The following is a 57671-nucleotide window of genomic DNA, read 5'->3' on the forward strand; positions in this document are numbered from 1 at the left end:
AGCGTGCCGTCTGCACGCAGGTGAATTTTCAGCGCGCCAGACGCGACGCCGTACTGCCTGGCCACGCCGTCAAGCCCCCCCGCCTTGTCAATCCCCTGCTTGCCGAGGCGCTGCCACTCCCGCACCATCTCGAGGGTGATGTCCGTGCCCGGCGGGTTGAGCCGGTCCTCAGCGCGCTTCGTCAGCGTGCCGTCTGCGCGCAGATAGTGTTTCAGCGTGCTGGACGCGATGCTGTACTCCCTAGCCACGCCGTCAAGCCCGCCCGCCCTGTTAATCCCCTGTTTGCCGAGGTTCTGCCACTCCCGCACCATCTCGAGGGTGATGTCCTTGCCAGGCGGGTTGAGCCGGTCCTCCGCGGGCTTCGTCAGCGTGCCGTCTGCACGCAGATAGTGTTTCAGCGTGCTGGACGCGATGCCGTACTCCCTAGCCACGCCGTCAAGCCCGCCCGCCTCATCAATCCCTTGCTCGCCGAGGCGCTGCCACTCCCGCACCATCTCGAGGGTGACCGTCGCTCTCCCGCGCCCCGTGCCAGTTTCTTTACGGCGGATTTGGGCCGGCGGAGGCATTAAATCAGCATTGCTGCGACTGCCTGCGTTCTGTGGTGCTACGCGCTTTCGATGGCTGTCGCTGGCATGCATCTCGTGAGTTTCGAGATGCGGCGATCGTTGGGCCGAGGTCGACGGCATGCCAGAGAACCCATGGGTATGCAAAGCCAATTCGTCTTGCAGGTCCAGCGCCCCTTCAAGTATTGCTGCTGTTGAGGGGCGAGATGGGTGTTGAAGCGGACTCGGCGGCATGTCAGACAACACACCGGTATGCCGCGCCGGTATCCCTTGCATGTCCAGCACCGCGTCAAGTATTGCTGCTGTTGAGGGGCGAGATGGACGTTGAAGCGAACTCGGCAGCATGCGAGAGAACCCATCGGTACGCAAAGCCAATTCGTCTTCCAGGTCCAGCGCCACCTCTAGTATTGTTGCTGTTGAGGGGCGAGATGGATATTGAGGCGGACTCGGCGGCATGTCAGAGAACGCACCGGTATGCAACGTCGGTACCACTTGCAGGTCCAGCGCCGCGTCACGTATTGCTGCAGTTGAGGGGCGAGACGGGCGTTCCGGCCAGCTCGACGGCATGCCGGATGACTCACTGGCCTGATACACCGCGCGCACGCTGACGGCCAGCATAGTCGGCGGTAGTGCGCTCTGTCGGGGCAGTGCTGAGGTTGATGCAGCCACTGAGGGCTGGAGGCGCCGGGCCTCTGTGCCGGAAACGGGAAGCATGGCGTTGCCTGATAGAAGTTCTTGTTCGCGATGTGCCTGCCATCGTCAGATGGCCCATTGTGGCCAGTCTCACTGTTGCATAAGCTCGCCATCGGCGCTTGCATGAATCGCTCACTGGGGTGGCAAGCCGCAGCTCTCGCCGTGCGCCTGCCAGACCCACTTGGCCGCTTTCCCGTGCGCCGCTACGCCTGGTACAACCGGCCTTTTACGAGTCGACCCGATCATCCGTCCATAGCTGCGCCGAAGAAGGCACTTTGGGCTCGTGTCTATGCTGGGATCACGAACTATCGGCGCTGCCTGTCGGGATATCTCAAAATGTCCTAGGAAGTCAACGGCAGCCACGCCTCGGGGAAGGTGCTGGTGAACCATGTGACGTATGGCCGCGTGCCGTCCATTGTCGTCACACTCACGCGATGCGCCGCCACCGCGGCCGAACCAACCTGAATCTGCGCTTCGAACTCATGCGACAGTGCGATCACCTGCCCCGGCGTCAGCCCTAGACGGGTTTTGTGCGCCGGGCGCCATGGGTGCCCCCGGTGCCCCATTGCTCTGTGCGCGCCAAGGCTTGTGGGTCGCCGTTACCCGCGAGCAGGTCGAGGGCATCTCGCGCCCCAGTGGCAGCGCGCTCGGCCGCCAGTCGAACTCCCCAGACTCGCCGATAGGCTTGGCGCAGCGTGTCGAGAACACACGTCGGCGAGCCATTTGCTGCGCGTCGCGCCAGTGCGCAGCACGAACGCCAGCTTGGGCAAGCTCGGGGATGATCTCGAGGGACAGAGCGTCGACTGCGACAACACGCGTTGCCGGGGTGGCCGAATCGGCTTGATGTTGCACGATGGCTCCTATGGAGAATACGCGCGCAGACAAGCGACGGCTTGGCCGGCAACGCAAGGACTTGATGCCGGGACCGCTCGAGAACCGGACTGGCTGGGTCGGGGTGAACTGCTTTACCTGAGGCTGCTGAAATAGTCGGCAACCCCGCCGTTAGTCCCTGTTGTGCTCACTCACATTTTATTGCTGATGAGTCTCATTAGTAATTGATAATATTTCAACCGTGTTTTGTTAAGCACTCTCGATTTTCACTTGGCATGTGGCAGGCAGGCATGGAACCGCCTTTGGACACACGTGGTGTTGCTGAGGACGAAGAAGCGCTCACGCAAAGAGGCAGCACGGTCAACGACACCTTCCGCCCGTTTGATTTCGGCTGGTGCATCTTTGATGTGCTGGATTGGCGTGTGCCCCTCCCTGCAAGCGTAGGAAGAACTGCCAACGGGTAAGCGACGGGCTTCATGCGACATCGTCGTCAGCTTGAGATCGCAACGCCTACAATAGCGTGCAGCGTGACAATCAACCTGTCGAGCATCATCACGAAGTCACCCGATTCCTCCACGATCCCAAAGCCCTGTCTGAGTATCGGGAAACACGTTCTTTTCAATCCTGACGCCCTAAACGTGTCCCGTTCAGCACTTCCTTGACGCGCGTCAAGAGGTACGAGGCAACGCGGTGCAATGCTGAATGGAGCTCACTCAGCCATCGACACCGGAATTCGTGCGCACCTTCCTCCGAATCGGACGCCACGCAGATGCCTCGATCATCAGACGTTCAATCGCATTCAGGCACGCTCGACATGTCTACGCGCGAGGCGGTTGTCATGGGCCCTGACGCCCCCACCCGCCAGGGTCTCTCCAGCGAAAACGTGGAGCGCCTGCGGGCCAGGTTCGGCAAGAACATCATCGATTCGCAGCAAGGCCACAGTTGGTGGAGTTCCGCGCGCGACGTACTGAGCGAGCCGATGTTCATTCTGCTACTCGCGGCGAGCGCGATCTATTTCGTGATCGGCGACGCGGCCGAAGCCTTCCTGTTACTCGGGTTCGTTCTCGCCATAGTCGCCCTGACGGCGGCGCAGAGTCATCGGACGGCCCGCGTCCTGGCGTCGCTTCGTGAGATGTCTGCGCCGCGTGCACAGGTGCTGCGAGATGGTGAGCGGGGTCTGATATCCGCAGCCGAACTGGTGCCCGGCGATCTGGTTTTCGTCGACGAAGGTGCACGAATTCCCGCAGACGGAGTCGTCGTCGAAGTCCACGGTCTGTGCGTTGACGAGTCACTGCTTACAGGGGAATCGGAGGCGGTCGCAAAGAGCGCGATCGACAGTGAAGATAACCGACTCATTTTCGGTTCGATGGTGGTGCAGGGTCAGGCTTGGATGACGGTGAGCGCGATAGGCGCGCAAACAGAGCTTGGGCGGATAGGCAAGTCGCTGTTGACCATTGAGGAAGGCCGCTCGCCGCTACAAATTCAGACGGGCCTTTTCGTCAAGCGTTTCGCCATGCTCGCGATACTGCTGTGTGCAGCCTTGGTCGTACTCTATCGATGGCGCTACGATAGCTGGCTGCCCGGCGTACTGGCCGGCATCTCGCTGGCAATGGGAATCCTGCCGGAAGAAATTCCGGTGATTCTGACGGTGTTCATGGCGTTGGGCGCACGCCGTATTGTCACGGCCGGCGTTCTGACGCGTCGCATGAATGCGATCGAAACACTCGGCCAAACCACGGTACTGTGCGTGGACAAGACCGGTACGCTCACGCAGAACCTGATGTCCGTTCGCGTCCTTTGGGCAGGAGGGCGGAAACAGATCCTCGATGCGAACACGCGGCAAATCGACGAGCCACTGAAGGAACTGCTCGAATATCTCGTCCTGGCCAGTGAGATTGAACCCGTCGATCCGATGGAACGCGCTTTTCACCAGACAGGCCGTCAATTTCTCCAGCCGGCAGAGCACCTGCATACCGATTGGACGCTCGTCCATGAATACGAACTATCGCCGGCGTTGCCTGCAATGGCGCACGCATGGCATGCACCTGAGCGCCGGCACCACGCCATCGCATGCAAAGGGGCACCTGAAGCCGTTTGTATGCTCTGTCATCTCGACGGCGCCGACAGCGAAGCCATCCTTGCCGAAGCCGAACGCATGGCGTCGAGCGGACTGCGCGTGCTTGGCGTGGCCAAAGCAAATCATCCCGGCTCGCCATGGCCCACAGACCCGCATGAGTTCGATTTCAGTTTCGTCGGACTAGTCGGTCTGATGGACCCGGTGCGCCCTGATGCGGCCGCAGCGATCGCCGATTGCCGCGCAGCAGGCATTCGGGTCGTGATGATCACAGGGGACTATCCGTCCACGGCACGAGCGATTGCATCGGAGGTCGGCATCGACCCCCGGCACCTGCTGACCGGTCAGGCGCTAAACGCGATGGACGATTCATCGCTTCGAAATGCGCTTCTCACGACCCGTGTCTTCGCGCGCATCCGGCCGGAACAAAAGCTACGTCTTGTCGAAGCGTTCAAAGCGCGCGGCGATGTTGTCGCCATGACGGGAGACGGTGTCAACGATGCACCTGCGCTCAAAGCGGCTCATATCGGCATCGCGATGGGCAATCGCGGGGCCGAGGCCGCACGCGAGATTGCGTCACTGATTCTGCTGCGAGACGACTTCGCGCCAATCGTCACCGCGATCCGCCTGGGTAGGCGCATCTACGACAACCTTGTTCAAGCGATCAGCTACACGGTCGCCGTTCACGTTCCGATGGTGAGCGCCGTGATGATCCCGATCGTTTTCGACTGGAGCCCCCTTCTTGGGCCGGTGCACATCGTCTTTCTGGAATTGATCATCAATCCCGTATGCTCGCTCGTCTTTGAAAATGAGCCGGAGCGCGACAGCTTGATGCGCCGGCCACCCCGGGCCGGCGGCATTGCGTTGCTGTCGAGCAAGGCAATGATCCGGTGCTTCGCGATTGGCGCCGTCGTTGCTTTTGCCGTGCTCGGTGTCTATGCACTACTGGTTTATCGCGGTCTGGATCCAACCATTGCCCGCACTTACGGCTTTCTGTCACTCGTCTTTGGCAACGTCGCGTTGATTTTCGTCGTTCGCGCGATGAACCACAGACACATTATTGCTGGTGCGGGTCAGCGGAACCCTTATCTCTGGCTGGTGCTTCTGGCAACCGGCGCGGCGCTGACGCTACTGATGACTGTCCCCATGTTCGCCCGGCTATTCTCCATGGCAGCGCTGCTCGCAAGGTGAAGCATGAGCGCCTACGATCAAGTCATGGTGACGCTAATCGTGCTTTTCGGCACGGTGTTTGTGCTCAACATGCTGCCCGCGTTCGCGCCGCCGACGTGGATGGTCCTGTCGTGGATCGGCTTCCGGCAGCCTGACCTCAATCCGGTACTCATGGCCGTGGTTGCCGCGCTGGCGGCGACAGGTGGCCGGGTTGTGCTCGCGAAAGGCTCTCACTGGCTAATCCTCGGGCGGCTGATGCGCGACATCGACCGACAGAACATCGCCGTGGCGGCGGCGTGGTTGGAGCGCAAGAAGACCATGACCGCGACAGTCTTTCTTCTATATGCGTTCAGCCCGCTTCCGTCGAACTATCTTTTCATCGCGTATGGTCTGACGGGACTCGGCCTGAAGACCATTGCACTCGCGTTCTTTCTTGGCCGTACGACGAGCTATCTTGCATGGACAAGCCTCGCGCAGTTCGCGTCGGCCAAACTGGATGAAAAAGCCGACGCTCTGGGCGGCTATCCGGGCATTTACTTTGTCGGGTCGCAACTGATTCTGCTCGGTCTTCTCTATGGTCTTTCGCAATTGGACTGGCTTACGTTGCTGAACCAACACAAAATCAGACGCATCAAGCGCCCGCCACGATGAGAATCTTCGCTTGTGCGGCATACGTTGCGTAAGCGCTGCCGTCGCATCGTCCACTTCGCCCTTACGCGTCAGGCCGGGTGCCCTTTGTCGTCGCAGCAGCATGCCCGGCGGCATCGCCATGCCGGTGCCCCGCCATCTCGCTGCTGCCCGGATCGCCTGCCGGTAAGCGATGGTTCTCGATGTCCTGCACGACCTGAATCACGGTAGCGTCGATGCCATCCGTGAACGGTTTCGGATCAAGGCCGATGCCGAGCACCATCACCGCCATCGCGCCGAGCAGTGCGAACTCGCGACGGCTCACATCCTTGAGCGACGCCACGCGCGCATTTCCCACGGGTCCGAAAATCACCCGCTTGTACATCCACAGCGTATAAGCCGCGCTCAACACCAGCGTAAGCGACGCCAGAGCACCGATCCAGAAATTCACCTTGATCGCGCCCATCAACACGAGAAACTCACCCACGAAGCCCGACGTGCCCGGCATGCCGACGTTCGCCATCGAGAACAGCATCGCGAACGCTGCGAAACGCGGCATCGTCGCCGCCACGCCGCCATATCCATCGATCGATGCGCTGCCAGTACGGTCATACAGCACTCCCGTGCACAGCAGCATCGCACCCGAGACGATGCCATACGAGATCATCTGCATTACCGCGCCGTCGGTGCCCATCTCCGAGAAGAGGAACAACCCGAGCGTCACCAACCCCATGTGAGCGACAGCCGAATAGGCGAGCAGCTTGCGCAGATCCGTTTGCACCAGCGCGACCAGACTCGCGTAAATCACGGCAATCAGCGACAGCACGACCATGAGCGGTGCGAGGAAATGACTCGCGTCCGGCAGCAGCGGCAAATTGAATCGCAGCAGCCCATAGCCGCCGAGCTTCAGCATCCCCAGCATGACGGCCGCCCCCGTCGGACCATCGAGATGCACCTCGGGCAGCCACGTATGCACGGGCCACATCGGCACCTTGACCGAGAACGCCCCAAGAAAGCCGATGAACAGCATCACCTGCACCGCCAGCGGCAGATGCAGCGTCTGCCAGCGCGCGATGTCGAAGCTCTGCGTCTGCATGTACAGATAGAGCATCGAGAGCAGCATCATCAGCGAGCCGCTCAGCGAGAAGAAAAAGAACTTCACGGCCGCGTGCGTGCGATTGGCGCGTCCGTACACGCCGATCAGCAGGTACAGCGGCAGCAGGGTTGCTTCGAAGAACACGAAGAACAACATGCCGTCCTGCGCGGTGAACACGCCCTGCATCAGACCCGACAGCACCAGAAAGCTGCCGAAGTACGAACTCATGCGCGTCGTCACGGCACGCCACGACGCCAGCACCACGATGATGGTCGTCACCCCGGTCAACGCCACGAGCCACAGGGAAATACCATCGATGCCTACGTGCCACGAAGCATCCAACGATTCGATCCAGCGAAACCGCTCCACGAACTGAAGGCTCGCCACGCTGGTGCGAAAACCATGCACCAGCGGCACAATGGGCACCGCCGACATCACGGCAGCAGCGAGCGACGTCCATCGAACCACGTTGGGATGACGATCCTGGCCCAGTAGCATGACGAGCGCGCCAGCGACGATAGGAAGCCAGATGAGAAGGGACAGGATGGGGAACATTGGGGGGCCTGATGTGGTGCAACAAAAATCCAGCGAAAACGCACCATTTAGACGCAACCAGAGACGAACCGACCCCGCACGCATCGCCGTGTGCGATGCGCGCAAATCAAGGCAAATCAATGCCTTCGGGAGGGGACGCCAGGCGCGAGGGCGTCAATGGAGGTGGCAAGCATACGCGCCTCGAAAATATTTCGCATCGCAGCAAATTTTACAAATGATTGCGAGCACTTCGTCCGACCGGACGGTCGACGATTGTGTCTGCGTCGCCATGCCCGCACGGCAACGCACGGTGAAGCACGGCCACACGCCTCGAAAAAAGGCCGCTATCAAGTTCCGAGTGCATCGACTTGGCAGTGGGAAGACTATGTAGCCCAACAGAATTGCCAGTTTTCAGGCGCTATCGACTCTTGGGGCTTCTATAGCCCCAAGAGCCACATAGGTGCGTCGCGGCAGGAATGCGCAGCGAGAACAGGCAGACCTCGAACACGCGCTATGTGTCGCACATTGCCGATTTCTGCTTGGGGCAGTGCTTTATTGCCCTATGCGTTCCCGCAGCAACTCGATGAAGTGTTGCGTCTTCGCCGGCCGCAGACTGGTTTCCGTGCAACCGAGGACGGCCATCGATCACCCTATGCCGATCTGATTCAGCTCGTTGCTTTCTTGGCGTCGTGGCTCGACGGGTTTGTCAGGATGGCGCTCGTAATGAGGTGAACGAGTTGATCTGCCCTTGGCGCGAATGAGGGTTGGTCAATCGCCCAGCCGAGAGCCGTTATCAGAGCGAACAGGTCGTCCCCATTCATATCAGCGCGCGCCGTTCCCTCGCCTTGCGCACGAAGCAGTAGTCGCGCGCCCGATTCATGCACCGCTGCGCACGCAGCATAAAGAGCGGAGTCCGGGTTCGCGTGGGCTGCCGCCATCATGGCAATAACGCCCTTATAGCTTTGGGCGAATGCCACCAATTCCCGGAACCAGACGAGAAGCGCTTCATCAGCGGAAGTCGATGTTTCAAGTTCGTCGGCCTTCTGCGTCAGTGCGTCCAAATGGGTGCACAGCAACGCCTCGAACAAGGCTTCGCGCGTTGGGAAATGACGAAGCAATGTGGCCAGGCCGACACCGGCCCGGCGCGCAAGATCGCGCATCGACACGTCGGCGCCGTACTCGGCGGCGGCGTTACGCGCGACCGCGGTGAATACCGGCGGTGCTGCTGGCATCGGCCTCGCCGCGGCAAGACGCTTCATCGAGGAAGGCGCTTTCGTCTTCATTTTCGGCCGCCGGCAGGAAACACTTGATGCTGCCGTGGCCAGCCTCGGCCCCAATGCCCGCGCGGTGAAGGGCTCGGTTTCCGACGAGGCCGACCTCGACAGGCTCTACGCTGCGGTGAAGGCCGAGCGCGGAACTCTCGACATCGTCTTCGCCAATGCCGGAACGGGCAGCCCGCTTCCGCTCGGCCAGATCACCGCCACGCACATCGACGAAACCTTCGACACCAACGTGAAGGGCACGATCTTCACCGTACAGAAGGCGCTGCCGCTGATGGGCGAAGGCGGTTCGATCATCCTGACCGGGTCGAGCGCCGGCACCACGGGCGCCCCGGCGTTCTGCGCCTACAGCGCGATCCAGCGCATGGCCGATCCGGCAGAGATCGCGGCGGCAGCAGCCTTCCTCGCGTCGCCTGACAGCAGCTTCATGACCGCCAGCGAAGTCGCTGTTGACGGCGGCCTGGCGCAACTCTGATACACGAGGAAATGAAATGGGACAGTCTCTCAAGGGAAAAACCGCTCTGGTTACCGGGGCATCACGGGGCATCGGCCGCGCCATCGCCGAACGTCTTGCAAGCGACGGCGCAACGGTTGCGCTGACCTACAACGCCAGCAAGTCCGGCGCGGAGGAAACGGTCGCGGCCATCGAGAAAGCGGGCGGCACCGCGTTCGCGCTTCATGCAGACCTCGTTGACCAGGCGGCCGTCCCGGTCTTGTTCGAGCAACTCGATGACGAGTTCACTCAGCGCAACGGCAGCACGGCCCTCGATATTCTGGTCAACAATGCCGGCAATTCCGGCTGGGTTGGCTTCAAGGACGCGACGCCGGACAGTTGGGACACCCTGATGGCGGTGTACGCCCGCGCGCCGTTCTTCATCGTGCAGGCCGCGCTGGATCGCCTCGCCGATGGTGGACGCATCATCAACATCTCTTCCGCCGCCGCCACGAAGCCCGTGACCGCCGCGCCCGTCTACTCGATGGCGAAAGCGGCCATCAACAACCTGACCCATACGCTCGCCATCGAGTTGGGGCCGCGCGGCATCACCGCGAACGCCACCTTTCAGGAGAACCCCGAACTAGTCAAGGCGGTGGAGGCCGACATCGCGCTGGGGCGCTTTGGCGAGCCTTCGGAAATCGCTGCCGTCGTGGCATTCCTGGCCTCCGACGACGGCCACTGGGTGACCGGCCAGACGATTGAAGCGAGCGGTGGCTACAAGCTCTGACCACACCGAAAAATCGAAGGAGAACATATGAGCTACGCAATCATTGGCTTCGGTAAGATCGGCCACGCTCTCGCCAAGGCGTTTGCCCGCAAGGGCATCGAAGTATCTGTCGCAACCACGCGCGCCCCGGAGCGCTTTGCATCCGATGCAGCCGCAATCGGTCCCAAGGTCACGCCTACAACGCTGGCGGAAGCCGTCAAGGCGGACATCATTTTTTAGCTGTCCGTTTCGAGTCGCACCCGGAGGTAGCGAAGGCGCTGCCCAGTTAGAAGGGAAAGACCATCATCGACGCGATGAACACGCAGGCCCCGCTTGAGGAACTGGACGGTCTCCCCTCCTCTGCTTTAGTCGCGAAGGTGTTTACCGGGGCCAAGCTGGTGAAGGGCTTCAACCATCTGGTCGCTGCCATCCTTGACCAGGACCCGGCGGTACACGGTGGCAAGAGAGTCGTGTTCCTGGCGAGTGACGATGACAGTGCCACAGCGAAGGTTCGTGTGCTTGCGGAAAAACTCGGTTTCGCACCGATCCCGCTTGGTGGGCTTTCGGAAGGTGGATTGCTTGTGCACGCGCACGGAAAAAGCTGGGGGCACCTGATCTTCAAGGACTTGGTCAAGTTCGATAGATGAATCGTGGTCTCACGATTCGATCCTGCCTCGTGGACAACAGGAAGCCTCGGTCGATCGCAGCGTTGGCGACGCCGGCTGAGGCTTTCCATCACGAGTGGCTCCGGTTCCGGGGCCAAGTGCAGCCCGTGCCGTGCCAACCCCATGTGCAGACCGGCTTTCCTCGCAGCGTGGCGCCGCGATCTTTTATCTCGCGCTCCACCGTTGTGCGCCTGCCAGCATATCCAGCGAGCCGACGCGATGTGTTTGCGTCAGATGTTGAAAGCGCCGAATCTCGTCCACCTTGCAAGCACCGTGCGCTTCTCGCAACAGGTCATTGACCTGCAACAGCCGCAGGTTTTCGGCGGTCATTTCCGAGCGGCGGCCAGCAAACTCGAACTGGCCCCGAATCGCCAGCGGCGATGATGTAACTCTCCAAACCTTCGGAGAGACGATTTCTGCCGCTCAGGCCCTCGGACGACGCAGATCGAACATCGGCCCGATCTCGGCATAGTCACCGAGATAGCCGGCACGCATCACGGGATGCGCCTTCGCCGTATCGAAGAGGCCATCCTCTCGCAAATACTCGCGACGGATGTGCACCCCGACCACTTGCCCTAGCGCCAGCCAGTTATCCATCGGCCTGCCGTCGAGATCCTGCAAGCGCACGATTTGCAGCAATTTGCACTCAAGCGACGCGGGCGACTCCGCGACGTGAGGTACATCGACGTTGACGCCGGGCGCCTTCGTCAGTCCAGCCAGTTCGAATTCGTCAACCTCATGCCGCACGGGGGCTGACGTCTGATTCATCTGCGCGACGAGCGACTTGCTCGTCAGATTCCAGACGAATTCACGCGTGGCCTCGATGTTCGCGATGGAGTCCTTGAAGCCCTCGCTGCAAAAGCCGATGATCGGCGGGAATGTCGCGAAGGCGCCGAAGAAGCTGTATGGCGCGAGGTTGGTCCGGCCCGTAGCGTCGCGACTGGAAATCCAGCCGATCACACGGGGTGCAACGATGGCCTTGAACGGGTCGTGGGACAGACCGTGGCCTTTGGCCGGGTCGTAAAAATGAACGTCGTTGGACATGGGTGGCAGAGACGAAGTGAAAGGATTTTCGGTGATGCTAACGTACTCGGGCGTCTCGCGTGGCCCGACCACCGTCGCGCCACAATCATGCAGGCGCGCTCCTGCCGAGCCGCTCGATCAGCGCGCGGTGCGCCGGCCAGTGTGCCGCGAGCGCCGCCAGATCGGCCATCTCGAAGTCCTCGAACGCGAAACCCGGATCGGCGGCGGACGGCATGACGGACTCCTTGATATTGATCGCGCACTCGGAAAAAACGCGGCTCACGATATCGCATCGCAGCAGGCATCTGGCTACCCGATGCCTCTAGCCTCATCAGGCGAAACGTTAATTTCAGTCGATAAAACAAGGGCTCGTCATCGCCGCTCAGTCACACGCGCCCCGAGCACGGCATGAATAAAGACTTTCGGCGCGATCTCGGTGGCGACCGGCGAGAATTGCCGAATTATGCGACGATTGCGGCGTTGCGTCGCGCAAGGCGACGCGTTTTTCATTGCACGCGCCGCTACAGCGCCGTCAGATCATGCCCGCTACACTCAAGATTGATTTTGTCTCAGATGTCGCCTGCCCCTGGTGCGCCATCGGCCTTGCCTCGCTGAAGACGGCACTCGGCCGTCTGGGTAACGAGGTCGACGCCGACTTGCAATTCAGCCCCTTCGAACTCAATCCCGATATGCCGGCAGAAGGCGTGCCGCTCGCCGATTACATGTCGCGCAAGTACGGTCTGTCGCCGGAACAGTTGACGCAAAATCAGGCAAACATCAGCGCGCGTGCGGCCGCCGAAGGTTTCCCGATGCGTATGGATCTGCGCACACGTGCCTACAACACGTTCGATGCGCATCGTCTGCTGCACTGGGCACAGACGGTCGGTCACGACAAGCAGTTGGCGCTCAAGGAAGCTCTGTTTCGCGCCTATTTCGTCGAAGGCAAGCGCACGAGCGATCCGGAAGTGCTGGTCGACGCCGTGGAGCAAGCCGGCCTCGACGCGACGCGAGCCCGTGAGATTCTCTCCACCGACGAATACGCCGAGCAGGTGCGCGCGCTCGAGCGCCATTACCAGAACCTCGGCATTCGCTCGGTGCCGGCGGTCATCTTCAATAATCGCCATCTCGTGAGCGGTGGCCAACCACCGGAAGTTTTCGAACAGGCCATCCGTCAGATTCTGGCCGAGGGCTGATCCGTCATGTCGTCGCTGCCTCCGACCGTCGATACCCCCACGGCTGGCGCCCCTACCGGGGTGCAATCGCACGAGCCGCCCGCCACCGGACGCGGCCTCGCCATGACGGCGGTCCTGCTTGCCGTCTCGCTGGCCAGTCTCGATACCGCCATCGCCAACACGGCCCTGCCGCAAATGGCGCTCGATCTGAACACGACGCCGTCGGCGTCGGTCTGGATCGTGAACGCCTACCAACTGGCGATGGTCGCGACACTGCTCCCCTTTGCCTCACTGGGCGAGCGCATGGGCCACAAGCGCGTATTCATGTGGGGCGTGGCGGTGTTTCTCGTCGCATCGCTGCTGTGCGCGCTGTCGCCAACGCTCGGCTTTCTGGCTGCGGCTCGCGTCATGCAAGGCGTGGGCGCCGCTGCGGTCATGAGCGTGAACATCGCGCTCATCCGCTTCCTGTATCCGGCCCATCAGCTTGGACGCGGCGTCGGGCTGAACGCACTCATCGTCGGCATTTCCTTTGCCATCGGGCCGACGATCGCGTCTCTCGTGCTCGCGTTCGCAAGCTGGCCGTGGCTGTTCTTGATCAACGTGCCGACGGCGCTGCTGGCGCTGGCGTTTTCGCGCCGCAACCTGCCGGACACACCACGCAGCGAACATAAGCCCGACATGATCGCCGCGCTGCTCAACGTGTTGACGTTCTCGCTGCTGATCTTCGCGTTGAGTCAAAGCGCCCAACAGGCCGACTGGCATCTGACGCTGGGCTGCTTCGTCGGGGCGCTGGTGTTCGGATGGGCGCTGATTCGCCGCGAGCGAGGCCATCGTGCGCCGATGCTGCCGGTCGATCTACTGCGTCTGCCCGCGTTCGCACTCTCCACGATCACGGCCATCTGTGCGTTTGCAACGCAGGGATTGGGGCTCGTGTCGTTGCCGTTCTATTTCGAGAACGTGCTGCATCGCAGTCCCATCGAGACAGGCTTTCTGATGACGCCGTGGCCGTTCTTCGTGGCCGCGATTGCGCCGTTGGCCGGACGCCTGTCGGATCGTTATCCACCCGGTGCACTGGGTGCGATCGGCCTGGCGATGCTGAGCGCCGGCATGGCATTGCTCGCGGTCATGCCCGAGCATGCCGCGCTATGGGATATCGGCTGGCGGATGGCATTGTGCGGTCTGGGCTTCGGCTTCTTCCAGTCGCCGAACCTGAAGGCCTTCATGCACAGCGCCCCGCCTGAGCGCAGCGGTGGGGCAAGCGGCATGGTGGGCACGTCTCGACTGCTGGGACAGGCAACGGGCGCGGCGCTCGTTGCCCTCGCCCTGGGTCTTGCGGGCACGCACGGTTCGACGTGGGCGCTGGCGTGGGGGGCGGTATTCTCGGCCGCAGGCTGCCTTGCCAGTGGCTTGCGATTAGTGCCGCAACGCGCCTGAGCACGCCTCGAAGTCGTTGTACAAAGAAGCCCCGCCTTGTGCGGGGCTTCGTCGTTTTGGGGCGCCATGACATCTGACGCTTGCATATTGGCGATGCTTGAGTACACTGAGCGCTGTACAAAAACACAGCATTTTCCACACCCCCAACCGAGGACCGTACAAGTGGACCACTCAGCCCAAGGGCGCTTCGACATTCAACTTGAGCCGCAGCCGCTAAGTCCCGTTGCCGAGAGCACCGGGCTTGGCCGTCTGTCGTTAAACAAGACGTATCACGGTGACTTGCAGGCGACCAGCCAGGGAGAAATGCTGTCGTTCCGCAGCAGCACTCAGGGTTCCGCTGGCTACGTGGCGATGGAAACGGTGCGTGGCACGCTGCAAGGCCGCAGCGGCACTTTCGTGCTCCAGCACAGCGCGACCATGACGCGCGGCGCGCCTACCCAGTCCATCAGCGTTGTCCCCGATTCCGGTACCGACGCATTGTCCGGAATTTCCGGAACGCTGGTCATCACCATTGCCGACGGCCAGCATTCCTATGCGTTCGACTATTCCCTGCCCGAGGGACACGACAGCTCGCACCATTGAGCTACCCTCCAGGAGACAGACATGAGCACACGAGGCGTCGACCGGCAGATCGACAATATCGAATTCAACGTGAGCGACATCGCTCGCAGCAAAGCCTTCTACGGCAGTGTTTTTGGCTGGACATTCACCGACTACGGCCCGGCCTACACCGAGTTCAGCGACGGCCGGCTCACCGGCGGATTCACTACCGGCGAAGCCCGACCGGGTGGTCCGCTGATCATTCTGTATGCGGACGACCTCGCTCAAACTCAGCGCCGTGTCGAAGCCGCGGGCGCCAGGATCAGCCTCCCCGTCTTCTCGTTTCCCGGCGGACGCCGCTTTCACTTCACCGACCCTGACGGCCACGAACTCGCCGTCTGGTCGGCGGCAGAGTGAGGCGCGCGCTCAGGCAGCGTCACTTTCGCGCGTGCGTCCCTCGGCGCTCACGCTGAGCCCGACCTATTCATCACCGGCCGCGAGCGTCTGCACAATAGGTTAAGCCATGAATGCCAATATTCAGACTATTGGGTCACGATCATGTTCTCCCAGACTCCGGGGACGGCGCTGGGGGACTGGACTGCCGATAGCCGGGCTTGGCTATACCGGCGCAGCGGTCGTCTTCGGCACCCTTCTGCAGGTTCTCGTCGGCGCGTATTTCTGGATGAGCCGATATTCGGCTTCGTTTGCCTTGCTGGCGTTCATTCTGAGCAGCCTGCTGCTGGTACGGCAACGCGCCTCCGCGAAAGCGCATTAGCATTAGCCTCGGCGTTGCCAAACGAAACACCACGGCGCAAACCGCGCCGTGGTGCCTGAAAGCATGAGCAGCCGGGAGCTGCTCAGAACGCCACGCGGATGAGGTAGTCGAGAAGCGCGAAGAGCGGATTTTCGAAGTTGCCCATGTCAATCTCCTTGAAGGTTATCTAACGGTTCCCCCGTGTTCACTTGTCTTGTGACAGTGCGTCGGGTTGAGCGCATTCTCAGCCTCGTACGGAAATGCCACAACTGCGATTAGTACGGGCCTCCAGACCTGTCGCACACGTCATTCCACCGTGACCGATTTCGCCAGATTTCTCGGCTTGTCCACATCCGTGCCGCGTGCGACGGCGGCGTGATACGCGAGCAACTGCATCGGGACGGTGTGGAGAATGGGCGACAGCAGACCATAGTGCTCATTCAACCGGATCACGTCGATATCCGCGCCGGGCGACAAGCCGCAATCGCTGTCGGCAAACACGTAGAGCTTGCCGTTTCGCGCGCTGACCTCGTGCATGTTCGACTTCAGCTTCTCCAGCAACCGGTCGTTCGGCGCCACCGCCACCACAGGCATTTCATCGCTCACGAGCGCAAGCGGTCCGTGCTTGAGTTCGCCCGCCGGATACGCTTCCGCGTGGATGTACGAGATCTCCTTCATCTTCAGCGCCCCTTCCATTGCGACCGGATAATGCAGTCCCCGGCCGAGGAACAGGATGTCCTGCCGGCGCGTCAATTGCTCCGCCCACGCAATGATCTGCGGCTCGAGCGCCAGCACTTTTGCGATGGCGTCCGGCAGATGCCGCAGGGCGCGCAGATGTTGCTGCTCGTCGTCATCCGACAGACGCTTACGGCCTTGCGCCAGCGTCAATGCCAGAAGAAACAGAGCGACGAGCTGCGTCGTGAACGCCTTCGTCGACGCCACACCGATCTCCACCCCGGCCCGTGTGAAAAACGTCAACGCACACTCTCGCGCCAACGCGCTCGTCGCCACATTGCAGATCGCCAACGTGTGACGCATTCCTCGCTGCTTCGCTACATGCACGGCCCCGAGCACATCGGCGGTCTCGCCGCTTTGCGAGACGGCGACGACCAGCGTCTTCGGATTAGCCACACTGTCTCGATAGCGATACTCGCTCGCGATTTCCACGCTCACCGGCAGTTGCGCAAGACTCTCGATCCAGTACTTTGCCGTCAATGCCGCGTGGTAACTCCCCCCGCAAGCGAGCAGGAGCACCGAGTCCACCGCATTGAACACCCGCCAGGCGTTGTCACCGAATAGCTCAGGCATGATCGATGTCACATCCTGCAACGTGTCCGCAACCGCACGCGGCTGCTCGAAGATCTCCTTCTGCATGTAGTAGCGATACGGCCCCAAATCGGCCGCCCCGCTATGCGCGGCGACACGATTGATCGGACGTTCGACCCGCTGTCCCTGCGCATCCGAGACCCAGAAGCGGTGAAGCTGGACATCCGCCACATCGCCGTTTTCCAGATACACGATCCGGTCGGTGACGTTCGCGAGCGCAATCGCGTCGGAGGCGAGGAAGTTCTCCCCATCCCCCACGCCGACGATCAACGGCATGCCGTCGCGCGCACCGACCAGGCGATGCGGCTCGTCGCGGCAAATCACCGCGATGGCGTAGCTGCCACGCAACTGCGATGCGGCTGCCCTCACTGCTTCGAACAGATCGCCGTCGTAAAGATGGTCGATCAGATGCGCAATGACCTCGCTGTCCGTCTGGCTTGCAAAGCGATAGCCATGCGACTCCAGCGTCGCACGCAACGACTCATGATTCTCGATGATGCCGTTGTGCGAGAGCGCGATGCGCGGCGCGTCGGCGCTCGGCGAAAAGTGAGGATGCGCGTTGTCGGTAACCGGCTTGCCGTGCGTTGCCCAGCGCGTGTGGGCAATCCCGGTGTAACCCGTGAGCCCGAGTCGGCCGATTTCGTCCTGAAGATTCGCCACGCGCTCGACGCTGCGTGCACGCACTAGTTCCCGCTCGCGATACAGCGCGACGCCACACGAATCGTACCCGCGGTACTCCAGACGCTTCAGACCGTCGACAAGGTTGGGGACGATGTCCCGTTGCGCGACCGCGCCGATGATTCCACACATAACGCCTCCCCGAAATGATTCGTTGCCAGTCAGTGAGGCGATGGTAGAGTTGACGTAGCGAAATTAATCGTCAATATTTTCTTTTATATGAAATAAAAATTCAAAGAATATAATTGATGAAATTAAATTTCACATCACCTCATTCCGCTGGAGATCCCATGACGCGCATCACCCTGGACGATCTGGATTTGCGAATCCTGAGCGAGCTGCAAGCCGATTCGTCCATTTCGAACCTTGAACTCTCGCGACGCGTCCATGCGTCCGCCCCAACCTGCCTGCGCCGGGTGCGGGCACTCAGCGACGCGGGCGTGATTGCACGACAGATCGCCATCATCGATCCGTCGAAGTTGGGGCCAGCGCTGACCGCCGTGGTCGAAGTGAGTCTCGACCGGCAAACCGCCGAGGATTACGATACCTTCGAGTCCTACATTTGCGCGGAGCCCGTCGTCACCCAGTGCTACCGCGTGTCGCCGGGGCCGGACTTCGTCGTCATCGCCGAAGTCGGCGACATGGCGCAGTATGACGAACTCGCGCGCCGGCTGTTCAAAAGCTCGTCGAATATTCGCAACGTGCGCACGTTCTTTTCGACGCGCCGCGCGAAATTCGAAGCCAACGCCCCCATTCGTCCGAACGTGTCTCGCTGACTGAAAATGTTCATTTGAACATTCGACATCGTCATTTGAATGTCACGCACGCCTGTCAAAGTGGCGCCCATTCCAGAATAAATGTGCGCGACACCACCGCCCGATGGACCTTTCCGAACGCCAGACCCGCATCGTTGCTCTGTTTCGCCAGCATGGCGAAATGAGTGTCGATGCGCTCGCCGATCACTTCGGCGTGGCCACTCAGACGATTCGCCGCGACGTCAACACGCTGTGCGATGTCAATGTGCTGCGTCGCTATCACGGCGGCGCACGTCTGCTCACGCCGGGTCCGAACCAGCCGTACGAAGTGCGTCGCGTGCGCAACCTCGAAGGCAAGCTGCGCATCGGTCACGCGGCCGCCGAGCGTATCCCCGATGGCGCCACCGTGCTGCTCGGCATCGGCACGACGCCCGAGCAAGTCGCCGTCGCCCTCGTGCCTCGCAAGCGGCTGTGCGTGATCACCAATAACCTGCGCGCCGCGCTGGTTCTGGCAAGCAACCCCGAACACCGTGTGATCGTTCCCGGCGGTGAACTGCGTTCGCCCAACCCGGAGATTCTCGGAGACGAAGCCAACCGGCTGTTCCGTGCTTATCGCGCCGATGTCGGCGTGTACAGCGTTGGCGGCATCGACGACGACGGCACGCTGCTCGATTACGACCGTCACGAAGCCGCATCGCGCGAAGCACTGCGCGACGCGAGCCGCTATCGTATTCTCGTGGCGGACACCTACAAGTTCTCTCGCAAACCCAGCGTGCGAGGCGGGCAACTCGACGAACAGGATCTCGTCATCACCGACGCTCCGCTGCCCGAGCCGTTGCGCGAACACTTGCAGACACCGTCTGCCACACTGGCATCGCCCGAGATTCTCATTGTCTGACCCGATACCGATCGCTCACCCATTCGCCTCGAGACCGCCCGTCATGCACTCCGCTTCCTCCCGCTTCGATCGCCCCGCCACCCCGTCAGCCCGGTCCGCCCGGCCCGAGTGGACACGCCTTGCGGCGGCCGGCGTCGCCGCGCTCGCCTTCGCCTTCGGCACGCTCACGCCCGCCGCTGCCAGCGCCGCCCCGTTGATCGTCGCGCATCGCGGCGGCACCGGAGACACCCCCGAAAACACGGTGCAGGCATTCACCAACGCGTTGCAGAACGGCGCGCAGGCCTTATGGATGACCGTACAGGTCACGCGCGACGGGGTGCCGGTGATGTACCGTCCGGCCGATCTTTCCGCACTGACCGACGGACGCGGCAAGCTCGCCGACATCGACTACGCCGACGTGCATCGGCTCAATGCGGGTTATGCCTTCTCTCGCAAGGACACCAGCGGACAGACCGTCTTCCCGTACCGCGACCACCCGTTGCCCATCCCCACCTTGCGCGAGGCGCTCGCCGCCGTGCCCGCCAACGTGCCCGTGCTGCTCGACATGAAGCAAACACCCGCTGCACCGCTGGTGGAAGCTGTCATCAAGGTACTCGACGAGACCAACGCCTGGTCGCGTGTGCGCCTCTATTCGACCGAAGCCGAAGCGACCGACCGCCTGCGCACTCGCCGCCCGCAGGCACAACTGTTCGAGTCGCGCGACACGACCCGCAACCGCCTCGTCGCCGTAGCACTCGCCGGACGGTGCGATGCACCGCCCGCGCCCGGCACATGGGCCGGCATCGAATTGCATCGTCAAGTGGAAGTCGTCGAGCACTTCACGCTCGGCGAGGGGATCTCGAAAGTCGTGGCGAACTGGTGGACACCTGCCGCCGTGCAGTGCTTCAAGTCGCGCGGCGATGTCCATCTCGTCGCCTTCGGTGTCGAGACGCCGCAGGACTTCGAAGCGGCGTCACAGCTTGGTTTCGATGCCGTGATGACCGATTCCCCCGCTCGCTTGCGCGCGGCATTGGCCAATCAGGCGCCGAGCGCGTCGAAGTAAATCGTCCGTTCGCGCGGCGTTCTGCCGCCGCGCGACGAGCGACCGACGCACGGCCAGATTCTCCGCTGAAGTCAAACGGCTTTCCCACGGAGAAACGATTGGCATATCTTTAGGACTCCTAATTTCAATCGTGATGCGACAACAGGATTCGTCAAGCCGGAATAGGCATCGCAACTCACTGCTACGCACAGGAAACACACCATGAAGCCTCTTGCTCTCCCCCCTCTCGCCCGTGCTGCCGCACTGGTCATCGGCTGCGGTGCCGCCACACTCGCGCATGCCCAGTCCAACGTCACGTTGTACGGTATCGTCGACGGCGGCATCGGTTATGCCAGCAATGTCGCCAGCGTCACCCGTGCAGGCGCGGCCGGCCGCCCGGCGCTCGTCAATGGCGCATCGAGCTATGCGTTCCAGAGTGGTACGTGGCAAGGCAGCCGCTGGGGCATTCAGGGAACGGAAGACCTCGGCAACGGCCTGAAGGCGCTGTTCCGCCTGGAGAACGGCTTCAATATCGGCAACGGCACCGCGAGTCAGGGCGGGGCAGAGTTCGGCCGCCACGCTTACGTCGGCCTGCAAGACAAGGCTTACGGCACCGTCACGCTCGGTCGTCAGTACGACCCGCTGATCGATCTGGTCGGCTCGGTCGGTGGCACGGCACTGCTCTCGGGCGTGGCGGCACATCCGGGCGACGTTGACAACCTCGATCACAGCTCGCGCGTGAACAACAGCGTGAAATACCGTTCACCGACGTGGGGCGGCTTCACCTTCGGCGCCATGTACGGCTTCGGCGGCCAGCCGGGCACGATGGGACGTCAGAATACCTGGGGGCTCGCCGGGCAATACGCGAACGGCCCGATCACCTGGGGGGTGGGTTACTCGCACGCCAACAACGACAAGGCGAGTGCCACGGACACGACGATCGGAAGCTGGGCAGGCTCGTCCGAATCGGCATTCGCGTCGTCGATCAACGCCGGTTATGCCAGCGCGAAGGCACGCGACATCATCGCCACGTCGATGACCTACCGGATCGGCGACACCACGCTGGGTGCGAACTACAGCCACACGGAGTACTCGGCAGGCAGCTACTCGCGCTTTACCCGCACGGCCAAGTTCGATTCGGTCGGCGTGCTGGCGATGTATCGCGTGACCAGTGCATTCCGGCTGGGCGGCGGCTATAGCTTCACGAACGTGAATGCACCGGCCGCGAACACGTCGGGCGCGAAGTACCACCAGTTCAACCTCGCGGCGTTCTACAACCTATCCAAACGCACGGAACTGTACGCGCTGGCGGGCTACCAGAAGGCCTCCGGCAGCACGCTCGATACCTTCGGCAATGTGATCGATGCGACCGCTTCGGTTGGCGACGCCGCCAACGGCATGTCGTCGGCGACCAACGCACAGACCGTCGTTCGCCTGGGCGTGAGCCACGTTTTCTGAGGCTGAAAAACAAACCGGCCGGTACGTTGCGCATCGGCGCACGTTCCGGCCGGCCTTGTGACACATGGTTTGTGCCCGGCTGCGCCGGGCTTTCGTACTGAACGTCTCTGCGGTTCTACCGTTCTCAAGCCGCCTGAGCCGGCAACGCCGGTACGAGCGTCACGCGCGGCGGCGGCAGCATTGTCACAGCGTGCATCTGAGCGCGCAACCAATCGCGCGGGCTGCTTCCTGTCTTGCGGCGGAAGGCGCGAGCGAGCGCCGATGCGCTTTCGTACCCCACTTCTTCGGCCACACGCGCAATCGGCTGACCATCGCGCAGACGTTTCTGCGCAAGGCCGATGCGCCAGTCGAGCAAATAATCCGCCGGGGACTGCCCGACGACTTCGCGAAATTGCGCTGCAAAGTTGGCGCGCGACATATTGGCAGTGCCGGCCAGCGACTCCACCGTCCACGCTTCACCCGGCTGATGGTGAATCACATGCAGCGCCCGCGCGAGCCGCGGATCGGCCAGCCCGGCAAGCATGCCATGACTCACCATACGCTGCTCCAGCACATGGCGCAGCAACTGGATGACGAGCAATTCGAACAAACGGTCCATCACGGCAAGACGCCCGCACTGCGTGCCGAACGCCTCCATGAACAACCAGTTCAACGTGAGTTCGAGCGTGGAAAGCGATTTCGTCGGCAGGACGAGATACTCCGGCAGCGCCGCCACGAGCGGATTGTTCTGCCCGCCGTCGAACGACAGCGATCCGCACACGAGTTCCGTTCTCGCGCCTTCGCCCGAGAGCAACTGATGATGATTGCGGCGCGGAAAGAAGATCAACGACGGTTCGACGATGTCCTGCCGCGAGCCATCCTCGAGCACAAGTGCGACTTCGCCCGCACGCAGCAAATGCAGATGTCCGCCGTCATGCGCGTCGACACCGTAACTGGCAATGCCGCAAAGGCCGCCGCTATGAAACACACCGGCGCGAACGCCGAAATTCGAAATCAAGGTGGAGAGCCGGTCCATGGCGCACTCAAGTGTTGTCTAACCTGGTCCGCCAATTATCGGGGATTTGGCCAACACTTGCTTGCAACCGGCATCCTGTCCGTTCGACGACGGCCGGCACCTCAGGCGCGGTCGTCACCCACCGGCGCACCTGTGCCGATTTCCGCGCGAACTTCCGCGCGCGAACGGCCGGCCGAAGACCGTTGTTGCAGCAATGACGGATAGGTCTGAAGCGACTGGTCGAGTTGGCCCGAGGCACGCGCCTGACGCAGCTCGTCGCGCACTTGTGCACGGGTGACGCCTTGCGTCGCGGCCGGTTGACCCGCGTCGGCGGTTTGGGTTTCGGCGAAGGCAGAAGCGGAAGCCAGCGTAGCGGTGGCGATCAGGGCAGCGGCAATAATACGAGCGTTCATGACGAGACTCCTTTCGTTCGGCAGTGAGTGCCAGGTGTTGGTTTTCCCGGGGCGCCAACCTCTCGCGTTGAACGGCTGGGCTGACGCTATCGGGCACGACTCAAGATTACGAAAGGGCGGGGCAAATTTCGCGGCTGCGCGTCTGCAAGATGCGACTAATCGTCCAGATCTCGCGATAGCCATTAACCGGCGCTATGGCGTCGATAGCGAACGTCGATAAGTTCGTGAAAATTTGAAGGAATGCTTAAAAAAGCAGGCGCTGCGGCGGGATTACGATTCGGTGACGCGCCGTTTGACTTTGATATCCGCGACCGGGACGACGGCGGCCACCGCGTCGCCGAGCAGGCGTCGCAACACGGCGGGCTTGCCCACCAGATCGGCCAGTGTGTAGCGATCGAGCACCGCGAAGTAGGCGCGCAGCGCCTCGCCCAACACACCGCGCAAGTTGCATGCCGACGTAATGACACAGGCACTCTCGCCCTGATGGAAGCACTCGACCATCGCGAAGTCGGGTTCCATCGCCCGCACCACATCGCCGAGTCCGATGCGCTCCGGCGGCCGCCCCAGCCGAATCCCGCCCGAGCGCCCGCGCACGGTGTGCAGGAAGCCCAGTTGACCGAGCTTTTGCACGATCTTCACGAGATGATTCTTGGGAATATCGAACGCCTCCGCCACGGACTGCACGTGCACCAGCTCGTCGGGATGAACCGCGACGTAGATCAGGGTGCGCAGACTGTAATCGGTATGGTCGGTGAGTCGCATTCGGCGGGGAACAGCGGGAACGGACGGGGCGGCACGATGTGCCGCCCGGTAGTCTTGCGAGGCAGTTTAACATGGCCTTGACATGCATCTTATGTCCGGCCAGGCCCTTGCGCCACCCTGTCCGCCACCGCCCCTACCCTTTGATCGCGCCGGCCAACGCCGCCGGGCGAGCCGCGTTGTTACGGCGCGCCACCCAGCGTTGCCGCCAGGCAAGCCATTCGCCAACGATGCCGCGACGGAACAGCAGCACGCAGAGCACGAAGATCACGCCCGTCACCACACTCACCATCGAACCAAGACCCGTGAACACCTGCCAACCTGTCGCCTGCGCCAGCCAGTTACCGATATCGCCGAGCTTGGTCTCCAGCGAGACGATGAGCAACGCGCCCACCGCTGGCCCGAAGCGCGTGCCCATGCCACCGACCAGCGTCATCAGAATGACCGATCCCGAGAGCGACCAATGCACGTCGGACAGCGTGGCGAAGCCGAGCACCAGCGTCTTGAGCGCCCCCGCGAGACCCGCGATCGCTGCCGACAGCACAAACGCCAGCAGTTTGAAACGCGCCGCCTCATAGCCCAACGAAATCGCGCGTGGCTCGTTCTCCTTGATAGCCGCCAGCACGCGGCCGAAGGGAGACGCAATGACCCGCGACATCAACGCAAACGTTGCCGCGACCACGGCAAGCACCACGAAATACAGCGTGAGATCGTGGTCCAGCGACAGGCCGAAAAACGTCTGGCGAGGCACGCCCTGCAATCCATCCTCCCCGCCGGTAAATGGCGCTTGCAGACAGAAAAAGTAGAACATTTGCGCGAGGGCGAGCGTGATCATCGCGAAGTAGATGCCCTGACGCCGGATCGCAAACAGCCCGAAACCCAACCCGAACACGGCACCGGTCGCCACGCCGGTCAGCACACCGGCCAGCGGCGACCACGCGAGATCGCGCATCACATAACCCGCGAAGTACGCCGCCCCGCCGAAGAACGCGGCATGACCGAACGACAATAACCCCGTGTAGCCAAGCACCAGATTGAGCGAACAGGCGAACAGCGCGAAACACAGTACCTTCATCGCGAAAACGGGATAGACCCCGAGCGCCGGCAACGCGGCCAACAGCACGAGCAGCACAAGATCGAAACGGTATTGACGCATCATCAACGACTCACTTGTAGGCATAACCACCGAACAGACCATGCGGACGCACGAGCAGCACGAGCGCCATGATCACGAACACGACCGTGGCCGAAGCCTCCGGGTACCAAAGTTTGGTCAGTCCCTCCAGCACCCCGAGCGCGAGCCCCGTGACGACCGATCCGGCAATCGACCCCATGCCGCCAATCACCACGATGGCGAAGACCGTCACGATCATCGGTTGCCCCATGATCGGCGAGACTTGCATGATGGGGGCGGCCAGTACCCCCGCGAACGCCGCCAGCGCGGCGCCGAAGGCATAGGTAAGCGTGACCATGAGCGGCACGTTCACGCCGAATGTCTCGACGAGCCGCGCATTCTCGGTACCGGCTCTGAGCAGGGCCCCGATGCGGGTACGCTCGATGACGAACCACGTGAGCGCACAGGCGGCGAGCGACGCCGCGACCACCCACGCGCGATAATTCGGCAACACCATGAACGGCAGACGCGTGGCGCCGGCGAGCAGCGCCGGCCCCTCGAACGACATGCCCGACACGCCGTACGCCGACCGGCCAAGCCCCTCGATGATGAGCGTGAGGCCGAGCGTGAGCAGCAGACCGTACAGATGATCGAGCTTGTAAATGCGAGAGAGCAGCCCGCGTTCGACGGCGGCACCGAGCAACCCAGCGGCCAACGGCGCGATCACCAGCATCGTCCAGTAGTTCAGCCCGAGATACTGGCCGCCCATCCAAGCGACGAGCGCGCCGATCATGAACAGCGCCCCGTGCGCGAAGTTGATGACATTGAGCAAGCCGAAGATGACCGACAGGCCAAGACTCAGCACGGCGTAGAAGCACCCGTTGACCAGCCCGAGCATCAATTGGCTAAGCAACGCTGGCAGAGGAATATCGAAAGGATTCACGGCAATGACCTTCTGAGCGGGTTACACGTTGAGCAGCGTTTGCAGCGCCTGTGTATGGGCGGACAACCGGTCGGCGTCGAATTGCAGCGCGATGCGGCCGTGCTCCATGACATAGAAGCGCTCGGCCAGCGGCGCGGCAAAGTGGAAGTTCTGTTCGACAAGCACGATGGTGTAGCCGCGCGATTTGAGCGTCTCGATCATGCGGGCGAGCGTGCGCACGATGGCGGGCGCCAACCCTTCGGATATCTCGTCGAGCAGCAACAACCGGACCCCCGTGCGCAGAATGCGCGCGATGGCCAGCATCTGCTGCTCTCCGCCCGAGAGCCGCATGCCAGGACTGTGACGGCGCTCCGCCAGATTCGGGAACATCGCGTAGATCTCGTCGAGCGACATTCCGGCCTGCCCCGGTGCGGCACCGCCCGTCGCCAGCACAGGCGGCAGCAGCAGGTTTTCCTCGCACGACAGACTGGCGAAGATGCCCCGCTCCTCCGGACAGAAACCCACACCGCATCGTGCGATCTTGCGCGTCGGCAGGCCGATGGTCTCGCGTCCGAAAACGCGCACCGAGCCGGCACGCGTATCCGTGAGCCCGAGAATGGCGCGCAACGTCGTGCTGCGGCCCGCGCCGTTTCGTCCCAACAGGCTGACGACCTCACCCTGCCCCGCCACCAGATCGACGCCATGCAGAATGTGCGATTCGCCGTACCACGCTTGCAGGCCGGTCACCGCCAGCGCCGGAACGCTGGCTGCAACAAGCGACGACTCGTAGGCCTTCATGCGTGCGCTCCTTCCAGCGTGGCATCCGCCGACCCCATGTAGGCTTCACGCACCCGAGCATCGCCCGTGACCGTGGCGTAGTCGCCTTCGGCCAGAATCTCGCCACGCTGCAATACGGTGATCGTGTCGGCGATGCCCGACACCACTTTCATGTTGTGCTCCACCATCAGCACCGTGCGTCCGGCCGCGACTTGCCGGATGAGCACAGCCACCCTCTCGACATCCTCATGCCCCATGCCTTGCGTGGGCTCGTCGAGCAGCATGACGTCCGGCTCCATGGCAAGCGTCGTGGCGATTTCCAGCGCCCTTTTGCGTCCATAGGGCAACGATGCGGTCAACTCGTGCGCATAGGCGGCAATGCCGACCTCATCGAGCAACGCCATCGCACGCGTATCCAGATCGCCCAGCCCGCGCGTGCTGCGCCAGAAGTGATAGGACTGGCCCGTGGCACGTTGCAACGCCACGCGCACGTTCTCGATAACGGACAGATGCCCGAACACCGCCGAGATCTGGAACGAGCGGATCATGCCGCGCCGCGCCACCGCCGCCGGGGCGAGACGGGTGATGTCCTCGCCACGATAGAAAATCTGGCCCGACGTCGGTGTCAGGAACTTGGTCAGGAGGTTGAAACACGTTGTCTTGCCCGCACCGTTCGGACCAATGAGCGCGTGAATCGCCCCGCGCCTGACCTTCAGATCTACGCCGTCCACCGCGGTGAAGCCGCGAAACGCCTTGGTGAGCTGCCGGGTTTCGAGAATGATGTCGTCGTGATGCATGCGCTTACCCCACCACTGGTAGCGGGGTAATACCGTAACCATGTTGCAGTCGACGTTCGAGCACGGGGTCTTCCAGCTCGAAATCGAAACGCTCGGCCGAACGAATACCGCCGATGGCCGCCAGCGTGCCGCACAGCATGGCGGTGCCGTCTTCGAAGCGCCCGCCTGCCTCGGCGAAGCGCGCGAGCAGATCCTGCGGCGAGCGCATCGCCGTGACCGGCCCCTGCTGGTACAGCACCTTTTCGCCGCCGATGTTGGCGTAGCTGCGCAGCATGAGCCTGTCCCAATGCGGCTCGATGTCGGCCAGCCGCCACAGCATCGTCGCGCAGGGTTTCTCGCACATCTGCTTCGAGACGGTGACCCCGTAGGTTTCCACCTCGCGGTCCGTGTGGTCCGACGCCACACCGACATACGTTTCGCCCCCGCTGCGCACGAGCAGAAACTCGACCTCGCCGCTGCTTGCGCGTCCGCTCGCCTCGATGTGGGCCTGCGTCGTGAGGCGGTCGCTCGATACCCGGTAGAACATCGGTGTTGCCGCCGGGCGCTTCACGCCCAGCACCTCCAATTCACGGATGTGATGCTCCATCGCTTCGACGTCCCGCCCCGTCCAGCCCGCAATCACAAGCTGTTTAATGGCGACATCGCGCTCGACGATACCGTCTGCTGTCTGTACAACGAAATGCATGAGATTCATCTTGCCAACTCCGGTCATGGCCTGACTTCCTGGGATCACTTCTTCACGAGCGCGCACTGGCTCTGGGCGAGCGGACGAAACGCCTCGTTGGCGGGGATCGTCTGCAGCACCTTGTAGTAATCCCAGGGCTTCTTCGATTCCTTGGGCGACTTCACTTCCACGAGATACATGTCATGCACCATCAGGCCGTCGGGGCGAATCTGACCGCCTTTGGCGAAGAAGTCGTTGATGGGTGCCTGTTTCATCGACGCCATGACCGTGTCGGCCTCGTCGGTGCCGGTGCGCTGCACGGCTTGCAAGTAGTGCATGACAGACGAATAGGTGCCTGCGTGTACGAGCGTCGGCATCTTGCCGGTCTTCGCGAAGAAGCGCTGGGCCCAGGTGCGCGAGGCGTCGTCGCGGTCCCAATAGAAAGCGGTGGTCAACGTCATGCCCTGCGCCGCTTCGAGTCCGAGGCTGTGAATGTCGCTGATGAACATGTGCAGACCGGCAATCTTCTGTTTGCCGGGGGCGGTGATGCCGAACTCGCGCGCCGTCTTGATCGCATTCACGGTGTCCGCACCGGCATTGGCCAGCGCAATCACCTTGGCGCGCGACGCCTGCGCTTGCAGCAGATAGGACGACAGGTCCGACGAATTGAGCGGATGCTTCGCGCGGCCCACGACCTTGCCGTTCACGTGTTGCAGCGCTTCGGTAGCGTCCTTCTCCAGCGACGCGCCCAGCGCGTAGTCGACGGTGAGGAAATACCAACTGTTATCGCCGCTGCGCGTCATCGCCTTGACCGTGTTCGACGCGAACGAATAGGTGTCGTACGAGTACTGCACCGTGTACGGCGAACAGTCCTCGTTGACGAGCCGTGTGGTGCCCGCGCCCGTCACGATGGCGATACGGCGCTTGGCCTTGGCGACGTTGGCCACCGCCAGCGCCACGGACGACGGCAGCAAGTCCTCGACGACGTCGACCTGCTGGTTGTCGAACCAGTCGCGGGCGATGGTCGCCGCCACGTCGGTCTTGTTCTGATGATCGGCCGAAATCACTTTGACCGGCACGCCGTTGACCTTGCCGCCAAAGTCGTCGACGGCCATTTGCGCGGCAATTACCGAGCCCTTGCCGCCGATGTCGGAGAAGATCGACGACATGTCGGTAAGCACGCCGATCTTCACGACCCCGTCGCTCATCTTGCCGGGCTGAGCCTGTGCGGCGAACGGCACGGCGAAGGCGGCGGCGAGCACCAGGGCAGCCATTAACGTGGTACGATTTGCGCGAAACGTAAACATAATGTTTTCCCGATAGCCTGTAGAGGTGTGATGTGGGTGAAAACGTCTCCCGGCGGCACGGCAACGCCCTCACGTTCGCCGCGCCCAATGCCCTGCCTTGAACGTGTCAGGCCGGGTCGTAGTAGTGAATTTCGAGAAGCAGACAGCCGCCGTTCGACTTGAACGGGCCGTGGAACGCGCCTGGCGGGCGGCACGCATAGGTGTTCGGCGCAAACGCTTCACCGCCCTCGCCCTGTGCGTCGTTGCCGACCGTCAGATCGCCCGAGACGAGATAGACCTCCTCCCAGTAGGTATGCACGAACGGGGCCGTGGTGTAGATGCCCGGTGCGAAGCGCAGCAAACGCGTGCGGCTGCCCGCGCGGTTCGGCTCGTCGAGCGAGCCCGCGAGAATCTTCTGTTCGATGCCCGGGGGATAGCCCGGCGGCACCTCCCATCCCTCTTTCATATCGATGGAGTGAAACTCGTCATGCAACTTGTTGATCGCCATGGGAACTCCTTGTCTGTGGCGGGTAATACCGTCGTAGTGCCGTCGTAGTGCCGTCGTAGTGCGGTTGTGGTGGAAATGAAGTGCGGCTCAGGCCGCGACCGGCTGCCGGACGATCTCGTCCGAGAGCGCATAGGTACCGAGCAGGTTGTCGACCAGCCGCGTGGCCTTCTGCCAGTCGTACGTGCGATAGGCGTGGCCTTTGGTCACGAACGTGGCGCCGGCGTAGAACATCTCGTACTGGTTATGGCGCGAAGCGAATTCGGAGCCCACGGCGTCCCAGGCAAGCTTGAAAAACTTGACGCGCTCTTCGGCGTTGGCCACCGGCGACTTCTGCGTCTTCTCGATAATGCTGGCGAGCATCGGGTTTTCGAAGTCGTGGATGCTCGACGGCAGCATGATCATGCCGCCGCCTGCCAGTTCGCGAAGCGTGCCGAGCACCTTGCCGTAGAGCTGTTGGGTGAGCACTTGCGAGCCGTAGAGCAGGTTGCGGTCCGGCACGTAGTAGCCCTTCTCCATATGGCCCTTCGCCTCCATACCGTGCACCCACGCCTCGACCATCGCCGCCTCGGCCGCCAGTTGTCCGAGCGTCTCGCGTACTTGCGGGAAGGCATTGGTGCCGTTCACCTCGGTAATGCGCAATGCGATGCCCACGAGAAAGCGCAGCTTGACCATCAGCCGCACCTGACATTGATAGTTCTGGTAGCTGTGGGCAGGCGTGGCGTGGAACTGCTTCGCGCACATGGCCGTGTCGCCGGCGACGAAGATGCGCTCCCACGGCACTTTCACGTCGTCGAAGTACAGTACGGCGTCGTTCTCGTCGAAGCGCGACGCGAGCGGGTTATCGAACACCGACGTGGCGCTGCCCTCGTAAGACTTGCGCGACAGCACGCGCAGGCCCTGGGTATTCATGGGGATCGCAAACGACAGTGCGTACATCTCGTCGCCCGCCTTGAGCGGCTGGATGCAACTGCAGAAAACCTCGTTGGCCATGATGCCGCTGGTGGCGAGCATCTTTGCGCCCCGCACCGTAATGCCCTCGTGGTCCTGGTCCACAATGCCGACAGCGAGGTACTTGTCCTCTTGCTCGTGCGCGGCTTTCGACTGATTGGCCTGCGGGTTCACGATCACATACGTCAGGAACAGGTCGTTGTCGCGAGCGTATTTGTAGTAGTCGCGCAGCGCCCCCGCGCGCTTGGTGTCGTATTGTTCGAAAACGTCGATACCCATCACCATGCCTGAAATGCACGAGGCCACGTGATCCGGCGAGCGTCCCATGAAGCCGTAATGCAACTCGCTCCACGCTTCGAGCATCTCGCGGCGTTGCACGAGTTCGTCGTAGCTCGTGGGCAACTGCCAGATGCGCGAGACCTGATCGCCCGTGTCCGGCGACGCGAAGGTCATTGCCTCGAGGTTCTCGGGACGCGCCTGAAAGTCGTACAGACTCGCGTAGCTGCGAATGGAATTGCGGAACGCCGAATGGGTGGTCACGTCACCGACGGCCTTGCCGTCGATATACACTTCGCGTCCGTCACGCAGTTGGCCGATATGTTGACTACCGTTCTTTACCATGACTCTCTCCTGAAACCCTGGGGAACTCACGCCGCCACCGGCGTGGTGTCGAGCGAGCGGTACTGCCCGCCGAAGAAAATGAGCGGCCGGCCGTCGTGGCGCGCCGCGTGGTGCACAACCCGTCCCACAAAGATCACGTGATCGCCGCCGTCGTGTTGCGCATACGGCTCGCATTCGAAGGCAGCCAGCGCCCCCGGCAGCCGGCCAATGCCCTCGCCCTCGAAGCTCACGCCGTCCCACTTGTTGCCCCGGACAGTCGCGAAACGGTTGGAGGTGTCGCGCTGGCTCTCGTCCAGCACATTCACCGTGTAGCGCGCGGCCATGCACAGGTCGTCGAGGCTCAGACAGCGCCGGTCGACCGAGAACAGCACCAGCGGCGGCGCGAGCGAGACCGAATTGAACGACGCCACAGTGATACCGATGGGCGGCCCGTCGTCGCGGGGCGCCGTGATCACGGCCACGCCTGTGGCAAACATGGCGAGCGTGCGACGGAACTGTCGCGCCTCGTCTTCCGAAGCCTGTACTGCGGTCGATGCGTCGTTCATGATTACCTCCTTCTCGAAGCGGCCTCGCAGCGAAACGACACTCGTTTTGCCGCTTCACCCGTCAAACCGTCTTTCGTATTTAGCTTTGTTTGTTAGTAATTATTGAACGTTAACAAAAATAGCTAATCAAGCAAGGTAAACCCTGAGCGCGAAGAAAGTGCACATGCTTTTCGCTGGTGCATCGCCGCACCCGAACCGGGCAAAACCCTTACTGATCATGGGGTTTCATGGGTGGCGCATTGCACAAGACACAACCGGATTGCGCACAACCTATCTCGCTGACTCAGGTCATCCCGGACACAAAAGGGGCGGCATGAAACCCTTTTTTCAATGTGGGAGAGTGCGATTCGTGAGAAATGCGGTGCTACACTCGGCCGCAATTCAAGATGTCCACCGGACGATTCGGAGTTCCCTATGCCGTCTACTACGCCGTCGCTTTTCGAAGCCCCCATCTACATGGACTACAGCGCAACGACCCCGGTCGATCCGCGCGTGGTCGAGACAATGGTTCCGTACCTGAACGTCAATTTCGGCAATCCCGCTTCGCGCAGTCATAGCTACGGCTGGACGGCCGAAGAGGCCGTGGAGACGGCCCGCGAACACGTCGCCGCGCTGCTGGGTGCCGATTCGCGCGAGATCGTCTGGACGTCTGGCGCGACCGAAGGCAACAACCTCGCCATCAAAGGCGCGGCGAATTTCTACAGCGGCAAGGGCAAACACCTGATTACCGTGAAGACCGAGCACAAAGCCGTGCTCGACACCATGCGCGATCTGGAACGGCAAGGGTTTGAGGTCACTTATCTTGACGTGCAGGAGGACGGCCTGATTACGGTCGATACGGTGCGCAACGCCATGCGCCCGGACACCATCCTGGTGTCGGTGATGATGGTGAACAATGAAATCGGCGTGATTCAACCGATCGCGGAGATCGGCGAACTGTGCCGCGAGCGCGGCATCGTGTTTCACTGCGACGCCGTGCAAGCCGCAGGCAAGATCCCGATCGATCTGCAAACGCTCAAGGTCGATCTGATGACGGTCACGGCCCACAAGCTTTATGGCCCGAAGGGCATCGGCGCGCTGTATGTGCGCCGCAAACCCCGCATTCGTATCGAAGCGCAGATTCACGGCGGCGGCCACGAACGCGGCATGCGCTCGGGCACGTTGCCGACGCATCAGATCGTGGGGATGGGCGAAGCGTTCCGGCTGGCGAAGCTCGAACTGGCGTCGGAAGCCGCACGCGTCGGCGCGCTGCGCGACCGCCTGCTCGCAGGTCTTCAGACGATGGACGAGGTGTATATCAACGGCGACATGATCCACCGCGTGCCGCACAATCTGAACGTGAGCTTCAACTTCGTGGAAGGCGAGTCGCTCATCATGGGGATCAAGGGCGTAGCGGTGTCGTCGGGCTCGGCGTGCACATCGGCGTCGCTCGAACCGTCGTTCGTGCTGCGCGCGCTCGGGCGCAGCGACGAACTCGCGCACAGCTCCATCCGATTCACCTTGGGGCGCTTCTCGACCGAGGCGGAAGTCGACAGCGTGATCGAACAGGTGCGCGGCACCGTCGGCAAGCTGCGCGCGATGAGTCCGCTATGGGATATGTATCAGGACGGTGTCGATCTGAACTCGATTCAGTGGGCGGCTCACTGAGGGAGCGCTGGTGCCGCGCCGGGTTCAGCGCTTGTCGCGGGTCGCCAGCAGGTGGCTCAGATCCAGCGTGGCGCGGTCGCCGTTGGTCACGAGTCTGTCGACGACGGCACACAGTACTTTGAATTCGGTGCGTGTTACGCCTTCGAACAGCACGTCGTTGATACGCTGTTGCGAGGGCGTCAGCTCGTGGAGCAGTTTTGCGCCGGCCGCCGTGACCGTCAGGCTCATCTTGCGGCGGTCTTCCGGATTCTGACGCTTGTCGATCAGCTTGAGCGCCTTGAGCTTGTTCGTCTCGATGGTCACGAACGCACCGGACAGGTGCAGATGCTCGGCCAGTTGATTGACGGTGACATCCCCCTGCGACGAGAGATGCACCACCGACTGGAGCAGCGAGTACTGAATGCCCGTCAGACCGATCAGGCTGCCAAACCCGTCGCGCACAGACAACAGGCGTGCGGCGAACGGCAGCAACCCATTGATCAGATGACGGAATTCGGCGTCGGAACCGTCGATGAGACAGGCTGGATTGGTGACGGTAAGGGCCTTCGGGGCCGGCGATTTTGGCATGGAAGCGTTCGGTAAGCGGCGCGGCGCGCCAGGACAATCACTTTGGAAAAAAATTATACTGCAAAGTTATCTGCCTCCTGGCGAGCGGGTTCGATACCCCGCCCTGCCGCGCCCCGGCCCAACGCGCCTGGCCGGCCGGCGTCTTTACCAGCGGACGGTCATCCCGCCCATCCAGGAGTCGCTATAGGTCTGGGGATTGAGCCCGCGCCGGTAACCGACATCGAGATCCAGCCAAGGCTTCGGGCTGTAGATCGCGCCGAGAATCATGAACGCCGGATTGGTCCGCTGCGCGAAGTCGGGGTTTTGCGACGTGCCGACATCGAAGATCAGTTGTGTTGACGGCAGCACACGGTACATCACCGCCCCAGAGACCTTCCACAATGCCTGGCGCTGCGACTGTCGGTTCGGCTCATAGGTTGCCCCGGCGTTGAACAGGAATGTCCAGTCACCGATCGCATACTGGGTGAGCAACGTCGCACCGGCGTTCACCCGGCCAGTGCCGAGCCCGCGCCGATCGCTGCCTGACGGAAACGTCAGGTAGGGCTTGAGGCCGATACTGAAAGCCCCGTTGTCGTACATGCGCCACTTGGCGCCCGTCTCCACATCGCCAATGCCGCTGCCCGCAGTATCGGAGCGATTCTGGATGGTCGTGTAGGGGACGTTGACGTAGAGGTCGATCGCCTCGCCCACGCCGCGCGTCAGCGTGCTGTTCCAAAGGCTCTGGTGCCCGATGTCCGGTTGCTTCGACGTGACTTCGCTATTCGTCTCGAATTGCCAGTTGCCGTCGCCCTGTGTACCGGTGTCGTCGGTGACCAGCGGGTGGGCGGCGAAAGCGCTGAGCGGACAGAACAGCGCCAGATACATCAGTTGCTTCTTCATGAGTCGTTCTCTTGTTAAGCCTATGTCGCACCGCGCGCTGCACGGTGCTTGCATGTGGGTCGCCCCCCCCCCCCCCGCCCCAAGGGGCGGGGGGGGCACATCATTTCAATGTGAGTTGTGTGCCGGATCGAGGCTCGATCAGAACCAGCGGCCAAAGCGGCGGATGTAGATCGTCTTCACCACCTGAGCGAGCGCGATGTAACCGAGCATGGTCGCCACGAGCCAGTAGAAGTACGAGCCCGGCAGTGCGATGAAGCCCAGTGCCTCGGCAAACGGCGAGTACGGCAGCCAGCAGGCGATCACAATGGCCACCGACGTGGACAGCATGATCGGCAATGCCGGCGTGCTTTGCAGGAACGGGATCTTCTGCGTGCGCAGCAAGTGCACCACAAGCGTCTGCGACACCAGGCCTTCGACAAACCAGCCCGAGTTCATGATGACCTGACCCGCGTCTCCGCCCTGGGCGTGATACAGCGCGCCCGCACCGAAGACCGTCCACATCAGCACGTAAGTCGTGATGTCGAACACCGACGAGGTCGGCCCGAGCCACAACATGAAGCGCCGGATATTGCCGGCATCCCACTTGCGCGGCTTTTTGAGGAACTCGGGGTCCATGCGATCCCACGGCAGGAACATCTGCGAGATGTCGTACACGAGGTTCTGCACCAGCAGTTGCATCGCAAGCATCGGCTGCCACGGCAGGAACGCGCTGGCCACCAGCACCGAGAACACGTTGCCGAAGTTCGAGCTGGCCGTCATGTTCAGGTACTTCAGAATGTTGCCGAACGTCTCCCGGCCCTTGATCACGCCCTCTTCGAGCACCATCAGGCTCTTCTCGAGCAGGATGATGTCGGCGGTCTCCTTGGCGATGTCGGCACCGGTGTCCACCGAGATGCCGACGTCCGCATCGCGCAATGCGGGGGCGTCGTTGATGCCGTCACCGAGGAAACCCACGGTGTGGCCGTTCGCCTGCAATGCCTTGACCACACGCGCCTTGTGCAGCGGTGCGAGTTTCGCGAACACCGTGGTATGCCCGACCATCTCGCGCAGCTTGGCGTCGTCCATCGGCTCGATGTCCGAACCCAGCAGCGGGGTGCCCGGCTCAATGCCCACCTGACGGCACACATTCATCGTGACGATGGGGTTGTCGCCAGTGAGCACCTTGACCGCCACGCCATGCTCGCGCAGTGCGGCAATGGCGGGTGCGGCCGAATCCTTGGGCGGATCGAGGAAGGTCAGGAAACCGCAGACCGTCAGGCCCGCTTCGTCAGCCGTCTTGTATTGCGTCTTGGTCTCGTCCGCCGGAATGTCGCGGGTCGCCACAACGAGGACACGGAAGCCCTCTTCGTTGTAGGCCTCAGCGCGGGCCAGCAGCATGGCGCGGGCCGTGTCGTCGAGCGGGCGCACGCCCTCCGGGGTCTTCACGTGCGTGGAGACGGACAACATTTCTTCGACGGCACCCTTGGTCACCATCAGGTGCTCGCCACGTTCGTTGGCGACCACGACCGACAAACGCCGGCGCACGAAGTCGAACGGTAGCTCGTCGATTTTGGCAAACGTGCGCGGTTGCACGGCGTCGCCGATCTCGTTGGCGCGACGGATGATCGCCACGTCGATCAGATTGCGCTGACCGCTCTGGTGATAGCTGTTGAGCCAGCCAAGGCGCAGCACGTCCTCCTGCTCGTCGCCCGTCACGTCGAGATGCCGCTCGAGAATGATGCGGTCTTGCGTGAGCGTGCCGGTCTTGTCGGTGCAGAGCACGTCCATGGCGCCGAAGTTCTGGACAGAGTTCAGACGCTTGACCACCACCTTGCGTCGCGCCATCGCCAGTGCACCGCGCGCCAGATTGGCGCTCACGATCATGGGCAGCATTTCCGGTGTCAGACCGACCGCCACCGCCAGGGCGAACGTCAGCGCGCTCACCCAGTCGCCCTTGGTCAGGCCGTTGATCATGAAGACGACCGGCACCATCACCAGCATGAAGCGGATGAGCAACCAACTCACGCTGTTCACGCCACGGTCGAAGCTCGTCTCGACTCGCTTGTGGCTCACGACGTTCTTCGCGAGTGCACCGAAATAGGTGTCGCCCGCCGTCGCGACGACGACACCGGTGGCCGTACCGCTCACCACGTTGGTGCCCATGAAGCAGACATTCGACAGGTCCAGCAGGCTGGCATTGCCCTGCCCATCGGCCGTCTCCGCCGACTTTTGCGCAACGGCACCCAGCGTGTCGTACTTCTCGACGGGCAACGCCTCGCCGGTGAGCACCGCCTGACTGATGAACAAGTCGCGAGATTCGATCAGACGCAGGTCGGCCGGAATCATGTCGCCCGCCTGCAACGTCACGATGTCACCCACGACCAGCTCACGCATGGCGACTTCGTGACGTTCCGACTTACCCGAGACGGTGACGCGGCGGCGAACGGACGCCGTGGTGCGCACCATCGCCTTGAGCTTCTCTGCCGCGCGCAGCGAACGGAACTCGGAGAAGAAGCGCAGCAGGCCGCTGATCGTCACCATCGTCATCAAGATGGTGATGCCCATGTAGTCTTTATCGTCCGGGTCGGCGAAGTAGACATCGGTGAAGAAGCTGACGATGGCGAGCGCGAGCAGCACCATGACAAACGGGTTCTTGAACGCGCTGAACAACTGCACGGTCCAGTGGGGCGGCTTGTCGTGCGCGATTTCGTTGGGGCCGTAGCGGGTCTGGCGCTGGCCGACATCCTCGAGCGTGAGACCACTCTCGTCGGTGCCGAGTGTATGAAAGACGTCCTGCAGCGGTTCGGTCGCCAGCCGGGCAACGGCGTCGGGGCCCGAGAGCGGCAGGTCGGAGCTTGTCGAGCGTTCGACAAAGCCGCGCTGTTTATGGCGCGAATGGAGGTTCTTGTTCATGACGATTTCCTGGCACGGCTTACGCTGGCATGGCGGCCGGCCGGTCTCGTCAAGCGCTACCAGATGTCATGTCTCCGGAAAAAAGCGCAAACGCACCCAGCCGCGCCGCGCGGCGCGCGGTCGGTAGTAACGAAAATTCTTGGGTCTGGCATCGGAGCGCCCGCCGGAAGTCCGTGCGCCATGCGCGCGGTTCCGACGGGCCTCATTCGGCTACTTCCGTCTTCCATATCGGACTCCTTAGGTTTTGCTATTCGGCACACCGGCAGACGCGATCGCGCTGCGCGGCAAAGAAATGGGGCATCGATCGGCGGCGTCGCCCTATGCGTGCGCGGGCATGGCGTCGGCGAGCGCGCGACGGGTACTGTCGTCGGACCAGACCACGCGACGCACGCTACGCTCGCCGGACAGGCGCATGACAAGCGACGTGAGCGACGCCCGCGAGGCGAGCGGACAATCGAGCGTAACGGTGGCGGACGCTTCGTCGCGATCGTTCCGACGCGTAATGCTGACGTGCGTCGCGCGAAGACCGAGCGCGGTGAGATCGATGAACATCTGTTTGCGCAATGCCCCCAAGGCATCGGCCAGGCAGACGATGGTCAGGCGCGACACCGGCGTGGTGCGCGTCGATTGGCTTTGAAAAGCCTGAAACGTTTGAAAAACTCGCATGACTTCCTCGCATGGCTGCGAATCGTCCCCACCACACGCGGTAAGGACAGTCGGCGCGTGCACGTGCCGTCTCGATGCCAGGGAGGCATGCGCAAGACGACAACGCCCATCACGGGCACAACAGTGGAATTTCTGCGGGAATTGCGCCGAAGACGTGACGCTCAGGAAGAGCGATTATTGGCGCCAGACACCGCATCCTGCATGAGGACGCGGCACAGGGAAGGCTGTGGATCCTCAGGCAATCAGTCGATCAACGATCGACTACTACTGGCATCGGAATTCACGGACAACCCCTTTAATTTGAAGACAGGGCGGATGGTAACTGAGGCCAAATTGGGGCGTCAAGCATAAAATGCTGCGCCGCAACCCAGTTGGGAATTTACCTATCGATTGAGGCGCTTTATCGCCGCCCAAAGCCACGGGACGGCCTTATGCGCCTACCGAACGGCATGCCCATGATCGTGAATGACGAGCGGCGCGCTACCGGCCGGACTCGCCGGCCAGCCCTTATTCGTTCTCTTCGAAGTAGTGCCCGAACTTCACCTGCTTGGTGCGGATGTAACGTTCGTTTTCTTCGCGCATCGGAATATCGAGCGCCACGCGTTCGCACACCGGAATGCCGTGCTTCGTGAGCGTATCGAACTTCTTCGGATTGTTACTCATGAGGCGCACCGAGCGCACGCCGAGAATGCGCAGGATCGCGGCTGCGGAATCGTATTCTCGAGCATCGTCGGGCAGCCCCAGATCGAGGTTCGCTTCAACGGTATCGCGCCCCTGTTCCTGCAGCAGGTACGCGCGAATCTTGTTGCTCAGTCCGATGCCGCGTCCTTCATGGCCTCGCAGATACAGCATGACGCCGCGTCCGGCTTCGGCGATCTTGCGCATGCCCGCGTCGAGTTGTTCCCCGCAATCGCAGCGGTAGGAACCGAATACATCCCCCGTCAGGCATTCCGAATGCAGACGCACCAGCGTCGGCGCATCTGTCGACACATCGCCCATGACCAGCGCGAGATGCTCGTTGTTGCTGCCTTTGACGCGGAATGCGTGGGAGGTGAAAGTGCCATAGCGGGTCGGCAGGGTCGCGGTAGCGACAAGCTCGACGCATTCGCCAGCGTCGCACGCGGGCGTGGCAGAGGCATTACCAGGGGACTTCATGATGACGTTCAAACGGGCCGAATGGAGAGTCGCGTGCCACCGGACAGCGGTGGCGTGTGCTCGGAGTGTACCGCCATTTCCAATTTTCGGCCGGCAGCGGCGTGCAACACACTGTTGCAAGTCGCTACCGAATCGGTGGCACCGGCCCCAGCGCGTCCCTTCGGACGAAGTCAAACCGCGCCAAACGGTGAGGCGTTCGCCACCAACCCATCGCGGATCGATGCAATGGCCGCGATGGTGTCATTGATGTCGTCGTCGCCGATATGACGGTGCGTGACCAGCCGCAGCATGGAAGTGCCGCTCGCGCGCGCCAGAATGCCGCACTCCGCGAGCACCGCCTCCCACGTGCTGGAATTGCATTCTCGCTGCTCCCCCACACGCAACCGCACGATATTGCTTTTCGACGGCACGGCGTCCACCAATTGAGGATCGATCTGGGCGAGTCCGGCCCACAGGCGTTGCGCGCGCTGATTGTCGTCGGACAGGCGCGTGACCATCGTCTCCAGCGCCACCTTGCCTGCTGCGGCCATGATGCCCGCCTGACGCAAGCCGCCGCCCGTCATGCGCCGGAATGCGCGCGCCTGTTCGATCATCGCATGCGAACCGGCGAGCATGGCGCCCATTGGCGCGGAGAGTCCCTTCGACAGGCAGAACGTCAGACTGTCGCAATGGGCGGCGATCTGGCCAACGTCGACGCCCAGCGCGGCGGCCGCATTGAACACGCGGGCACCGTCCATATGCACCGGCACGCCCGCACGCGACGCCAGCGCGTGCACGTCGGCCAGATACCCCAGCGACGGCACGTAGCCGCCGGAGTGGTTATGGGTTGACTCCACACCGACCATCGCCGTTGGCTGCCCGTAACGCGAAAAGCCGGGACGCAATGCCCCGGCCAGTTGATCGAGATCCATCTCGCCGCGCACCGATGGGATGAGCACCGGATACAGATGCGCGAGCCGCGACATGCCGCCCGCCTCCGACTTTGCCATATGCGACTGCGCGTCGACCACGGCCTCGCCGCCGCGGGTGGCATGACACAGCGAGGCGATCAGATTGCCCATCGTGCCGGAGACGACGAACATCGCCTCCTCTTTCCCTGTCATGACCGCCGCGAGATGTTCGAGTGCGCGTACCGTGGGATCACCCTCGAGGGTGTCGTCACCCAGCGACGCGGCCTGCATCGCTTCCCACATCAGTGCCGTGGGACGGGTGACGGTGTCGCTTCGCAGATCGACTAAGCGCTCGGTGTTACCTGATGTCATGCGAACTCCTGACCGTGGGCATGACCGCCAGTGCTTGCGGACGAGGACTCGGCGGCAAGCGCCGCTTGCACGGCCTCGGGCGACTCGTACGCAATGCCGGCAAGCTTCATGACGAGCTTGATGGCCACGGTGTTGCTGAAAACGTTGATGGCGGTACGGCCCATGTCGAGGAAGGCATCGACACCGGCAATGATCGCAAGCGCTTCGATAGGCACGCCGATGGTCGTGAGCACCATCGCAATGGCCACCAGCCCGCCAGACGGCACGTTCGCACTGCCTTTGCTGGCGAGCGTGGTGACGAGCACGATGGAGAGCAGCGTCGGCATGTCGAGCGGCACATGATACGCATCGGCCAGAAAACCGACGGCCAGTGCGAAGTACATGATCGAGCCGTCGCGGTTGAACGCGTAGCCCAGCGGCAGCACGACCGACGCGATGGCCTTGGGCACCCCCATTGTGATGAGCTTTTCCATATGCAACGGCAGCGTGGCTTCCGACGAGCGCGTGGCGAAAGCGAGAATCACCGGCTCACCGATGGCGCGCGTTGTCTCCAGCGGCTTTTCGCCAATGGCCTTGAGCAGAATCCAGAACAGCACCAGCAGCACCCCAAGGCCCAGATACATCGTGCCCACGAGTTTGACAAGGGCGAGGATCGTGCCAACACCCTGCGTTGCGAACAACCAGGAAATGATGGCGAAGATCGCGAGTGGCGAGAGTGAGATGATCCAGTCCGTCAGCTTGAACACGGCCCCCATCAGGGCATCGAGCACCCCCACGAGCGGCTTGGCACGCTCACCGATGGCAGAGAGCGCCAGGCCGAGCAGCACCGCGAAGACCAACACCGGCAACAGGTTGCTGCCGCTCATCGCCGCGAAGATGTTCGACGGAATCATTTCCAGGAAGAACTTGGTCCAATCGACCGAGGCGGCAATCGGTTTGGCCGACGCATGTGCCGCCGCGAGATTCGCCCCGAGCCCCGGATGGAAGATCGCGTTCAGGCCCAGCCCGATTACGATGGAGACCAGCGTGGCGATGAAGAAGTAGATGAGGCTGATGGCCGAAACCCTTCCGAGCGCGCGGGCGTTGTGCCCCATCTGATAAATGCCTAGCGTGATGGCGGTGAAAACGAGTGGCACGACGATCATCTTTACGGCCTGCACGAAGGCAGTGCCCACGGGCATGAGCTTCGTGGCAAGCGCCGGGGCGAACATACCGCAGCCGATGCCGAGCGCCAGACCGATGAGCATCTGGACGGGCAACGGGATGAGGCGTTTCTTGCTGGCAGAACGTGACGACATGACAACAATCTCCGGAAATTGCGTGGTGACGCGGTTTTCGCTTGTCGGGGGCGATCAGCGCTGAGTACCGGGCGGCACGGTGGGAGGAACGAGCGCCTGCAAGCGCGCTTGCATGGCGTGCGTGAGGTGGTCCCAGACATGACGCTGAGCCGCCTCGGGACGCCCGGCGGCGATGGCGTCGAAGATCGCGAGGTGTTCGCGAACTGCGGCGCGCGTGCGCTCGGCGTCGTAATGCGGGATACGTTGCAGCGCCAGACCGTTCTGAGTGCGCAACGCGTGATAGGTCTCGGTGAGCCGCCCGTTGTCGGCCGCGGCAAACATCGCTTCGTGAAACTGCCAGCCCACGCGCTGCGTGATATCGACGTCAAGAGGCAAGCCCTGCTCGCCCTGCGCATCCAGTGCGCGCAGGCGAACGGCGACTTCCTGGAGCGCGGGTGTCACGCCCTTTTGCGCCGCCAGCCACGCGGCCATGCCTTCGAGCGCGAGCCGGACTTCGTGAATCTCGCTCAGATCCCGCACCGACAACTGCCGCACGAAGGTGCCACGCATCGGCACGATCTCCAGCAGGCCGTCGTTGGCGAGCGCACGAATCGCCTCGCGCACAGGCGTGCGGCTCACGCCGAAGCGCTCCGACAGGGCGCGCTCGGAGAGCGCTTCGCCCGCGCGGATTTCACCGGAGACGATCAGGGCGCGAATGGCGTTATAGGCCGAATCGCTCAGGGCGGGAGTACGTTGGTTCTGGTTCATAACTGGTATACCAGCAAAAAACAATTTGCCGGTCAACGCGAAAAGCTGTTGGATGGGGGATTTTCGGGTAAACGATAGCCTCACTTCCCCCGCTGGCGAGGCTGGTGCGAAGCGTACGGCAACGGGGTCACGTCAGTCGCCGGGAAGATATGCGATCGTGAAGTTGAATCGCCTCGCTCAACGCGCCGTTGTCATACCCGTTGAGCGTTGAGGATTGAGCGAAGGCAGCCGCAACGCAGGAAAGCTGCCGGTGAAAGCAGTGTTACGATGCGCACGACGCTATGGTCCGCACTGTCGCCCGAGCGACAGACCCACGCCCCCGCTGTTCGCCGCCGTATTACCGATTTTTCGCAGGAAACCACCGGAATGATCAATTTCAATCTTCTGCCGTACTTTCTGGCGACCGTCACCGTGCTCGTCGCGATTCCCGGACCAACGACCGTCTACATCTCGACGGCCAGTGCCAGCCAGGGCTTCCGATTCGGCGTGGCCTCGTGCTTCGGCGTGATGCTCGCGACACTCGTTCACGTCAGCTTGGCCGCCGCCGGACTGACCGCGTTGTTGCTCGCCTCACCGTTTCTTTTCAGCGCGATCAAGCTTCTAGGGGCGGCCTATCTCGTCTATCTGGGCATCAAAGCGATCCGTAGCAAGCCTGCACCGTCGGACACTACCTCTGTGTCTGTGCCACCCGCGCCTGCGCTAGGCGAGTCAATCAAGAAGGGGTTTCTGGTCAACCTGCTCAATCCGAAGACGGGGTTGTTCATCGCCGCATTTCTACCCCAATTCGTGACCCCGTCGTTGGGGCACGTACCGCTGCAGATTGTCACGCTGGGCCTGCTGCTCGTACTGGTCGGGGCAGTGAGCGACGTCACTTACGCAGCACTCGCCCGCACCATCAGCCGTGCCCTCGCCAACCGCAGTCGCCGACCGGGTATCGGGAAATATGTGGCCGGCCTGCTTTACATGGGCCTCGGCGTGGCGGCGTTGGCGACGTCGAACGGCGCGACGAAGTGATCGCGCCTGACCGCACCTTAGTGAGAACCTCGCGAATGTTGATCGCCTTCGCCGGACTGCCGGGCACCGGAAAAACAACCGTGGCGCAAGCGCTCGCTCGCGAGATTGCCGCCGTCTATCTGCGCATCGATACGTTGGAGCAGGCATTTATCGCGTCTGGAAGCTGCGGTGCCGATGTGGGGCCTGCCGGCTATCTCGCTGGTTATGCCGTGGCGAAAGACAATTTGCGCCTTGGGCAGACCGTCATCGCGGATTCGGTCAATGCCTTGCGGGTGACGCGCAGTGCCTGGCGACGTGTGGCGCACGAAGCCAGCGTGCCTATCGTCGAGGTTGCGCTGATTTGCTCCGATGCGGCTATGCACCGTGCCAGGGTCGAGGGTCGATGCGCCGATATTCTCGGCCACAACCTGCCGACATGGGAAAGCGTGCTCGAACGTCAATACGATGCTTTGGATGCCGAACCTCTCGTCATCGATACTGCCACCATATCGGTGAAGCAGGCCGTCGCCACGATCCTTCGTCACCTGCCGCGGGGCCGATAAGGCCAACTTCGCCTCGCCCTACGTGTCGCCGATGGGCTTGGCCGCCGGTTTCCCGAACGCCACGCTCGCCATAGCAAAAATGCCCGTTAACGGCTGTGAGGCGTCGACGGGCATCTTGTTACACCACACAAGAATTTCTGGCGGAAAGCAGCCGGAGTCGAACCGACCTGGGAGCGGCTGACGCCCCCAACCGGGTTTGAAGCCCGGCCGCATCACCGGATACGGATGCCTTCCTCAAGACAAAACCATTTCACTTGCTCGATGACGCGGCAAGCAATCCTGCATTGCGCAGGCTACCTAACGATAACGTCACCCCTACATCGACTTACGCCGCGCCCCACACCGCACCGGGGCGCCGCACATGAAAATTGCCAACGCGGCGAGTATATCCCGCGCGATCGAAGAACTCCAGAATCTGAATCGCACGCTTGCGGCCCAATCCCGTCGCATCCCGAAACACGCCGGCTTCGACCTTGCCGTCCGCACCGGCGATCATGCCTGCCAGCGTCTGCACGCACGTGTCGTCGTAGAACAGGTCCTTGACGATCTGATGCACGCGTGCCTGCCGCGCGAGCTTGCGCAACACCGAGCGCACCCGCTCTTCGGGCACGTTCAGCTCGCGTCCCATATCCCGGACCCAAGGCGGATTGAAGTGCCCCTGCGCAACGCGCTGCAGCAACACTTCGGCCAGCGCATTCTCCTCATCCGTCATTTCGACGCGGTGCGCCGGCAGATGCAACCACGCGCCCGTGCGCGCCAGCACACCTTCGACCAACATCGCGCGCACCACAATACGCCAGCGCAAGGCGTCCAGCGACGGCCAGGTCATGCGGCTCAGACGTGTGGCATCGAGACCCGGCTCGTCCGGTACGCGTGCGTGATAGTCGCGCAGCGCATCGAGCACCCGGCTGCGAACGTTGTCCCACGCCTGCGGCGCAAACGCCAGCGACTCGCCCTCCGCCTCGGGAAGCACCACGGCGTTCGCCGGCCACTGCCATTGCCCGGCAGGCACCCCGGTCAGCGCCACGACCTGCGCACTCGTCAGCCCGAATGCCGACTGCGCGAGCAGCGCATCGAGTCCGTCGCCATCGAGATAACGCGCAACGGCATCGAGCCACGCCAGACGTGCAGCCGAACGACGCTTTCGTTCGGGCGCCGCCGGGTCGAGTATGCGTCCGCCGCCGACGGTTGCCGTCGCCTGCGGATTGCGCGCGATGAAGCGGTCGCCCGGCATTGTGCAAACAGGGGTATCGAAGACCAACTGCACACGCATCGTGCCTCCCGGCGCCAGCGTGTCGCCTTCGAGAAGCACCGTATGGGCCTGAATATGCGCCGTGCCTAAATGAACATGCAGCGGAAACCATTGCGTGAGAGGCGCGCTGCCTTCCAGCCAATGCAGCTCGACGTCCACATGCGTCGACGGCCCCGACAATCCCGCAGCAACGATCCAGTCGCCGCGCCCGAGCTGGTCGCGCTCGACGCCCGCCAGATTCAACGCGCAGCGCTGCCCTGCCTTGCCCGCTTCCACCGGCCGGTTCTGTGCATGGATGCTGCGCACCCGCACCGGCAGTCCCTGCGGCATCACAGTGAGAGAATCCCCCACGTGCGCAGTGCCGGCGAACGCCGTGCCGGTCACGACCGTGCCTTGGCCCGCCAGTGTGAAGACGCGATCCACGGCCAGTCGGAATACGGCGTCGTTGCGGCGCGTTGCGTTGCCGGACTCGCTCAGCGCCTGCGCCGCCCGCGTCAACGACTCGCGTAACACCGCCACACCGGCATCGCCCGGCGTCGTCGCGCACACAGGCACCACGTCAGCTTGCGCCAGCGGGGTGTGCGCGAGCCATTGCGAAATCTCTTGCGTCACCGCCGCCAGACGCGCCGCATCGACACGATCCGCCTTGGACAGCGCCACCATGCCACGCCGCACGCCCAGCATCGTCAGAATGGCGAGATGCTCGCGCGTCTGCGGCATGATGCCGTCGTCCGCCGCGATCACCAGCAACGCGAAGTCGATGCCGACCGCACCGGCCGCCATCGTGTGAATCAACTTCTCGTGCCCGGGAACGTCGATGAATCCCAACACCTCCCCATCCGGCAACGGTGTGTAGGCATACCCCAATTCAATGGAAATGCCGCGCGCCTTTTCTTCCTTCAGCCGGTCGGTGTCGACACCGGTCAACGCGCGAACGAGACTCGTCTTGCCGTGGTCGATATGACCTGCGGTGCCCACGATCATGCACGAAGCTCCGCAAATTGCAGCGCGAGCCGCGCCTCTTCCTCCGTTTCGAGACAACGCAGATCGAGCCACAGCGTCTGATCAGCAATGCGGCCGATCACCGGATACGGCAGCGCGCGCAACGCCGCTTCGAGTTTGGCGAGCGCACGACCGCTGCCGCGCTTGCCACCACCGGCAGGCGCAATCGCCAGCCCGTAACTCGGAAGCTGCTCAACGGGCAACGCGCCACTGCCGATCTGACTCACCATCGGCGCGGCGGTGACGGTATAGGCATCGCCCAGCGACTTCGCAAGAACCGGGGTGAGACGCTCCGCCTGCGCCGCCATGTCGGTGCGTGTACGCGTGAGCAGCCGCAACGTGGTGAGCCGCTCGGTCAGATGATCGGGATCGCGATACAGACGCAACACCGGCTCCAGCGCCGCAAGCGTGAGTTTGCCGACGCGCAGCGCTCGCTTGAGCGGGTGCTTCTTGATCTTGGCGATGAGATCCTTGCGTCCGACTATCATGCCCGCCTGTGGCCCGCCCAGCAATTTGTCGCCGGAGAAGGTGACGAGATCGGCACCCGCCGCAATCGTCTCCTGCACGGTCGTCTCGTGCGGCAGGCCCCAACGCTCCAACGGCGCAAGCGTGCCGCTGCCGAGATCCACCGCCACCGGCACACCGTGCGGCCGGGCAATCTGCACGACCTCGGCAACGTCGACACTCTTGGTGAAGCCCGAGACTTCGTAGTTGCTGCAATGCACTTTCATCAGCAACGCCGTCTTGTCGCCAATGGCATTGCGATAGTCGGCGGCATGGGTGCGATTGGTCGTGCCCACCTCGACGAGCTTCGCGCCCGCGTGCGTCATGATGTCGGGGATGCGAAACGCGCCGCCGATCTCCACCAGTTCGCCGCGCGAGACGACGACCTCACGACGCTTGGCGAGCGTGGCCAGCATCAGCAGCACCGCCGCTGCGTTGTTGTTCACGACAGTTGCCGCCTCGCCGCCGGTCAACTCGCACAGCAGGGGCGCGACGAGATCGTCGCGGTCGCCGCGTCCGCCTGTAGCCAGATCGAATTCGAGGTTGGCCGGGGCGGTGAGCGCCTGCATGACCGCCTCGACGGCAGCCTCCGGCAGCAACGCGCGCCCGAGATTCGTGTGCAGTACCGTGCCCGTGAGATTGAAAACCGGACGCAGCGTGCCCCGGTTGCGCTCGGTCAGGGTGTGCGTCACTCGCGCCCCGAAAGCGGCCGGCGTGAGTGCGTCGCGCGTCAGCGTGCCCGTCAGCGCCGCCGCGCGACATTCGTCGAGATCGCAACGCAAGGCAGCCGTGACTTGTGTGCGGCCAAAGTCGGCCAGCGCGGCCTGAAACTCGGACATCCCCAACAGCCGGTCAAGCGACGGCAGATCCGCCGCCCCCGCCAGCCCGCGATCGTGCTCGGCCATCCCCGTCCCCTTAAGCGTCTTCAGTGTTCTGCCAGAGCAACGGGTTCCCGTTGGCCCGCGCGTAACCCGCTTCGCCCATCAATACGTCGAGGGCGAGGCTCGCGAGGTCATCGGCAACCGGCTCGACGAACGGGTCTTTGTCCTGATAGAAGATCTTGCGATAACTGTGGCAGTCGTCGCACGACTCCGCCCGGATGGGTGAAGACGCAACGCGCTTGGCCGCTTCGTCGAGCTTCGGACGGCCATCGGCGGCCTTGGCGACGTCGGCCTCGGCCTCGGCCTCGGCATTGGCATTGGCATTGGCATTGGCATTGGCATTGGCATTGGCCGCCGCCAAGGCTTGTGCGTTCGATACCGCAGCGTCCCCCGACTTGTCGACGACGTGGTACGCGACATGTTCGCTCGCTTCGCAATGGGTGCACTTCACGCGAACCATATGCCATTCGGTCGAGCACAGTCCGCAGGCGAGATAGCGATAGCCTTCATGCGCGCCGCCGATACGAACGACGCTCGCCACCGGCAGCGTGCCGCACACCGGGCAGACATTGGGCACGTCGAGCATCGGCACTTCGCCTGCGTCGAACGTGCTTGCCACGCCCGTCCAGAGCACTTGCAGCGCGGCCATCAGAAACGGGGCGCTCGCGGCGTCGACGCCTTTGCCGTGCCCGGCGAGCAGCGATAGCGCCCCGGCTTCGAGCGTGGCCGGATCAGTTGCACGAATCCGATCGAGTACCCCGCGAACCGGAGCCGGCAAGTCCGGCTGCGCCGCCACGACGTCGAGCAGCGGTGTGAGCAGCGGCTGCCAGCGCCCCGCGTCGTATCCGCCGGTGGCGGGCACGAGCGGCATGCAGTGCCGCTGTGCCTGCTCGATGGATTCGACGGACGGACGTTCTGGCTGGAAGTTGTCGAGCACGCGTTGCTGCGCGTCGACAAGTGCGGCCATTAGCCGCAGATAATCGCCCAGCGGATGGCCGTCGGCAAGTTGACGCAAACGCGCCGCCCGTACCGAGAAAACCTCGGCACGCTGCGGCATGCGCAAACGGGGAATGGAAGTGCGATCGAGCGACTCGATCTGTCCGGGTTCAAGAATGCGTTGCAAGGTGGCCGGCCTCGTAAGAGCGTCCGGCCACCTGGGCCGGACTCATTTGTTGAGTTGCTTGTACCAGGCGCGATGGTGTTTCCACGCCCAGCCGCGGGTAACGGTACCGCGCGTCATGGCGCGCACGGAACCCTTGATCCAGATTGCCGCGTAGATGTGCGTAATGATGCCGCAAATCAACACGAATGCACACACCGCATGCACATCGGATGCCAGACGAACGACCCAGATCGGGAAGTAGAACGCGAAATACGCGCGCCAGATCACGATACCCGAGAGCAGCAGTCCGATCATGCACAACACCATCACGTAGAAAAGCAGCTTCTGTCCGGCGTTGTAGCGCCCCACCTCCGGCAGATTCTCTTCGCGATTGTTGAGCACGTCGCCGATCTTCTTCATCCACTCCGTGTCGCGCGACTCGAACTTGTTGTAGCGGGCAAGCCGCAGCGCGAGCCACACGAAGGCGGCGAACATCACCAGCCCGACGAACGGATGCAGAATCCGCGTCCACGGCCCGCCGCCGAACAGATTGGTGAGCCAGAACATCGACGGATGGAACAGCGCCAGCCCGGAGAGCGCGAGCAGAATGAACGTGCCCGCGACAATCCAGTGGTTGATGCGCTCCGCGGCGTTGTAACGCTCGATCAGATCGTCCTTACGATCGCTTGGTTCGTGCGACATGGTCAGACCTCCTCGTGCGTGACGACGCCCTTCTGGCCATCGGGACCATCTCCCTTGCGGGATGCATCGTACCGGCGGGCTTGCTCCTCATCCTCTTCGGCCGTCTCGTTCGGACCGGTCTTGATGTAGTGGAAGAAGCCGGCAATCGCGGTGAACGCCATGGCGGCCACGCCCAGCGGCTTGGCGATGCCCTTCCAGAACGTCACCATCGGGCTGATGCGCGGGTTGTCCGGCAGGCCGTGGTACAGCGACGGCTTGTCGGCATGATGCAGCACATACATCACGTGCGTGCCGCCCACTCCCGCCGGATCGTAGAGCCCCGCGTTGTCGAAGCCCCGCGATTTCAGGTCTTCGATACGCTCGGCCGCCTGATCTTTCATGGCGTCCTTGGTGCCGAACATGATCGCGCCGGTCGGACACGTTTTCACGCACGCCGGCTCCAGCCCGACCGACACACGATCGGAACACAACGTGCACTTGTAGGCCTTGTGGTCCTTCTGCGAGATGCGCGGGACATTGAACGGGCACCCGGTAATGCAGTACCCGCAGCCGATGCAGTTCTCTTCGTGAAAATCGACGATGCCGTTGGCGTATTGCACGATCGCCCCCGGCGACGGACAGGCCTTCAGGCAGCCTGGGTCCTCACAATGCATGCAGCCATCCTTGCGGATGAGCCACTCGAGGTCGCCCTTCGGGTTTTCGTACTCGGTGAAGCGCATGAGCGTCCACGAGTCCGCCGACAGGTCGCGCGGATTGTCGTACACGCCCACGTTCTCGCCAACTTCGTCGCGCAGATCGTTCCACTCCATGCACGCCGTCTGGCAAGCCTTGCAGCCGATGCACTTCGAGACGTCGATGAGTTTGGCGACGTCGCCCGTGTGCGCCTCGCGCACCGAGGGCGACGGCAAGGTCGTTGCCGAGCGCCGTTTGATATCAAGTGATTGCAGTGCCATGGCGCCTCCCTATGCCTTCTCGACCTTCACCAGGAACGACTTGAACTCGGGAGTCTGCGAATTGCCGTCGCCAACGATCGGCGTGAGCGTGTTCGCGAGGAACCCGGGTTTGGCCACTCCCTTGAAGCCCCAGTGAATCGGAATGCCGACGTGATGAATCGTCTTGCCTTCCACCTTGAGCGCACGAATGCGTTTGGTGACGACCGCACGGGCCTTGATGAAGCCCCGGTTGGACGACACCTTGACCGTGTCGCCCGCCACAATGCCGATCTCCTTCGCCAGTGCTTCGCCGATTTCGACGAACTGCTCCGGCTGGATGATCGAATTGAGCAACGCGTGCTTGGTCCAGTAGTGGAAGTGCTCGGTCAGACGATAGGTCGTCGCCACATACGGGAATTTATCCACGGTACCCATCGTCGCCAGATCGTCCGGGAACACGCGTGCGCCCGGATTGCTGGTGGCCTTGGGTTGCTTCGGATGCAGCGGGTTGTAGCCCAGCGGCGTCTCAAACGGCTCGTAGTGCTCGGGGAACGGCCCTTCGGCCATGCCCGCCTTCGCGAAAAAGCGCGCCACGCCCTCGGGGTTCATGATGAACGGGCTCATGCCGCCCGCCGGGTCCTCGTCGACCTTGAAGTCGGGCACGTCGGCTCCCGTCCAGGCCTTGCCGTTCCACCACACCAGCTTGTGCTTCGGATTGAACGGTTTGCCCGTCAGGTCGGCCGACGCACGGTTATACAGAATGCGACGGTTCGCCGGCCATGCCCACGCCCAGTTCAACGTCTGACCGATACCGGTCGGATCGCTGTTGTCGCGGCGTGCCATCTGGTTACCCGCCTGTGTCCAGGCACCGGCAAAGATCCAGCAACCGGACGAGGTACTGCCGTCATCCTTGAGTTCCGCGAAGCCGGCCAATTGCTCACCGGCCTTGCGCGTGACCTTGGTCGGGTCCTTCGGATCAACGATGTCCTTGAGCGCGCGGCCGTTGTATTCCTTGGCGATTTCCTCGGGCGACGGGCTCTCCGCCTGGGCATACGGCCACGACAGATTGACGATCGGGTCGGGGAATTTACCGCCCTGCGTCTTGTACATCTCGCGCAGGCGCAAGAACAGCCCCGTCATGATCTCGATGTCGGTGCGTGCTTCACCCGGCGGCTCGGCGCCCTTCCAGTGCCATTGCAGCCAGCGGCCCGAGTTGACCAGCGCGCCGTCTTCTTCGGCGAAGCAGGTCGTCGGCAGGCGGAACACCTCCGTCTGGATCTTGCTGGAGTCGACGTTGTTGTGCTCGCCGAAGTTCTTCCAGAACTCCGACGTCTCGGTGGCCAGCGGGTCCATGATGACCAGGAACTTGAGCTTGGCGAGCGCCTGATCCCACTTGAACTTGCCCGGCGCAGCCGCGAGCGGGTTGAAGCCCTGCGCGATGTAGCCGGTCATTTTCCCCTGGTTCATCAGCTCGAGCACCTGCAGCAGGTCGTACGGCTTGTCGAGCTTGGGCAGATAGTCGTACGCCCAGTTATTCTCTGCCGTCGCCGCGTCGCCCCACCACGCCTTCATCAGGCTCACATAGAACTTCGGATAGTTCTGCCAGTAGCTGAGCTGGTTCGGACGCAACGGCTTTTGCGTGCGCGCCGTCAGGTATTGGTCGACGCTCTGCTCGGCCTGCTTCGGCAGCGACATGTAGCCCGGCAGCAAATCGGTCATCAATCCGAGGTCGGTCAGACCCTGGATGTTCGAGTGACCGCGCAACGCGTTCATACCGCCGCCCGCCACACCGATGTTACCCAGCAGCAGTTGCACCATCGCGCCGGTTCGAATCATCTGCGAGCCGATGGAGTGCTGCGTCCAGCCCAGCGCGTACATGATGGTCATGGTGCGCGTCGGCGTCGAACACTCGGCAATCTGCTTGAAGATGTACTCGACCTTGTCGGCTGGCGTGCCGCACACACGCTCCACCATATCGATGGTGTAGCGCGAGTAGTGCTGCTTCATCAACTGGAACACCGTGCGCGGGTGTTGCAGCGTCGGGTCGGTAAGCACGTAGCCGTCGGCGCCCTTCTGGTAATCCCAGGAGCTGCGGTCATAAGTACGCTTCTCGGCGTTATAACCCGAGTAAATGCCGTCTTCGAACGTAAACTCGTCTTTCACCAGGAAGGTGAAATCGGTGTAGTTCTTGACGTATTCGTGCTGAATCTTGTCGTTCGTGAGCAGGTAGTTGATCAACCCGCCGAGGAAGACGATATCCGTGCCGGTACGAATCGGGGCGTAGTAATCCGCGACCGATGCCGAACGGTTGAAGCGCGGGTCGACGACGATCAGGCGCGCCTTGTTGTGCGCCTTCGCCTCGGTCACCCATTTGAAACCGCACGGGTGTGCCTCGGCTGCGTTGCCGCCCATGATGAGTACCAGATCCGCGTTCTTGATGTCGACCCAATGGTTCGTCATCGCTCCACGGCCAAACGTCGGGGCAAGACCTGCCACCGTCGGGCCATGTCAGACACGCGCCTGATTATCGAATCCCAGCATCCCGGTACTGCGGATGACTTTGTGCGTGATGTAACCGACTTCGTTGCTCGATGCCGATGCGGCGAGCATGCCCGTCGTCAACCAGCGATTGACCGTCATGCCGTCGTCCGTCTTTTCAACGAAGTTGGCGTCGCGGTCGGCCTTCATCAGCTTGGCGATGCGATCGAGCGCATCGTCCCAGGAAATGCGTTCCCACTTGTCCGAACCCGGCTTGCGGTACTCCGGATACATGAGGCGATTCGGGCTGTGAATGAAGTCGATCAGGCTGGCACCCTTCGGGCACAGTGTGCCGCGATTGACCGGGTGATCGGGATCGCCTTCGATGTGGAAAACGCTCTTCTTCGCGTTCTTCGCGCCGTCACCGTAACTGTACATGAGAATGCCGCAAGCGACAGAACAGTACGGGCAGGTATTCCGGGTTTCGGTCGCTCGCGCCAGCTTGAACTGACGGACTTCCGCCAGCGCCGCGTCGGGTGCGAACCCGAGCATTGCCAGGCTGGACCCGGCAAGCGTTGCGCCACTCACTTTGAGAAACTGGCGCCTCGACATGTTTAGCATGGGGATTTCTCCTCAAATCTTTTGAATCTATGCGGGAGTTTGTCGAGTATAGAGCAAAGACAGCATGTTTTCCGTGACTCAGCACAAATCGTGCCGCATCATGCGTTGTGCCTGACTACGAGGGAACTTCCTTGCCAATTTGGTATTCTGAGCGTCACTTTGGTCGCGCCCCCCGGTAATGGATATATTGCCCCCGGAAGACGACGTGACGAACCTGATCGCATGTCCGAACTGCGACACGCTGCACCGTCGCCTGGACCTGCCGCCGCGGGAGGCTGCCCGCTGCGCGCGCTGCCACTCGGTTCTGTACCGTGCCCCCGATTTGCGTCTGTCGCGCGTGCTCGCGCTCACCCTGACTTCCCTGATCGTGTTCGCCATCGCGAACGCCTTCCCCATTGTCGAGATCGAGGTGCAAGGCATCTATATGGAGACGACCCTCGTGGGCGCCGCCTGGGCGCTGTATCGCGAAGGCATGTGGCTCGTCGCCCTGCTGGTCTTCGCCACGACCGTGCTGTTTCCCCTGTTGCAACTGCTCGCACTGGTGCATCTGTTTACCCCGCTCTCGCTGGGCCGGCAGCCATATGGCGTCTTCCATGTGATGCGCGCCATCGAATTCTGCCGTCCGTGGGGCATGATCGAAGTCTTCATGCTGGGAGTACTGGTTTCGCTGGTCAAACTCTCGGCAATGGCGAGCGTGCTACCTGGCGTGGCGCTGTGGGCGTTCGGGGCGCTCACTGTGCTGCTGGCGCTGGTCTTGTCGTACGACCTGCGAAATCTCTGGATCGTGATCGACCACATGCCGGCCCCGGATGCGGCCGGCACCGCAAGATCGCGGGCGGCGCAACGATGAAATTCCGTTCCGCCAAAGACGCCGGACTCGTGGCATGCGACGCGTGCGGGCGGCTCTCGCGCGCCGTCAAGACGATCGAGAAAGCGCGCTGCCCGCGTTGCGGCGCCGTCCTGCACCAGCGCAAAGTCGACAGTCTTGCCCGCACCTGGGCCTTGCTGATCGCCGCCGCGATCCTGTACATACCCGCCAACGTACTGCCCATGATGCAGACGCGCTCGCTGCTGGGAAACTCCAGCGACACCATCATGAGCGGGGTGATCTACTTCTGGAACAGCGGCGAGTACGATCTGGCCATCGTCGTCTTCACGGCGAGCATTCTCGTCCCCATGCTCAAGCTCATTGCGCTCTCGCTGCTGTGCTTCACCGCGCAGCGGGGCGCCGGCTGGAATCCGCATCAACGCACCAAGCTGTACCACATGATCGAGTTCATTGGCCGCTGGTCGATGCTCGATGTCTTCGTCGTGGCACTGATGGTGGCACTCGTGAATATTCAATCGCTGGCGGTGATTCAGGCCGGGCCGGGCATCCTGGCTTTCGGCTCGGTGGTCGTGCTCACGATGCTGGCCTCCATGCAGTTCGACCCTCGCCTGATCTGGGATCAGATCCGAGACGACGATTCCGAACAGGACGATCATGACTGAACCGAAAGACTCGCAAGACCCGAAGGCGGTGCCGCCGCCCGGTGCCGACGACCTGCCAACGCCGATCATCGAGCCACGCAAACGCTGGGCGCCGTCGCTCGTCTGGCTGATTCCGCTGGTGGCCGCCCTGATTGGCCTGTCGCTCGTTGCCAAGGTACTCATCGAGCGCGGACCGAGTGTCGTTATCAACTTCAAATCGGCCGAAGGCATCGAAGCCGGGAAGACGAAGGTCAAATACAAAGACGTCAACATCGGCACGGTCAAGAGCATTGAACTGTCCGACGATCTGTCACATGTGCGCGTCACCGTCGACCTCACCAAGAACGCCAAGAAATTTGCTGTCAAGGATTCACGCTGGTGGATCGTGCGCCCGCGAGTAGCCGGGGGCAGCGTCTCCGGTCTCTCGACACTGCTCTCGGGCGCCTACATTGGCGCCGACGCGGGCAAATCGGCGGATACCTCGAATCATTTCACCGGTCTCGAAGTGCCACCAGTCGTCTCCACCGGCCAGCCTGGCAAGCCGTTCATCCTGCATGCGGCAGACATCGGCTCGCTCGACATCGGCTCGCCTGTCTATTACCGCCGGATTCAGGTCGGGCAGATCGAAGCCTACTCGCTCGATCAGGACGGCAAAGGCGTGACACTACGCGTCTTCGTACAAGCCCCCTACGATCAGTACGTCGGCACCAACACGCGCTTCTGGCACGCAAGCGGCATCGATCTCCGGCTCGACTCGAGCGGCTTTCAGGTCAACACCCAGTCGCTGGCATCCGTGGTCATTGGCGGCATTGCCTTCCAGGCACCGGCCGACTCAGGGGCCGGGGTGATGGCCAAGCCGGGCCAGGAATTCCGTCTGGCGCCGGATGAAACCACGGCCATGAAGGCGCCGGACACCAATCCGGTCACGGTCGTGTTCCGCTTCCAGCAGTCGCTGCGCGGTCTGGCTGTAGGCGCACCGGTGGACTTCCGGGGCGTAGCACTGGGTGAAGTGACGTCGATCGGCGTCGAATTCGACCAGGTGAACAAGCGGCTCAATATGCCGGTGACGGTGCAGGTCTATCCTGAACGTCTGCACCGCCGCGCCACGAAAAACGAAATAGAGCCCACCGAAGCCGTCCGCCATCAGATTCTGGATGCGCTCGTCGCGCGTGGTCTGCGTGGCCAGTTGCGCACCGGCAATCTGCTGACCGGCCAGTTGTACGTGGCGCTCGACTTCTTCCCGAACGCGAAACCTGCCAAAGCCGAACATGTCGACAACGTGCTGATCATGCCGACCGTGCCCAACACGCTCGACCAGTTGCAGCTTCAGATCGCCGACATCGCGAGCAAGCTCGACAAGATTCCGTTCGACAGCATCGGGCAGAGCCTCGACTCGTCGCTGCGCAAGCTCGACAAGACACTCGATAGTGCGCAGGGTCTGTTCCGCCAGCTCGACGGCGAGATCGCGCCCGAGGCGAAGGCTACGCTCGGCGAGGCGAAGAAGAGCTTCGGCGCTGCCGAGCGCACACTCTCCGAAGACGCCCCGGTGCAACAAGACGTTCGTCAGGCCATGCAGGAGCTCACCAAGACCCTGCGTTCGCTCAACACGCTCGCCGACTATCTGCAGCAGCACCCCGAGGCGTTGCTGCGCGGCAAACCGAAGGATCCGCAACCATGATGAGGCCCATTGAGATGATCCGCAGCCCGCGCCGCCGTGCGACGCCGATGGCCGGTGTCGCACTAGCCGCCCTCACGCTGATGCTTGCCAGTTGTGCATCGCCGCCGTCGAGCTTCTACACGCTGACCGATGCCACCGGCCCCGCCGCCTCGGGCGGTGCCGCTGCGGCCAGCACCAACGCGCCGGCAACGCCTTACGCCATCGAAATCTCTCCGGTGAGCGTGCCCGACCAGGTCGA

General features: G+C 62.5%; 53 protein-coding genes, 1 tRNA gene and 2 pseudogenes (1 of these 56 running past the window's edge). 21 read left to right on the top strand and 35 right to left on the bottom strand.

Annotated features, from left to right (window positions below; all coding sequences use genetic code 11):
* From PHO31112_RS23680 to PHO31112_RS27785, 3 genes are all read right to left on the bottom strand, one after another.
* On the bottom strand, window positions 1–566 hold a 566-nt coding region (locus tag PHO31112_RS23680; RefSeq protein WP_150623693.1), incomplete at its 3' end, for a hypothetical protein.
* A 1031-nt stretch (window positions 567–1597) separates the two neighbouring features.
* Window positions 1598–1756 (bottom strand): hypothetical protein, encoded by a 159-nt coding sequence (locus PHO31112_RS27780; RefSeq protein WP_246178514.1) that lies wholly within the window; start codon window positions 1754–1756, stop codon window positions 1598–1600.
* A complete protein-coding gene (locus tag PHO31112_RS27785; RefSeq protein ID WP_246178516.1) occupies window positions 1737–2108 on the bottom strand; it encodes a hypothetical protein in 372 nt (123 codons plus the stop codon). The genes PHO31112_RS27780 and PHO31112_RS27785 overlap by 20 nt, the downstream gene beginning before the upstream one ends.
* A gap of 817 nt (window positions 2109–2925) precedes the next feature.
* Here PHO31112_RS27785 and PHO31112_RS23690 point away from each other — a divergent pair.
* Complete coding sequence (locus PHO31112_RS23690) at window positions 2926–5352, top strand: cation-translocating P-type ATPase (RefSeq protein WP_246178522.1); 2427 nt, start codon at window positions 2926–2928, stop codon at window positions 5350–5352.
* A gap of 24 nt (window positions 5353–5376) precedes the next feature.
* Complete coding sequence (locus tag PHO31112_RS23695; protein WP_150623805.1) at window positions 5377–5982, top strand: hypothetical protein; 606 nt, start codon at window positions 5377–5379, stop codon at window positions 5980–5982.
* Between the two features lie 61 nt (window positions 5983–6043).
* Here PHO31112_RS23695 and PHO31112_RS23700 read toward each other — a convergent pair whose 3' ends face one another.
* A complete protein-coding gene (locus tag PHO31112_RS23700) occupies window positions 6044–7609 on the bottom strand; it encodes a complex I subunit 4 family protein (protein ID WP_150623697.1) in 1566 nt (521 codons plus the stop codon).
* Between the two features lie 644 nt (window positions 7610–8253).
* Entirely contained in the window at window positions 8254–8820 is a 567-nt protein-coding gene (locus PHO31112_RS23705) for a TetR/AcrR family transcriptional regulator (RefSeq protein WP_150623699.1), read from the bottom strand.
* On the opposite strand from PHO31112_RS23705, the gene PHO31112_RS23710 reads away from it, so the two are divergent.
* From PHO31112_RS23710 to PHO31112_RS23720, 3 genes and pseudogenes are all read left to right on the top strand, one after another.
* Complete coding sequence (locus PHO31112_RS23710; protein ID WP_150623807.1) at window positions 8747–9343, top strand: SDR family oxidoreductase; 597 nt, start codon at window positions 8747–8749, stop codon at window positions 9341–9343. The two genes, PHO31112_RS23705 and PHO31112_RS23710, sit on opposite strands and share 74 nt — an antisense overlap.
* A gap of 16 nt (window positions 9344–9359) precedes the next feature.
* Window positions 9360–10091 (top strand): SDR family NAD(P)-dependent oxidoreductase, encoded by a 732-nt coding sequence (locus tag PHO31112_RS23715; protein ID WP_150623809.1) that lies wholly within the window; start codon window positions 9360–9362, stop codon window positions 10089–10091.
* Between the two features lie 27 nt (window positions 10092–10118).
* Window positions 10119–10717: pseudogene (locus tag PHO31112_RS23720) on the top strand (NADPH-dependent F420 reductase).
* Window positions 10718–11158: 441 nt separating this feature from the next.
* Here PHO31112_RS23720 and PHO31112_RS23725 read toward each other — a convergent pair.
* Entirely contained in the window at window positions 11159–11779 is a 621-nt protein-coding gene (locus tag PHO31112_RS23725) for a flavin reductase family protein (protein ID WP_150623702.1), read from the bottom strand.
* Window positions 11780–11864: 85 nt separating this feature from the next.
* A complete protein-coding gene (locus tag PHO31112_RS27965) occupies window positions 11865–11993 on the bottom strand; it encodes a hypothetical protein (RefSeq protein ID WP_281355116.1) in 129 nt (42 codons plus the stop codon).
* 304 nt (window positions 11994–12297) lie between these two features.
* On the opposite strand from PHO31112_RS27965, the gene PHO31112_RS23730 reads away from it, so the two are divergent.
* The 5 genes and pseudogenes from PHO31112_RS23730 to PHO31112_RS27790 all read left to right on the top strand — a co-directional run.
* Window positions 12298–12951 carry a DsbA family oxidoreductase gene (locus PHO31112_RS23730; protein WP_150623704.1) on the top strand — a complete coding sequence of 218 codons (654 nt, stop codon included), beginning with the start codon at window positions 12298–12300 and terminating at the stop codon, window positions 12949–12951.
* Between the two features lie 6 nt (window positions 12952–12957).
* Window positions 12958–14364, top strand: a complete 1407-nt coding sequence (locus PHO31112_RS23735) for an MFS transporter (RefSeq protein ID WP_150623706.1) — start codon at window positions 12958–12960, stop codon at window positions 14362–14364.
* A 162-nt stretch (window positions 14365–14526) separates the two neighbouring features.
* A complete protein-coding gene (locus PHO31112_RS23740; RefSeq protein WP_150623707.1) occupies window positions 14527–14946 on the top strand; it encodes a DUF3224 domain-containing protein in 420 nt (139 codons plus the stop codon).
* A gap of 21 nt (window positions 14947–14967) precedes the next feature.
* A complete protein-coding gene (locus PHO31112_RS23745) occupies window positions 14968–15321 on the top strand; it encodes a VOC family protein (protein ID WP_150623709.1) in 354 nt (117 codons plus the stop codon).
* 126 nt (window positions 15322–15447) lie between these two features.
* Window positions 15448–15679: pseudogene (locus PHO31112_RS27790) on the top strand (hypothetical protein); the annotation flags it as partial.
* A gap of 285 nt (window positions 15680–15964) precedes the next feature.
* Here PHO31112_RS27790 and glmS read toward each other — a convergent pair.
* Window positions 15965–17794 carry a glutamine--fructose-6-phosphate transaminase (isomerizing) gene (gene glmS / locus PHO31112_RS23755; RefSeq protein ID WP_150623711.1) on the bottom strand — a complete coding sequence of 610 codons (1830 nt, stop codon included), beginning with the start codon at window positions 17792–17794 and terminating at the stop codon, window positions 15965–15967.
* Window positions 17795–17952: 158 nt separating this feature from the next.
* Here glmS and PHO31112_RS23760 point away from each other — a divergent pair, with 158 nt between their 5' ends.
* The 4 genes from PHO31112_RS23760 to PHO31112_RS23775 all read left to right on the top strand — a co-directional run bounded on the left by PHO31112_RS23760 (window position 17953) and on the right by PHO31112_RS23775 (window position 21794).
* Window positions 17953–18438 carry an Lrp/AsnC family transcriptional regulator gene (locus PHO31112_RS23760; RefSeq protein ID WP_150623712.1) on the top strand — a complete coding sequence of 162 codons (486 nt, stop codon included), beginning with the start codon at window positions 17953–17955 and terminating at the stop codon, window positions 18436–18438.
* 103 nt (window positions 18439–18541) lie between these two features.
* Window positions 18542–19315, top strand: coding sequence for a DeoR/GlpR family DNA-binding transcription regulator (locus PHO31112_RS23765; RefSeq protein ID WP_150623714.1), 774 nt, complete (start codon window positions 18542–18544; stop codon window positions 19313–19315).
* Window positions 19316–19358: 43 nt separating this feature from the next.
* Complete coding sequence (locus PHO31112_RS23770; protein WP_150623716.1) at window positions 19359–20357, top strand: glycerophosphodiester phosphodiesterase family protein; 999 nt, start codon at window positions 19359–19361, stop codon at window positions 20355–20357.
* A gap of 201 nt (window positions 20358–20558) precedes the next feature.
* Window positions 20559–21794, top strand: a complete 1236-nt coding sequence (locus tag PHO31112_RS23775; protein ID WP_150623718.1) for a porin — start codon at window positions 20559–20561, stop codon at window positions 21792–21794.
* Between the two features lie 124 nt (window positions 21795–21918).
* Here the strand turns inward: PHO31112_RS23775 and PHO31112_RS23780 are convergent, their stop codons facing one another.
* From PHO31112_RS23780 to PHO31112_RS23835, 12 genes are all read right to left on the bottom strand, one after another.
* Window positions 21919–22809 carry an AraC family transcriptional regulator gene (locus PHO31112_RS23780; protein WP_150623720.1) on the bottom strand — a complete coding sequence of 297 codons (891 nt, stop codon included), beginning with the start codon at window positions 22807–22809 and terminating at the stop codon, window positions 21919–21921.
* Between the two features lie 101 nt (window positions 22810–22910).
* Window positions 22911–23201, bottom strand: coding sequence for a DUF4148 domain-containing protein (locus PHO31112_RS27270; RefSeq protein WP_174977295.1), 291 nt, complete (start codon window positions 23199–23201; stop codon window positions 22911–22913).
* A 270-nt stretch (window positions 23202–23471) separates the two neighbouring features.
* Window positions 23472–23963, bottom strand: a complete 492-nt coding sequence (locus PHO31112_RS23790) for an Rrf2 family transcriptional regulator (protein WP_150623724.1) — start codon at window positions 23961–23963, stop codon at window positions 23472–23474.
* A gap of 133 nt (window positions 23964–24096) precedes the next feature.
* A complete protein-coding gene (locus PHO31112_RS23795; RefSeq protein WP_150623726.1) occupies window positions 24097–25119 on the bottom strand; it encodes a branched-chain amino acid ABC transporter permease in 1023 nt (340 codons plus the stop codon).
* 7 nt (window positions 25120–25126) lie between these two features.
* On the bottom strand, window positions 25127–26017 hold the full coding sequence (locus PHO31112_RS23800) for a branched-chain amino acid ABC transporter permease (protein ID WP_150623728.1): 891 nt from the start codon (window positions 26015–26017) through the stop codon (window positions 25127–25129).
* Between the two features lie 21 nt (window positions 26018–26038).
* The gene (locus tag PHO31112_RS23805; protein ID WP_150623729.1) at window positions 26039–26794 is read right to left on the bottom strand and encodes an ABC transporter ATP-binding protein; all 756 of its coding nucleotides are present in this window, start codon (window positions 26792–26794) and stop codon (window positions 26039–26041) included.
* Complete coding sequence (locus tag PHO31112_RS23810; RefSeq protein WP_150623810.1) at window positions 26791–27570, bottom strand: ABC transporter ATP-binding protein; 780 nt, start codon at window positions 27568–27570, stop codon at window positions 26791–26793. The genes PHO31112_RS23805 and PHO31112_RS23810 overlap by 4 nt, the downstream gene beginning before the upstream one ends.
* A gap of 4 nt (window positions 27571–27574) precedes the next feature.
* Entirely contained in the window at window positions 27575–28264 is a 690-nt protein-coding gene (locus tag PHO31112_RS23815) for a DUF2848 domain-containing protein (protein ID WP_150623731.1), read from the bottom strand.
* 35 nt (window positions 28265–28299) lie between these two features.
* Window positions 28300–29541 (bottom strand): ABC transporter substrate-binding protein, encoded by a 1242-nt coding sequence (locus PHO31112_RS23820; protein WP_150623733.1) that lies wholly within the window; start codon window positions 29539–29541, stop codon window positions 28300–28302.
* Between the two features lie 106 nt (window positions 29542–29647).
* Window positions 29648–30028, bottom strand: coding sequence for a cupin domain-containing protein (locus PHO31112_RS23825; RefSeq protein ID WP_010806438.1), 381 nt, complete (start codon window positions 30026–30028; stop codon window positions 29648–29650).
* Window positions 30029–30115: 87 nt separating this feature from the next.
* Window positions 30116–31597 carry a 4-hydroxyphenylacetate 3-hydroxylase family protein gene (locus tag PHO31112_RS23830; protein ID WP_150623735.1) on the bottom strand — a complete coding sequence of 494 codons (1482 nt, stop codon included), beginning with the start codon at window positions 31595–31597 and terminating at the stop codon, window positions 30116–30118.
* Between the two features lie 26 nt (window positions 31598–31623).
* A complete protein-coding gene (locus PHO31112_RS23835; protein ID WP_150623737.1) occupies window positions 31624–32142 on the bottom strand; it encodes a flavin reductase family protein in 519 nt (172 codons plus the stop codon).
* Between the two features lie 414 nt (window positions 32143–32556).
* On the opposite strand from PHO31112_RS23835, the gene PHO31112_RS23840 reads away from it, so the two are divergent.
* Window positions 32557–33789, top strand: a complete 1233-nt coding sequence (locus PHO31112_RS23840; RefSeq protein WP_150623739.1) for an IscS subfamily cysteine desulfurase — start codon at window positions 32557–32559, stop codon at window positions 33787–33789.
* Window positions 33790–33813: 24 nt separating this feature from the next.
* Here PHO31112_RS23840 and PHO31112_RS23845 read toward each other — a convergent pair whose 3' ends face one another.
* The 8 genes from PHO31112_RS23845 to PHO31112_RS23880 form a co-directional block, all read right to left on the bottom strand.
* A complete protein-coding gene (locus PHO31112_RS23845) occupies window positions 33814–34356 on the bottom strand; it encodes a MarR family winged helix-turn-helix transcriptional regulator (RefSeq protein WP_150623741.1) in 543 nt (180 codons plus the stop codon).
* A 144-nt stretch (window positions 34357–34500) separates the two neighbouring features.
* Entirely contained in the window at window positions 34501–35235 is a 735-nt protein-coding gene (locus PHO31112_RS23850) for a transporter (RefSeq protein ID WP_150623743.1), read from the bottom strand.
* A gap of 138 nt (window positions 35236–35373) precedes the next feature.
* Entirely contained in the window at window positions 35374–38127 is a 2754-nt protein-coding gene (mgtA, locus tag PHO31112_RS23855; protein ID WP_150623745.1) for a magnesium-translocating P-type ATPase, read from the bottom strand.
* 318 nt (window positions 38128–38445) lie between these two features.
* Entirely contained in the window at window positions 38446–38793 is a 348-nt protein-coding gene (locus PHO31112_RS23860) for a hypothetical protein (protein ID WP_150623747.1), read from the bottom strand.
* Between the two features lie 507 nt (window positions 38794–39300).
* A complete protein-coding gene (gene ribA / locus PHO31112_RS23865; RefSeq protein ID WP_150623749.1) occupies window positions 39301–39948 on the bottom strand; it encodes a GTP cyclohydrolase II in 648 nt (215 codons plus the stop codon).
* A 170-nt stretch (window positions 39949–40118) separates the two neighbouring features.
* On the bottom strand, window positions 40119–41210 hold the full coding sequence (locus tag PHO31112_RS23870; protein ID WP_150623751.1) for a threonine aldolase family protein: 1092 nt from the start codon (window positions 41208–41210) through the stop codon (window positions 40119–40121).
* Window positions 41207–42508 carry a dicarboxylate/amino acid:cation symporter gene (locus tag PHO31112_RS23875; protein WP_217427068.1) on the bottom strand — a complete coding sequence of 434 codons (1302 nt, stop codon included), beginning with the start codon at window positions 42506–42508 and terminating at the stop codon, window positions 41207–41209. The genes PHO31112_RS23870 and PHO31112_RS23875 overlap by 4 nt, the downstream gene beginning before the upstream one ends.
* Before the next feature lie 54 nt (window positions 42509–42562).
* Complete coding sequence (locus PHO31112_RS23880) at window positions 42563–43255, bottom strand: GntR family transcriptional regulator (protein WP_150623753.1); 693 nt, start codon at window positions 43253–43255, stop codon at window positions 42563–42565.
* 366 nt (window positions 43256–43621) lie between these two features.
* Between PHO31112_RS23880 and PHO31112_RS23885 the strand changes: the two genes are divergently transcribed.
* Both PHO31112_RS23885 and PHO31112_RS23890 read left to right on the top strand, forming a co-directional pair.
* Window positions 43622–44269, top strand: coding sequence for a LysE family translocator (locus tag PHO31112_RS23885; RefSeq protein WP_174995861.1), 648 nt, complete (start codon window positions 43622–43624; stop codon window positions 44267–44269).
* Between the two features lie 35 nt (window positions 44270–44304).
* The gene (locus tag PHO31112_RS23890) at window positions 44305–44811 is read left to right on the top strand and encodes a P-loop nucleotide/nucleoside kinase family protein (RefSeq protein ID WP_150623757.1); all 507 of its coding nucleotides are present in this window, start codon (window positions 44305–44307) and stop codon (window positions 44809–44811) included.
* Between the two features lie 138 nt (window positions 44812–44949).
* On the opposite strand, the gene PHO31112_RS23895 is transcribed toward PHO31112_RS23890, so the two are convergent.
* The 7 genes from PHO31112_RS23895 to fdnG form a co-directional block, all read right to left on the bottom strand.
* Window positions 44950–45045 (bottom strand) — tRNA-Sec (locus PHO31112_RS23895).
* 91 nt (window positions 45046–45136) lie between these two features.
* Window positions 45137–47047: a selenocysteine-specific translation elongation factor gene (gene selB, locus PHO31112_RS23900; RefSeq protein ID WP_150623759.1), complete on the bottom strand. Its 1911-nt coding sequence runs from the start codon at window positions 47045–47047 to the stop codon at window positions 45137–45139.
* Window positions 47044–48474: an L-seryl-tRNA(Sec) selenium transferase gene (gene selA / locus PHO31112_RS23905; RefSeq protein WP_150623761.1), complete on the bottom strand. Its 1431-nt coding sequence runs from the start codon at window positions 48472–48474 to the stop codon at window positions 47044–47046. Before selA ends, selB begins: the two co-directional genes overlap by 4 nt.
* Window positions 48475–48484: 10 nt before the next feature.
* Window positions 48485–49564, bottom strand: coding sequence for a formate dehydrogenase accessory protein FdhE (gene fdhE / locus PHO31112_RS23910; RefSeq protein ID WP_150623812.1), 1080 nt, complete (start codon window positions 49562–49564; stop codon window positions 48485–48487).
* Window positions 49565–49615: 51 nt separating this feature from the next.
* Complete coding sequence (locus PHO31112_RS23915; RefSeq protein WP_150623763.1) at window positions 49616–50254, bottom strand: formate dehydrogenase subunit gamma; 639 nt, start codon at window positions 50252–50254, stop codon at window positions 49616–49618.
* 2 nt (window positions 50255–50256) lie between these two features.
* Window positions 50257–51207, bottom strand: coding sequence for a formate dehydrogenase subunit beta (fdxH, locus tag PHO31112_RS23920; RefSeq protein ID WP_150623765.1), 951 nt, complete (start codon window positions 51205–51207; stop codon window positions 50257–50259).
* Between the two features lie 9 nt (window positions 51208–51216).
* Window positions 51217–54285 carry a formate dehydrogenase-N subunit alpha gene (gene fdnG / locus PHO31112_RS23925; protein WP_150623767.1) on the bottom strand — a complete coding sequence of 1023 codons (3069 nt, stop codon included), beginning with the start codon at window positions 54283–54285 and terminating at the stop codon, window positions 51217–51219.
* A 178-nt stretch (window positions 54286–54463) separates the two neighbouring features.
* Between fdnG and PHO31112_RS23930 the strand changes: the two genes are divergently transcribed.
* The 4 genes in view from PHO31112_RS23930 to PHO31112_RS23945 are tightly spaced (each overlapping or abutting the next) and all read left to right on the top strand, a layout consistent with a single transcriptional unit that may run on beyond the window.
* The gene (locus PHO31112_RS23930; protein WP_246178520.1) at window positions 54464–55135 is read left to right on the top strand and encodes a paraquat-inducible protein A; all 672 of its coding nucleotides are present in this window, start codon (window positions 54464–54466) and stop codon (window positions 55133–55135) included.
* Window positions 55132–55776, top strand: coding sequence for a paraquat-inducible protein A (locus PHO31112_RS23935; protein WP_150623769.1), 645 nt, complete (start codon window positions 55132–55134; stop codon window positions 55774–55776). Before PHO31112_RS23930 ends, PHO31112_RS23935 begins: the two co-directional genes overlap by 4 nt.
* Entirely contained in the window at window positions 55769–57433 is a 1665-nt protein-coding gene (locus PHO31112_RS23940) for a PqiB family protein (RefSeq protein WP_150623771.1), read from the top strand. Before PHO31112_RS23935 ends, PHO31112_RS23940 begins: the two co-directional genes overlap by 8 nt.
* On the top strand, window positions 57430–57671 hold the beginning of the coding sequence (locus PHO31112_RS23945; RefSeq protein WP_150623773.1) for a PqiC family protein. The gene runs 427 nt beyond the window's last position; only the first 242 of its 669 coding nucleotides appear in the window; its start codon is at window positions 57430–57432; the stop codon falls past the right edge of the window. Before PHO31112_RS23940 ends, PHO31112_RS23945 begins: the two co-directional genes overlap by 4 nt.

It is taken from the genome of Pandoraea horticolens, from assembly GCF_902459555.1.
Classification (GTDB): domain Bacteria; phylum Pseudomonadota; class Gammaproteobacteria; order Burkholderiales; family Burkholderiaceae; genus Pandoraea; species Pandoraea horticolens.

Bases quoted from the DNA above. Each gene is read 5' to 3' on its own strand.
- PHO31112_RS23690 (WP_246178522.1), top strand. From the start codon at position 2,926: ATGGGCCCTGACGCCCCCACCCGCCAGGGTCTCTCCAGCGAAAACGTG.
- PHO31112_RS23695 (WP_150623805.1), top strand. From the start codon at position 5,377: ATGGTGACGCTAATCGTGCTTTTCGGCACGGTGTTTGTGCTCAACATG.
- PHO31112_RS23700 (WP_150623697.1), bottom strand. From the start codon at position 7,609: ATGTTCCCCATCCTGTCCCTTCTCATCTGGCTTCCTATCGTCGCTGGC.
- PHO31112_RS23705 (WP_150623699.1), bottom strand. From the start codon at position 8,820: ATGCCAGCAGCACCGCCGGTATTCACCGCGGTCGCGCGTAACGCCGCC.
- PHO31112_RS23715 (WP_150623809.1), top strand. From the start codon at position 9,360: ATGGGACAGTCTCTCAAGGGAAAAACCGCTCTGGTTACCGGGGCATCA.
- PHO31112_RS23725 (WP_150623702.1), bottom strand. From the start codon at position 11,779: ATGTCCAACGACGTTCATTTTTACGACCCGGCCAAAGGCCACGGTCTG.
- PHO31112_RS27965 (WP_281355116.1), bottom strand. From the start codon at position 11,993: ATGCCGTCCGCCGCCGATCCGGGTTTCGCGTTCGAGGACTTCGAGATG.
- PHO31112_RS23730 (WP_150623704.1), top strand. From the start codon at position 12,298: ATGCCCGCTACACTCAAGATTGATTTTGTCTCAGATGTCGCCTGCCCC.
- PHO31112_RS23735 (WP_150623706.1), top strand. From the start codon at position 12,958: ATGTCGTCGCTGCCTCCGACCGTCGATACCCCCACGGCTGGCGCCCCT.
- PHO31112_RS23745 (WP_150623709.1), top strand. From the start codon at position 14,968: ATGAGCACACGAGGCGTCGACCGGCAGATCGACAATATCGAATTCAAC.
- glmS (WP_150623711.1), bottom strand. From the start codon at position 17,794: ATGTGTGGAATCATCGGCGCGGTCGCGCAACGGGACATCGTCCCCAAC.
- PHO31112_RS23760 (WP_150623712.1), top strand. From the start codon at position 17,953: ATGACGCGCATCACCCTGGACGATCTGGATTTGCGAATCCTGAGCGAG.
- PHO31112_RS23765 (WP_150623714.1), top strand. From the start codon at position 18,542: ATGGACCTTTCCGAACGCCAGACCCGCATCGTTGCTCTGTTTCGCCAG.
- PHO31112_RS23770 (WP_150623716.1), top strand. From the start codon at position 19,359: ATGCACTCCGCTTCCTCCCGCTTCGATCGCCCCGCCACCCCGTCAGCC.
- PHO31112_RS23775 (WP_150623718.1), top strand. From the start codon at position 20,559: ATGAAGCCTCTTGCTCTCCCCCCTCTCGCCCGTGCTGCCGCACTGGTC.
- PHO31112_RS23780 (WP_150623720.1), bottom strand. From the start codon at position 22,809: ATGGACCGGCTCTCCACCTTGATTTCGAATTTCGGCGTTCGCGCCGGT.
- PHO31112_RS27270 (WP_174977295.1), bottom strand. From the start codon at position 23,201: ATGAACGCTCGTATTATTGCCGCTGCCCTGATCGCCACCGCTACGCTG.
- PHO31112_RS23790 (WP_150623724.1), bottom strand. From the start codon at position 23,963: ATGCGACTCACCGACCATACCGATTACAGTCTGCGCACCCTGATCTAC.
- PHO31112_RS23795 (WP_150623726.1), bottom strand. From the start codon at position 25,119: ATGATGCGTCAATACCGTTTCGATCTTGTGCTGCTCGTGCTGTTGGCC.
- PHO31112_RS23805 (WP_150623729.1), bottom strand. From the start codon at position 26,794: ATGAAGGCCTACGAGTCGTCGCTTGTTGCAGCCAGCGTTCCGGCGCTG.
- PHO31112_RS23810 (WP_150623810.1), bottom strand. From the start codon at position 27,570: ATGCATCACGACGACATCATTCTCGAAACCCGGCAGCTCACCAAGGCG.
- PHO31112_RS23815 (WP_150623731.1), bottom strand. From the start codon at position 28,264: ATGAATCTCATGCATTTCGTTGTACAGACAGCAGACGGTATCGTCGAG.
- PHO31112_RS23820 (WP_150623733.1), bottom strand. From the start codon at position 29,541: ATGTTTACGTTTCGCGCAAATCGTACCACGTTAATGGCTGCCCTGGTG.
- PHO31112_RS23825 (WP_010806438.1), bottom strand. From the start codon at position 30,028: ATGGCGATCAACAAGTTGCATGACGAGTTTCACTCCATCGATATGAAA.
- PHO31112_RS23830 (WP_150623735.1), bottom strand. From the start codon at position 31,597: ATGGTAAAGAACGGTAGTCAACATATCGGCCAACTGCGTGACGGACGC.
- PHO31112_RS23835 (WP_150623737.1), bottom strand. From the start codon at position 32,142: ATGAACGACGCATCGACCGCAGTACAGGCTTCGGAAGACGAGGCGCGA.
- PHO31112_RS23840 (WP_150623739.1), top strand. From the start codon at position 32,557: ATGCCGTCTACTACGCCGTCGCTTTTCGAAGCCCCCATCTACATGGAC.
- PHO31112_RS23845 (WP_150623741.1), bottom strand. From the start codon at position 34,356: ATGCCAAAATCGCCGGCCCCGAAGGCCCTTACCGTCACCAATCCAGCC.
- PHO31112_RS23850 (WP_150623743.1), bottom strand. From the start codon at position 35,235: ATGAAGAAGCAACTGATGTATCTGGCGCTGTTCTGTCCGCTCAGCGCT.
- mgtA (WP_150623745.1), bottom strand. From the start codon at position 38,127: ATGAACAAGAACCTCCATTCGCGCCATAAACAGCGCGGCTTTGTCGAA.
- PHO31112_RS23860 (WP_150623747.1), bottom strand. From the start codon at position 38,793: ATGCGAGTTTTTCAAACGTTTCAGGCTTTTCAAAGCCAATCGACGCGC.
- ribA (WP_150623749.1), bottom strand. From the start codon at position 39,948: ATGAAGTCCCCTGGTAATGCCTCTGCCACGCCCGCGTGCGACGCTGGC.
- PHO31112_RS23870 (WP_150623751.1), bottom strand. From the start codon at position 41,210: ATGACATCAGGTAACACCGAGCGCTTAGTCGATCTGCGAAGCGACACC.
- PHO31112_RS23875 (WP_217427068.1), bottom strand. From the start codon at position 42,508: ATGTCGTCACGTTCTGCCAGCAAGAAACGCCTCATCCCGTTGCCCGTC.
- PHO31112_RS23880 (WP_150623753.1), bottom strand. From the start codon at position 43,255: ATGAACCAGAACCAACGTACTCCCGCCCTGAGCGATTCGGCCTATAAC.
- PHO31112_RS23885 (WP_174995861.1), top strand. From the start codon at position 43,622: ATGATCAATTTCAATCTTCTGCCGTACTTTCTGGCGACCGTCACCGTG.
- PHO31112_RS23890 (WP_150623757.1), top strand. From the start codon at position 44,305: ATGTTGATCGCCTTCGCCGGACTGCCGGGCACCGGAAAAACAACCGTG.
- selB (WP_150623759.1), bottom strand. From the start codon at position 47,047: ATGATCGTGGGCACCGCAGGTCATATCGACCACGGCAAGACGAGTCTC.
- selA (WP_150623761.1), bottom strand. From the start codon at position 48,474: ATGGCCGAGCACGATCGCGGGCTGGCGGGGGCGGCGGATCTGCCGTCG.
- PHO31112_RS23915 (WP_150623763.1), bottom strand. From the start codon at position 50,254: ATGTCGCACGAACCAAGCGATCGTAAGGACGATCTGATCGAGCGTTAC.
- fdxH (WP_150623765.1), bottom strand. From the start codon at position 51,207: ATGGCACTGCAATCACTTGATATCAAACGGCGCTCGGCAACGACCTTG.
- PHO31112_RS23930 (WP_246178520.1), top strand. From the start codon at position 54,464: ATGGATATATTGCCCCCGGAAGACGACGTGACGAACCTGATCGCATGT.
- PHO31112_RS23935 (WP_150623769.1), top strand. From the start codon at position 55,132: ATGAAATTCCGTTCCGCCAAAGACGCCGGACTCGTGGCATGCGACGCG.
- PHO31112_RS23940 (WP_150623771.1), top strand. From the start codon at position 55,769: ATGACTGAACCGAAAGACTCGCAAGACCCGAAGGCGGTGCCGCCGCCC.